General features: G+C 57.5%; 39 protein-coding genes (1 of these 39 running past the window's edge). 22 read left to right on the top strand and 17 right to left on the bottom strand.

Annotated features, from left to right (window positions below; all coding sequences use genetic code 11):
- From VMY05_00195 to VMY05_00175, 5 genes are all read right to left on the bottom strand, one after another.
- On the bottom strand, window positions 1-398 hold the 5' end (the start) of the coding sequence (locus VMY05_00195) for a hypothetical protein (GenBank protein ID HUV29496.1). The gene continues 1,015 nt to the left of window position 1, outside the view; only the first 398 of its 1,413 coding nucleotides appear in the window; it begins with the start codon at window positions 396-398; the stop codon falls past the left edge of the window.
- Between the two features lie 52 nt (window positions 399-450).
- Window positions 451-1,554 (bottom strand): hypothetical protein, encoded by a 1,104-nt coding sequence (locus VMY05_00190; GenBank protein ID HUV29495.1) that lies wholly within the window; start codon window positions 1,552-1,554, stop codon window positions 451-453.
- A 12-nt stretch (window positions 1,555-1,566) separates the two neighbouring features.
- Entirely contained in the window at window positions 1,567-1,989 is a 423-nt protein-coding gene (locus VMY05_00185) for a hypothetical protein (GenBank protein HUV29494.1), read from the bottom strand.
- A gap of 83 nt (window positions 1,990-2,072) precedes the next feature.
- A complete protein-coding gene (locus VMY05_00180; GenBank protein HUV29493.1) occupies window positions 2,073-2,486 on the bottom strand; it encodes a hypothetical protein in 414 nt (137 codons plus the stop codon).
- Window positions 2,473-2,784 carry a hypothetical protein gene (locus VMY05_00175; protein ID HUV29492.1) on the bottom strand — a complete coding sequence of 104 codons (312 nt, stop codon included), beginning with the start codon at window positions 2,782-2,784 and terminating at the stop codon, window positions 2,473-2,475. The genes VMY05_00180 and VMY05_00175 overlap by 14 nt, the downstream gene beginning before the upstream one ends.
- Window positions 2,785-2,863: 79 nt before the next feature.
- Between VMY05_00175 and VMY05_00170 the strand changes: the two genes are divergently transcribed.
- Window positions 2,864-3,568, top strand: coding sequence for a hypothetical protein (locus VMY05_00170; protein ID HUV29491.1), 705 nt, complete (start codon window positions 2,864-2,866; stop codon window positions 3,566-3,568).
- Here VMY05_00170 and VMY05_00165 read toward each other — a convergent pair.
- The gene (locus VMY05_00165; GenBank protein ID HUV29490.1) at window positions 3,559-5,073 is read right to left on the bottom strand and encodes a hypothetical protein; all 1,515 of its coding nucleotides are present in this window, start codon (window positions 5,071-5,073) and stop codon (window positions 3,559-3,561) included. The two genes, VMY05_00170 and VMY05_00165, sit on opposite strands and share 10 nt — an antisense overlap.
- A 258-nt stretch (window positions 5,074-5,331) precedes the next feature.
- Between VMY05_00165 and VMY05_00160 the strand changes: the two genes are divergently transcribed.
- On the top strand, window positions 5,332-5,679 hold the full coding sequence (locus tag VMY05_00160) for a PEP-CTERM sorting domain-containing protein (protein ID HUV29489.1): 348 nt from the start codon (window positions 5,332-5,334) through the stop codon (window positions 5,677-5,679).
- Between the two features lie 91 nt (window positions 5,680-5,770).
- On the opposite strand, the gene VMY05_00155 is transcribed toward VMY05_00160, so the two are convergent.
- Together VMY05_00155 and VMY05_00150 are read right to left on the bottom strand one after the other, a co-directional pair.
- The gene (locus tag VMY05_00155; protein ID HUV29488.1) at window positions 5,771-7,066 is read right to left on the bottom strand and encodes a terminase family protein; all 1,296 of its coding nucleotides are present in this window, start codon (window positions 7,064-7,066) and stop codon (window positions 5,771-5,773) included.
- 35 nt (window positions 7,067-7,101) lie between these two features.
- On the bottom strand, window positions 7,102-8,259 hold the full coding sequence (locus VMY05_00150; GenBank protein ID HUV29487.1) for a hypothetical protein: 1,158 nt from the start codon (window positions 8,257-8,259) through the stop codon (window positions 7,102-7,104).
- A 461-nt stretch (window positions 8,260-8,720) separates the two neighbouring features.
- Between VMY05_00150 and VMY05_00145 the strand changes: the two genes are divergently transcribed.
- The 3 genes from VMY05_00145 (at window position 8,721) to VMY05_00135 (ending at window position 11,616) form a co-directional block, all read left to right on the top strand.
- Window positions 8,721-9,296, top strand: coding sequence for a PEP-CTERM sorting domain-containing protein (locus VMY05_00145; protein HUV29486.1), 576 nt, complete (start codon window positions 8,721-8,723; stop codon window positions 9,294-9,296).
- 198 nt (window positions 9,297-9,494) lie between these two features.
- Window positions 9,495-10,985, top strand: a complete 1,491-nt coding sequence (locus VMY05_00140; GenBank protein ID HUV29485.1) for a tetratricopeptide repeat protein — start codon at window positions 9,495-9,497, stop codon at window positions 10,983-10,985.
- A 61-nt stretch (window positions 10,986-11,046) separates the two neighbouring features.
- Window positions 11,047-11,616 carry a hypothetical protein gene (locus tag VMY05_00135; protein ID HUV29484.1) on the top strand — a complete coding sequence of 190 codons (570 nt, stop codon included), beginning with the start codon at window positions 11,047-11,049 and terminating at the stop codon, window positions 11,614-11,616.
- A gap of 82 nt (window positions 11,617-11,698) precedes the next feature.
- On the opposite strand, the gene VMY05_00130 is transcribed toward VMY05_00135, so the two are convergent.
- From VMY05_00130 to VMY05_00115, 4 genes are all read right to left on the bottom strand, one after another.
- Complete coding sequence (locus VMY05_00130) at window positions 11,699-12,934, bottom strand: PD-(D/E)XK nuclease family protein (protein HUV29483.1); 1,236 nt, start codon at window positions 12,932-12,934, stop codon at window positions 11,699-11,701.
- Window positions 12,935-13,007: 73 nt separating this feature from the next.
- Window positions 13,008-14,108, bottom strand: a complete 1,101-nt coding sequence (locus VMY05_00125; protein HUV29482.1) for a glycosyltransferase family 4 protein — start codon at window positions 14,106-14,108, stop codon at window positions 13,008-13,010.
- Window positions 14,109-14,682: 574 nt separating this feature from the next.
- Complete coding sequence (locus VMY05_00120; GenBank protein ID HUV29481.1) at window positions 14,683-18,786, bottom strand: PAS domain S-box protein; 4,104 nt, start codon at window positions 18,784-18,786, stop codon at window positions 14,683-14,685.
- 430 nt (window positions 18,787-19,216) lie between these two features.
- Window positions 19,217-21,142 (bottom strand): hypothetical protein, encoded by a 1,926-nt coding sequence (locus VMY05_00115; protein ID HUV29480.1) that lies wholly within the window; start codon window positions 21,140-21,142, stop codon window positions 19,217-19,219.
- A gap of 261 nt (window positions 21,143-21,403) precedes the next feature.
- On the opposite strand from VMY05_00115, the gene VMY05_00110 reads away from it, so the two are divergent.
- The 9 genes from VMY05_00110 (at window position 21,404) to VMY05_00070 (ending at window position 37,036) form a co-directional block, all read left to right on the top strand.
- Window positions 21,404-21,964, top strand: a complete 561-nt coding sequence (locus VMY05_00110; GenBank protein ID HUV29479.1) for an RNA polymerase sigma factor — start codon at window positions 21,404-21,406, stop codon at window positions 21,962-21,964.
- On the top strand, window positions 21,961-24,261 hold the full coding sequence (locus VMY05_00105) for a FlgO family outer membrane protein (protein ID HUV29478.1): 2,301 nt from the start codon (window positions 21,961-21,963) through the stop codon (window positions 24,259-24,261). Before VMY05_00110 ends, VMY05_00105 begins: the two co-directional genes overlap by 4 nt.
- 239 nt (window positions 24,262-24,500) lie before the next feature.
- On the top strand, window positions 24,501-26,255 hold the full coding sequence (locus VMY05_00100; GenBank protein ID HUV29477.1) for an ATP-binding protein: 1,755 nt from the start codon (window positions 24,501-24,503) through the stop codon (window positions 26,253-26,255).
- Window positions 26,252-27,604, top strand: a complete 1,353-nt coding sequence (locus tag VMY05_00095) for a sigma-54 dependent transcriptional regulator (GenBank protein ID HUV29476.1) — start codon at window positions 26,252-26,254, stop codon at window positions 27,602-27,604. The genes VMY05_00100 and VMY05_00095 overlap by 4 nt, the downstream gene beginning before the upstream one ends.
- Window positions 27,605-28,377: 773 nt before the next feature.
- The gene (locus VMY05_00090) at window positions 28,378-29,229 is read left to right on the top strand and encodes an NAD(P)H-dependent oxidoreductase subunit E (protein ID HUV29475.1); all 852 of its coding nucleotides are present in this window, start codon (window positions 28,378-28,380) and stop codon (window positions 29,227-29,229) included.
- A 36-nt stretch (window positions 29,230-29,265) separates the two neighbouring features.
- Window positions 29,266-32,457 (top strand): NADH-ubiquinone oxidoreductase-F iron-sulfur binding region domain-containing protein, encoded by a 3,192-nt coding sequence (locus VMY05_00085; GenBank protein HUV29474.1) that lies wholly within the window; start codon window positions 29,266-29,268, stop codon window positions 32,455-32,457.
- Window positions 32,454-33,131, top strand: coding sequence for a 2Fe-2S iron-sulfur cluster-binding protein (locus tag VMY05_00080; protein HUV29473.1), 678 nt, complete (start codon window positions 32,454-32,456; stop codon window positions 33,129-33,131). Before VMY05_00085 ends, VMY05_00080 begins: the two co-directional genes overlap by 4 nt.
- Before the next feature lie 24 nt (window positions 33,132-33,155).
- The gene (locus tag VMY05_00075) at window positions 33,156-34,742 is read left to right on the top strand and encodes an FMN-binding glutamate synthase family protein (GenBank protein HUV29472.1); all 1,587 of its coding nucleotides are present in this window, start codon (window positions 33,156-33,158) and stop codon (window positions 34,740-34,742) included.
- A gap of 131 nt (window positions 34,743-34,873) precedes the next feature.
- On the top strand, window positions 34,874-37,036 hold the full coding sequence (locus VMY05_00070) for a PEP/pyruvate-binding domain-containing protein (protein HUV29471.1): 2,163 nt from the start codon (window positions 34,874-34,876) through the stop codon (window positions 37,034-37,036).
- A gap of 147 nt (window positions 37,037-37,183) precedes the next feature.
- On the opposite strand, the gene VMY05_00065 is transcribed toward VMY05_00070, so the two are convergent.
- The 3 genes from VMY05_00065 to VMY05_00055 all read right to left on the bottom strand — a co-directional run bounded on the left by VMY05_00065 (window position 37,184) and on the right by VMY05_00055 (window position 41,768).
- The gene (locus tag VMY05_00065; GenBank protein HUV29470.1) at window positions 37,184-37,822 is read right to left on the bottom strand and encodes a hypothetical protein; all 639 of its coding nucleotides are present in this window, start codon (window positions 37,820-37,822) and stop codon (window positions 37,184-37,186) included.
- 194 nt (window positions 37,823-38,016) lie between these two features.
- On the bottom strand, window positions 38,017-38,790 hold the full coding sequence (locus VMY05_00060) for a hypothetical protein (GenBank protein ID HUV29469.1): 774 nt from the start codon (window positions 38,788-38,790) through the stop codon (window positions 38,017-38,019).
- 917 nt (window positions 38,791-39,707) lie between these two features.
- On the bottom strand, window positions 39,708-41,768 hold the full coding sequence (locus tag VMY05_00055; GenBank protein ID HUV29468.1) for an SBBP repeat-containing protein: 2,061 nt from the start codon (window positions 41,766-41,768) through the stop codon (window positions 39,708-39,710).
- Window positions 41,769-41,949: 181 nt separating this feature from the next.
- Here VMY05_00055 and VMY05_00050 point away from each other — a divergent pair, with 181 nt between their 5' ends.
- Both VMY05_00050 and VMY05_00045 read left to right on the top strand, forming a co-directional pair.
- Entirely contained in the window at window positions 41,950-42,495 is a 546-nt protein-coding gene (locus VMY05_00050; GenBank protein ID HUV29467.1) for a sigma-70 family RNA polymerase sigma factor, read from the top strand.
- Entirely contained in the window at window positions 42,488-44,779 is a 2,292-nt protein-coding gene (locus VMY05_00045) for a tetratricopeptide repeat protein (protein HUV29466.1), read from the top strand. Before VMY05_00050 ends, VMY05_00045 begins: the two co-directional genes overlap by 8 nt.
- A gap of 104 nt (window positions 44,780-44,883) precedes the next feature.
- On the opposite strand, the gene VMY05_00040 is transcribed toward VMY05_00045, so the two are convergent.
- On the bottom strand, window positions 44,884-46,974 hold the full coding sequence (locus tag VMY05_00040) for an FG-GAP-like repeat-containing protein (GenBank protein ID HUV29465.1): 2,091 nt from the start codon (window positions 46,972-46,974) through the stop codon (window positions 44,884-44,886).
- A gap of 601 nt (window positions 46,975-47,575) precedes the next feature.
- Complete coding sequence (locus tag VMY05_00035) at window positions 47,576-48,409, bottom strand: PhzF family phenazine biosynthesis protein (protein ID HUV29464.1); 834 nt, start codon at window positions 48,407-48,409, stop codon at window positions 47,576-47,578.
- 286 nt (window positions 48,410-48,695) lie between these two features.
- On the opposite strand from VMY05_00035, the gene VMY05_00030 reads away from it, so the two are divergent.
- From VMY05_00030 to VMY05_00005, 6 genes are all read left to right on the top strand, one after another.
- Window positions 48,696-49,592 carry a LysR family transcriptional regulator gene (locus VMY05_00030; GenBank protein ID HUV29463.1) on the top strand — a complete coding sequence of 299 codons (897 nt, stop codon included), beginning with the start codon at window positions 48,696-48,698 and terminating at the stop codon, window positions 49,590-49,592.
- A gap of 707 nt (window positions 49,593-50,299) precedes the next feature.
- The gene (locus VMY05_00025) at window positions 50,300-52,351 is read left to right on the top strand and encodes a DUF5916 domain-containing protein (GenBank protein ID HUV29462.1); all 2,052 of its coding nucleotides are present in this window, start codon (window positions 50,300-50,302) and stop codon (window positions 52,349-52,351) included.
- A gap of 430 nt (window positions 52,352-52,781) precedes the next feature.
- Window positions 52,782-53,315 carry a flavin reductase family protein gene (locus VMY05_00020; protein HUV29461.1) on the top strand — a complete coding sequence of 178 codons (534 nt, stop codon included), beginning with the start codon at window positions 52,782-52,784 and terminating at the stop codon, window positions 53,313-53,315.
- Window positions 53,316-53,548: 233 nt separating this feature from the next.
- The gene (locus VMY05_00015; GenBank protein HUV29460.1) at window positions 53,549-54,019 is read left to right on the top strand and encodes a DinB family protein; all 471 of its coding nucleotides are present in this window, start codon (window positions 53,549-53,551) and stop codon (window positions 54,017-54,019) included.
- 1,019 nt (window positions 54,020-55,038) lie between these two features.
- Complete coding sequence (locus VMY05_00010; protein HUV29459.1) at window positions 55,039-55,782, top strand: MBL fold metallo-hydrolase; 744 nt, start codon at window positions 55,039-55,041, stop codon at window positions 55,780-55,782.
- A 59-nt stretch (window positions 55,783-55,841) separates the two neighbouring features.
- Window positions 55,842-57,143 (top strand): S28 family serine protease, encoded by a 1,302-nt coding sequence (locus VMY05_00005; protein HUV29458.1) that lies wholly within the window; start codon window positions 55,842-55,844, stop codon window positions 57,141-57,143.
- The last annotated feature ends 528 nt before the right edge of the window (window positions 57,144-57,671 follow it).

The raw sequence follows: 57,671 nt of genomic DNA, 5'->3' as shown, positions 1-57,671 counted from the left end.
AGCTTGCCCGACGATTCGCGGACGATTGACGGACTGTAACACTGACCGCCGTCGTAGATCGTCACCTGGGAGCCGGCTGACCAGGTCCCGCCCGAGAGCGTCAGCTTCCGAGTCACCAGGTAGCAGGTGCCGGTCGCCGTGTAAACGAGGTGGATATCCCCGCTGGTCTCGATGAGACAGTCGAAAGCCGTGTCGGCGGCGTCCGACACGAGCGTTTGCAGATTCGACCACGAGGTGTACGGAGGGTCTGCGTAGGACAAGGCAATGTCGCCGGCTGACGACTGCATGAGCGCCGCCAGCCGTCCGCTGAATTCTCCCGCCGCCACCTGCAACAGTCTCCGCCCGAACGATTCGCCGAGCGGCGCCAGCGCCGAAGATTGTATGAGCTTGTTCTGCATGGTTCCCCTGCTTTACGGCACGGAGCCCGGAAAGCTCCGGGCTCCGCACGTCTTATGACCACACCGTGTCAAGAATCACCGAACCGTCGCCGATCACCTTGGCATACGAGACGGACTCGGAGATGACCGCCTCCTCAAAGCGCTGCTCGATGATCTTGTCGTATTCGACGGCCAGCGGCTGCGTTACCACTTCCTCCACGGCGAAGCGATGATCCATACCGATCACGAAGTCCGTCGGTACCTCATCGGACCGGATCAGCGTGGCGCCGAGCGGGCTGAACAGATCGCCGCGATTCTGGAAGCGGTACCCGGCCAGCGGGTCCTTGAACTCGTCCATGGTCAGGATGGTCTTGAGGGTGTTGACGTGGCAGATGATCGTGTTCATCTCGAAGGGCGCGAACTGGGCCCACAGCGAGATGAGATCATCGTACGTCAGCGACCCGCCGGTGGCCGAATTGATCTTTGAGGCCGCGTTGTCATTACCATCGCCGTTGATGATGCAGTCCACGACCATCGCGATCTTGTCCGTCTGCATCCGGAACCCGATGTACCAGAGCAGGACCCGGAACTGCGACGTGGTGCGGTAGCGGAGAGCCTTGTAGCTAGCCCGCAGCGCCAGCCCATAGTCCGCCACGTTGACGGCGTGCGTTTGCTCGGTGACCAGCAGATGCGGCACTTCGGCGCCGTCGCCGATCGGTCGCAACGAGAACCTGTTAGTATTGGAGGTGTCGACGTGGAACGGCGTGTAGCGGTTGCTGGCTACAGCCGTGCTGTTGGCCACGAGGCGCCGCAGTTCCGGACGCATGGCCTGACCCTTCTTGATCTCCCGCAGCATGAACTCCGGCATCAGGGCCGCCGCCTTCTGGAAGAACTGCTCGACCGTGGTCGGCGCTTTCCCACTCAGGCGAATCCCGGCCAGCGCAAGCTGCCGCTCGAAAGCGTCCAGCGGACATCCCGCAGGTGTCGGGTCGTACTCCTCATGTTCGAGCAGTTCCGAAAGCGTCGCCCCCCGCGCTTCGGCCTCAACGTAGAAATCGCGGTTCACTTCGACCCCGGCCGCACGCGAAAGATCCACCTGGCCCACAAGAGACTCCCTGCCGGCATCGGCTTCCGCCCGCGTTCCGGCGGCGGCATCGAACATCGTATTTAGATCCATGTGACCCCCTTGTTAGTTGAGAAGAACGAGACAGTCCGTCGTGCCGTTCACTTCCAGGACCGTCCCCCTGGCAATATTACCGCCGGCCGGATCGTCGCCGGTAAGCGCCGGCGCCTGCTTCACCGTGCCGCTGCCTCCGCCCACGATGCGGTCGGCAGGCGACGGGTACGTCGATGAGATCGGCAGCCGACAGACACCGCCGACCTGAACGGTAGCCAGGCGATCACCGTCGTCGCCGTCGGAGAGAGTGAGGCTGACAAGTTTCCCGAGGAGTTGACCGCCGTCCGTGATCGGCCCGACCTCATAGTTGCCCGTCAGTTCGACCGCCTGACCGATGTGGTCGTCCTTGAGGTCATCGACACCGCCCGTCTGCTTGATCGAAAAGGTTGCCAAGACCGGTGCTATGGTGTCAAGGTTCTGTTCCCGTACTGACATGATTCCCCCTGTAATTTCGCTGGTTCCTGTATCCTGTCTATGGGAGGCTCCCCCGCGTAAGGGGGAATGCCGGCTCCCACCGGCTACTTGTAGACACTTACATCCTGCCGGCTTGAACCGGGTCTGCCGGATTGGCGAAGCAGGCCGAAACTGGCCGGAAAGCAGTCGCGAAACCGCGCCGCCACCCGCCGGTAACAACTCACCAGCTCCCCGGCCGGCATCGATTGCAGAGACTCGACCAGGGTCAGAGCCTCCGGCCATGAATCCTGCCTGCGGTCCAGCGCCGCCATCGCCTTGACCATCCCGCCAATACGCTGCTCGTAATCGCTGCGCAGGTGCTCAAGCTGCTCTTTTAGTTCCCGACGGTCATCCTGAACGCGAGCCATCCGGGACAGCCACTCCCTGAGACGGTCGAAATCGATGAGTGACATGCTCTCGTCGTTGAGCGTCTCGAGCAACTCCGTGACGTAGTCGGTGTGACTCTTACCGTTTTCCAACGCTCCCTCCTGCCTGGCTCGTCAGGTAGTGTTCAATCCTCGTCAGTCGGTTCTCGACTTCCTGCGAAAACCTGTAAAACTGCTCTTTGCTTACCACTCCTTCCCTCAGAAAGACCTCAAAACCGCTCAGCTTTTTGTCAAGGGTTGCGACTACCGCTCCTTCTGCCTTGGCCGCCAGTTCGATCTTGAGCGACTGGATAGTCATGAAGTACGCGGCAGCGAGACCGAGGGCGAGCACAAGCAGGTTGAGCAACTGTCCCCCTAAATGAAGCGGCAAATGTACTGATCCGTTCGACATGCGCCAAACCCCCAATCTTTTTTGTTGACTGGCCGTGCGAAACGCGCACAGGTTGCCTTCGGAGAAAGGAGAAGCTGCAGTGAAAAACATCTGGTCTGTCTGTTTTTTGTGTTTTTGTTTGTTCACAGCCGCCTGCAGCGACGATTCCGAAGAAGAGCCCGGCCCCGGTCCCTCGCTGATAGTCACCGGCACCGACATGCTCGGCCTCACGGATGGACGCACGCTCGAGTATGCACGTGTCGATACCACCGTCACCTGGATCCGCGGCTACAAGGTTGAAGTGGACACCGGCACGCAACTCATTCGCGTCTCCGGCGGCGGCAGCGACTGGGTGATCAAGAATGATACCGTCCCGCTTCTCAATCTAAAGGTCTCGTCCCCTTTTATCATGCAGAACGGATACTGGCGAAAGGTTGGTGACCTTGACGCTATCGTCTGGTTCCAGACGCCGGCCGTCGTGATGGATCGCACAGCGGACAAGGACGTATCCTGGGATGGTGCCCTGCCGGTCTATGAAGCCGATTCGGGAAGCTTCAGGGTTGCCTTCTTTTTCGGCTACTTCGGCTTCTACTTCACCAAGACGTTCGTCGGTACCGAACAGGTCTTTGTGCCTGCTTTCGGCGGCGCTACATACCGCTACGAGGTACACCTGTATAGGCACGCCGGCGACAAGGAACCCCTGGCCTCGGTGGTCGAGAACTACGCACCCAACATCGGACTGGTGCGTCAAACCTTCCGCGGCGAAGGCCTCACCAGAGTCCTGAGTCTGAGAACCTACGACTGAGCACCCTGCCGATAGAACAGGTATTGCCTTCTCCCCCCGAGCAGCACGGGGCGGAAGATGAACCGTTCTCGTGTTTTCCCTCCCGTCAGAACCGCCATGCCATCACCCTCGGCGTCCACGCCCGAAACCTGCCCGGATGCAACCGTGCACGGCGACGCTTCCCCGGTCTCTGACGGCGGCCCGGCCAGCCGGCGGGCAACGAAGCGCCCGCCCTTCATTAGACGCTCCACATCAAGTCGGACGATCTCGAAGCACGTCACGTCACCGCCATGACGGACCGTGATCACGCCGTCGCCGGGTCGGCGATCCTGCGTGATGGTGTACTCCAAGCGGTACACCTCCGGGGCCGAAGGCCTGTAATGATAGCCTCGGGTGCCGGCGGGCGAACGCCCGGCCGGCCAGATTTCCACACCGTCACGTGTCATGATCTCAAGAGCCTTGCGGTGCAGATCGCCCCGGCAGACCACCCTGTAAGGTATCACCCTGACCGACCGCTGGACTGACTTGTCCGAACAGGATAACGCCGTTCCCGCGGTTTCAGGGTACAGCGTCAACACCAGACGGCGCACCGGTGACTCGGCCCCGGCCAGGAAGCTCTCGACCTGCCGCCCGCTACAGCGCTCCTTTCCCCGATATCCGACAAGCAACCCGTGACCGGTGTGCACGCCTGGAGGGACTTCCCCGCACAGACGCGCCACCTCCGGGTGGTCCACGACGGAACCGTCACGTCGCGTCACGACGACGGTCTTATCACGAACGCCGATCAGAATCGGTATTCCGTCGTACCGCGGTACCACGAGATAATCCGCCGAGGGATCGAGATCCGTCAGGTTCACGATCGTGGCCAGATGTCGGTCGGCTGTTTCCGGGCTGTCATCCGCGCCGTCAGCTCCGGACTTCAGATCCCGGGACACCGACGTGTCCCGCAGGGCTCCACGGTAGACCAGAGACGTCTCCAGAACCCGTTCCAGTTGACGGTAGTTGTACCAGCAGGAGACGATTGTGCCGTCGTGACGGTATTCTCGCAACGGTTCATGTTCGCACTCGCGGATGTCCTTGTTACATACCGAGCACTCAGGCAGGCAGTACGTGAAGGCGACGGAACACTCCTTGTAGATGCCGCCGTCGATGTTGTCGCGCAGGTTCTCGGAACCTTCGGCCGACTTGAGCCAGTAAAAGTAGCTTTTTACCCACTGCACGTCGCCGCGCATAACGCTCGTGGCGTGGAACGTACGTCCGACCGGCAGCTTGTCCCGGCGGTGCCCTACCATTACCGGCGAATCGACCAGCAGCGAGGCCAGCCGTTCGTGCTCGTCCCGGGGAAACCTTCCCCCGAAACTGTTTACCTGATCGGAGACTACGTACATGGCGCGGATGTACACGTCGTCGGCTCCAAGGGTCGTCGGTGGATCAACGTTCCGGTTGATCAGATCGATCAGTTCTGCCGGGACACGCTCGCCGGGCTCGGCGAGTTGTGCACTGACTCGTGCCAGACTTACGGCCATTTTTCCTCCTGACCTGTCTTTTTCCAAGGACCTGCCCGCCCGACATTAACGGCAGTTCGGCGGCGAAACTGCGCAAGTGGTTGCCGGATGCTCGGGCTGCCTTCAGGCCTCGGTCTCCGCCGCGGAATCCGCGTAAGCTCCTGTCTTATAACAGACTAACGGGTCAGTTTGGCCCGGCCGGCAGCCCCCGGCACAACCTTTGCTCGCTGAGGACACAGCTGTAACGAATTACCATTAAGTGACCGGAAGGTGATTGTGATGATGATTTACAGACGAAACCCCAGCCAGCCGCTCAAGTGGCTTGTCGCCCTGATAATTTTCGGTCTGGCTCTGGGGGTTACCTTCGACACCGTCGACGGATTCAACCTGCCCGGTAACAATTCCCAGAGCTCTGATCAGAACCAGGTCGATCAAACTCAGAAACCCCCGAAGTCGCCGCCCCAGGCCGATCAAACGGCACAGATGCCGCCCGGTGACGGCGACGGGATTACTAACCCGCCGGAGCGCGATCCCGGCGCACCTACTAACGTCCCGGAGCCGACCACCTTGCTGCTGCTGGCCGGAGGACTTGGCGCCATCTATTTGCTGCGGCGAAGAAAAGCTTAGTACAGTCTCCCCAACCCTCCTCCCTGAAGCGCCCGTTGAGTGTCCTTCCCTCAATGGGCGTTTCCTTGCCGCTGACCGGCGGCTCGGGACGTCAGACTCGGGCCAGCCGCGGCCGGATCTGGGGCCGACTACGCTTTCTCAACGGCCAGAGCGCCAGGGCCAAAGCCATGAGAGCATCGCAGTCACTGTTTTGATCCCAGCGTGCCTGCCGCAGTTCATCCTCCAGCGACCACACCCCTCCTGTTCCGTCCGGCATCTCCCACCGATCATAAGAAACAGCGTCACGGGCATGGAAAAGCTCAACGTTGGTCAGCAGTTCCGCTTTCACGGCGGGCGTGAACACCACCGCCTCCGGATTGTACTCCGCCAGTTGCTCGACGACGACGTCACCCAGGCCGGTGGCATCGATGATCAGTCGCCCCGGATACATCCGCTGACGAGCCTTGACCTTCTCGATTACCACCATCCAGTCAAACCGCCTGAAACGCTCCAGCCTTACGACTCTCGCAACACCGTCGACCAGTTCGACGGTCACGCCGACCGTAGCCGTCCGCTTGCGCGCCAGGTCCCATCCGGAAAGATAAGAGCGCCGCGCGGCGGTGACCGGTTCCGATACCCCGGCAGCCTTCTCCAGGGCGCGATCAACGTACCTGCCCGGCAGGATCTCACCGCCCGAATCCACGAACTGACCCATGATGTTCTGTTTGAGACGGGCCTCGTTGAAATACCTGACGCGCTCGTCCAGATAGTCGCGCGAGACGAAACCGTTTTCCCTACTGTCCCCGGACTGAACGTATCCGGGCCGTTTCCTCCGTTCGATCTCCCTTACGCGACGGTAGAACCAGTTCCTGCCGTTCGGCGTTGAGACGAGATCCAGCCGTCCCGCCCGGTCGGCCAGCCGCATCATGATGACCTCCTCGACCACGTACTCCGGATCGGTCTCGAACGCAACCTCATCGAAAATGAACAGATCATAGTCATTGCCCAGCAGGTACTCCCCTCGGTTCTGGGTGGATCGAGCTTCAATCGACGCACCGTTACCGAAGGTGAGGCTCGGGTGTCCGCTCCGGGAACTTGCCGTCACCAGCGACTCGAGAAGGGGCGAACGCCGAATGAACCGCACCACCTGGTTGAAGGTCAGGTTGGCCTGGTCCTGCGTGATCGATGCCACGACGGCCCGGTAGCGGCCGCAACGGTCGAACTCCAGCCGCCGGGGACGGTATATCGCATGGTGAATCAGTTTTACCGCCGAGACAAATGACTTGCCCCAGCGATTACCGGTCACGAGAACGTTTTCGCGGGCCGAGGATTCAGCCAGCCACCGCCGCTGGCCGTCATGAAGCTCTGCGCCGAGAAAGCGCTTGGCGAAGAAGGCCGGCTCGACCATCCCTCGCCGCCACTCCGCCGGCGTCGCGCCCGCTCTCAGATTAGATTCTCCGCCTTCTCGCGCGCCGATACCTCGTCAATCAGGCCGGCGTTGTATAGCTTGAGGATGTTCTCGATCTGCCCGGACTGCACTGCCAACGTGTCAACGGCCTGGTATGCAAAGGAGTTGTCAAAGACGAAACGACACTTCACGTCCAGACCGGCCAAGGCCAGATCGAGGTTCCCCAGCCATTCAAGGAAATGCGCGATCTCCGTCTGCACTGAGCGCACCTGGCGCATCACGACGTCGAACTTTAAACTCGCCCAGGTGGTAGTCGCTCCGTACGAGTAACCCAGGAGATACGGGGCCAGGTTCGTCCCGGCGCAGATATCCTCGATCATCGCCCGGTGATTCATGAACCAGCTGTTCGACACCTCGCGGCTCTTGTCCGGACCTATATAGTCGACGGCCACGTTGTCCCACGTCACCGGGTTGTCGTCTACCTCGCACGACCTGATCATCTTGACGGTCGAGTCGAAATAGCCGTCTATTCGGTCCGTGTAGGCGTCGTCAGATTCTCCGGCCAGCCGCTCCGGCGGCGTTATCCTGACGTGCAGACGGTGGTAACCGGAATTGTGGCTCGACCGCCTCATATCATCCACGAGTTGCTGCTCGATGTAACTGACGAACGGGATAGGCTGAAGGATCGAACGACCAAACGGCGCCTCGACGCCGTGGCGCAGCGGAAGATAGTAGAAATCCGGCCTGTTCAGGTCTATCCGGCTGTTCTCCCGCTCCAGCACCAGCCGCCATTGACCCCGCGTTTCCTCACGAACGATGTCAATCGGATCCACCGGAAAAAACTGATCGATACCGGAACCATCCCGGTGCACTACGACAAACCCGCAGAACATGCCGTCCCTCAGAAGCGACGTGACCAGGCCCGGAAGCAGCGTCACGAGACCGACGCGGTTGCCTAGAACGTTGGTGTAACCCTGGCTCCAGAGTTGGTCAAGGCGCCGCTGCGCCCTGTCCGCCTGGGCGGTCCTGCCGGTCTCCGCTATTCGATATTCCCCCGGAGCCGCCATCAGCCTGACCCACGTCCACAGGCACGCATTGATGATCGGCAACTGATCGGCCAGGAACCGGTACAGCATGATCCGATACCGCCCACTTTCAACGTCGCTGTTCGACCATGTCAGCAAGGCTCCCATTCGGTCACGGGAACGCAACCCGGTCGTTTGCCGGAGTTTCACAAGGCGCGGCAACCCCGAACTGCCGGGAGGGGTACCGGCGAGCACTGAGGTTTCGGTCGGTTTGCTTTTCATAAGGAACCCTTTTTCTGGCCTGTGCTCACCCGCCAACAACGCAGGACCGCCATCTATTTTGCCCCGGCCACCGCCGCAGATCGTGCTGCCTGTCCCGACCCCAACAGGCTTGGTAATCAGCCCTATCGGATGCGTTGACCTGTGTGCAAATTGTGAACAATCTTGCCTATATTATGTAAGGACCTGCCGAGACTGCCGGCCCTGGCCACCGGGTAAACCGCAGGGGCACTTGTAACCTGCTGCCCACCATGAGATTAAGATGGAGCGGTTGGTCCGGTTTGGCGGCATGTGATTTGCTTCATATATGTCGGTAAAATGGATTGATGCGTCTTCCAATGGGAGTGGACATGAAGATATTCCTCTTCTTCGCTATGGCCTGCGTGATTCTCATTCTCGGTTCCCCGGCGTCTCAGGCGTACGTGTACACGTTCAACCCCGGTCCGGCCGATCTCCAGGATCTCAATGAGTATAATGCCTACACGTGGGGTATAGACTGGCAGTCCGATGAGGAAATCAGGGAGGTTGTACTGACCTTCAGGGGCATTGCTGATTACCGCGTTGAGGACAATGACTTTCTATACATTCATCTATTGGACGACGCCCAGATCGGCACACTTCGTATATTTGATCGTGACGCCACCGCCGACTTCTTTTCCGGCCAGGGTATACTCATCGACGCATGGTCGGATCCCCTGGGTGGCGGCCCCGGAATAGACCTGACCTATACTTTCAGCGACCTGGGACTGATCGACTTGTTCAGCACCTATGCGGCTGACGGCAGGTTTGGCTTTGCCTTTGACTCGGACTGTCACTATTTCAATGACAAGGTTGAGCTTACCGTGACGACCGCGGTGCCGGAGCCCGCGACTTTGATCCTTCTTGGCCTGGGTCTTGTCGGACTGGGAGCCTTGCGGCGTAAGTAATCAGGAGCCTTTTGAAACTTCAAAAGACGGCGCCCGGCGCCGTCTTTTTTTTGCCGACACCGCGCCCGGCGTCAAGCGACCCGTACCCGGAACGGAACCGTTGAGCCACCGGACAGATATTTGCCTTGTTTGCACCAACCGGGCCGGCTATATTGGCTTCCGTTACAGCATAACCACTTATAGCCGATACAAGCGTATATGAGCAACTTTAGAGGGTACTTGCTGGCCGCTATGGCCGTCACGGGACTCCTGTATCAGGCATGTACCGACAACCCGGCCGTTCGACTCAGATACGATCTCGAAAAGGAATACTATGCTGTAGAAAAGAACAGCCGTGACGCCGCGATTCGGCCCCAGCTAAATGCCCCGGGAACCGCCGCGGCCATCCGAAAAGCCTACGGCGAGTTGGTCGAACGCTGCTATCACGCCCTCGATTCAATTGACCCCGCGCAGTATCCCACCGAGTTTCGAGAGATTGAAGAGTTGACCTTCAAAAGCAGCACCAGGCTGTCACAGCATTTCTTCGCCCTCAGGCACTTCGACACGTGCCAGGCGATCATTACTCGGCTGCTGGAGCGCGTTCGCATCCCGGGCGTCGAAGGGATTACCGCCCGATACAACCTGGGTCGTGCCATGCAGGCCGGCGGCCAATGGGACAGCGCCATGGCCGTCTACGACAGCACCCTAGAACTTTTCTATCCGCCGCTTGACCGTGACGGCTCCATTGTCCTGACACTTTTCAACCTGCCCCTGCACCTTTACAGGATCACCATTCAGGCCGGCAACGAATCCGAATCATCCCGGCGCCTTGACGTGGCCGAGAATTACTATCAACGATTGATCAGTGACTACGCGGACGCCCCGCTTGGTGCCGCCTCGCACGCCGGCCTCGGGCGTCTGTACGAACTGGCCGGCCGGTACCGGCCTGCTATCGAACAGTTCGGCCTCGTACGTGATTCCTTGGGAAATATCAATGCGCAGATTCGCCTTCACATAGCTGACCTGTACGCCACCGGGCTGGATATGCCCGATACCGCCCTGGCACACTACCGGCGGATCGAAGCTGACATTCTGTCGGCCGATACGCTTCTCCAACCGGTCGTGATGCTCAAGCAGGCCCTCGTGCACCAGCACAAAGGAGACTACCAGGCAGCCCGCAACATTCTGGTGGACCTCGAAAGCAGGTACAGGTTCTTCTACCGCACGACGCCTCAAGCCCAGTTGACCAAGGCGCAGTCATTCGAGCGAGAGGACAACTGGGCGCGGGCGGAGTCGGAATACAGGTTTCTGATCGAGAACTACGCCGGGTCCGAGCAAGCCATGTCGGCCTACCTGTTCCTTGCCAGACATTTCGCCGGTGAAGGCCGCCCCAGGGAGTCAGACATCTGGTACCAACGCGCCGAACAGTACTTCGAGGACGTCATCCGGCAATCCCCTTCCACGCTCAGAGAGGCCACGGCCCGCACCTATAAAGCCGAATTGCTCCGTCAGAAGGGCGATCTGGCCGGTGCCGCCGGTATTCTCACTTCTATCTTTGAGCGCTTCCCCAACTCGGCCATCGGCCAGCGAGCGCTGCTCACCGCGGCCCGGGTTTATGCCGATGAATTGGACAACCGGGCAGCGGCGGATTCGCTGGTACAGTTGTTGCGAAACAGCTTAACTGAAGTTGACGAAACGACGGAATTTTAGGATCTTTGGCCTGAGGCAGGCTGTAAAACGAAGGTATTGCACACGAGTACACGGAGGAACAATGAAGCCGATTACTATAATGCTCTCCGCTCTGGCCCTGCTCGTACTGCTCCCTGTAGCAGCAACGGCTCAGCAGGACGCGTTCGGAGCCATCGACACGGTCTGGGCAGAGGTCTCCAGGATCAACGACGATAACTGGTCGATCAATCTGTCCTACTTCAACGATGAACCAATTGTCGGGATGTCAATCCCGCTCAAGCTGTCCGCCGGGCTGAATCGCATTGTCGCCGATTCATGCGTCTATACCGGGGGACGGGTAGAGCACTTTAACGTCCGCGCTTTCCGGGCCGACACCGCCATCCAGTGCGTTACACTCGGCATGATTGCGTCCCTCTCCGCCAAGAAAGTGAACCTGCTGCCGGGCAAAGGCCGCCTGGCCACCATCTTCGTCTCTTCGTTGACGGACGAACCGATTGAGGGACTGACCGTGGATACGACAACCACTCATCCCAGCAACTCGCTGGAGATCATCGCGGACTCGGTTCAGGGCGAACCGCCGGACACCGTTAAGGTGACCGACAAGACAAAACGCACAATAATCCCTATCTTCCTCAGTATCGCTTCCAAATAGCGCCGGAAGGCAGGGCCGAATTCAAAGAAAGCCCCGTGCAAAGTGCACCGGGCTTTCGCCTGCCTGCCGCGCAGGATCCGTCCTAAACTTCGTCTTCACCCGGAGGTTCCTGGGAACGGACGGAAACGCGCGCGTTCTCCTTTTCCACCACGAATTTCTTCATCTCCTCAAGCTGTGCTGAAGTCAGGCGCTCCGTACGGTACCTCTCGGACATCAAGGCTTTCCCGTCGAGGGAGAAACACTCGTCAAGCTGCCATTCGCGCGCCAGGCGGGCAAGTTGTGCAAACGCCTGAGCATCCGAGGTCTTGGTGACAAACTGCTCCTCGCGTGAGATCCGTACCGATACCTCCGCCCGGCTGCCCGCCAGATTGCTCACGTCAAGCTCTCTGGCCGTCCGGACGACGTCCTGCCTGAGCGCTTCCCGTTCGGCCTTCAGCCGCTTGTACTCGGCATCGGCGGCCGCGTACCTGTCGGCCAGCGCCGCAGCCGACTCCAGCGTAGTCTTCTCGGGTCCGTCGGTTCCGGCCTCCGCTTCGAGGTGCAGACGGTGCCGCTTGGCCGGACAGAGCTGATAATACTCACAGTAACTGCAGTGCCCGTTCTCCCGGGTCGGGAAATCATCCAGCCGCTGCGCGTGAATTGTCTGAAGTACAGTCTGTCTTAACTGTTCGGCAAGCTCATCCAGTTCATACTGACTCACGCGACGGCAGACAACCTCACCGTGTCTCAGGAAATACTGAGCCAGATCCACCTGCTGAAACTGCGGGTAGACCGACTGTATGGCCAGTTGATAAAGCCCCATCTGCTCCAGGAAGAAGCGGTCGCCGGGGCTTGCCAGGTGTCGGCCGGTCTTGTAGTCGCAGATCTCTATCACTTCGTCTTCGCGCCGCCACAGGCGGTCGATTATGGCTACAAACCTGAACGGTGTCCCCGGCAGGCAAAATCGGAAATTGCGCTCTACGCCGAGAAGTGTCCCCTGGTCGTACGGTTGATACTGATCGTAGAATCGCCGGAGCATCTCTTCACCGCTGCGGATGTAGTCCACCACCGTCCGGTAGTCACCCGTAACCGCGATCTTCTCCATACCCGGCTTATCCCACTCGGCCCGATAGGCCGCGATCATGTCCTCGAGAGGGTATAGAATCCCATCCGCACCCAACTCGTAGGCTTTCCGGAGTTGTCGATGAACGGCACTGCCCAGGTACAAATCAGCCGATACACGCTCCGGGACCGAGACCTTCTCGATATAGCGGAATTTGTACTTCCGCGGACAGGTGCGAAACATGTTCAGCCTGCTGTGGCTATACTGCGAAGGCATCAACCAAGTATAACCCGGCGGTGAGATAACTGGCAATCACATATTCGGTCGGAAGCGGGTGAAACGGGGAATCTCAACTCCGCTCAAAAGTGGCCAGGTACAGCCTGCGCCACGAATTCCCGGCGCTTTCCCAGGAGAAATTTCTCAGAAGGTCGCCAGCCGCCGTCGTCAGGGCCGCCACCAATTCCGGGTTTTCGACCAGCTCGATAATCCGCTCGGCCAGCCCCACGTGGTCGTTGATCGGCACAACCATGCCGTTGATGCGGTCTTTGACAACCTGTGGGATACCCCCGGCGTCGGTGGTCACCACGGGCAGCCCGCCGCCTAAGGCCGTGAGAATCGATTCGGGAAAAGTATCATACGAAGACGAGTTCGCGTACAGGTCAGCCTCGGCAAAGAGCGCATCCCACCCTTTAGTCGTGAACGTCACGCCATGAATGTACTCGGCGCTGATCAGATGCTGCAGGGCCTGACGCTCCGGACCGTCACCGGCAATAAGCAGTTCGGAGCGCGGGTATTTCTGCTTGACGAACTTGAAGGCACGGACAAGGCAAGCTACGTTGTTGGCTCGCGTAAGAGGTCGATCAACCAGTATCTTTGGCTGAAGACGTGTGATCTGCCGGATAGATCCGGCGAAACGTCGCGGCAACGGCAATATCATCCGCGTGGCCAGACCGTGGCGGGCAAAAATGCCTGCCACGTAATTGCAGTCTGCGACCACCGGATCGGCCAGACGGAAAAACGGGCGCGCGAGCCAACCCCACCGGCCAAGAACGTCCTCAACCTCCGGGCAGAGAAAGCTCAGGATGATCCTCTTGTTGAAGAACCTCGCCAGCGCCAGGGACGGAACCACGAAACACCAGAACGAACCGGGAGAATCCGCCATCAGGTGGACGATGTCATGCCGCGGAATTACGCGCACCAGCTCTCTGAAAAAGGCCAGTCGGTCGATCACGCCACCGAGATCCGATCTGCCCGCTGCGTGCCGCCACTCGCTGTGAACGTGCACGGTCCATTTGTCTCCGGTCAGGTACGAGGCCAGCGTACTGGCCCTGCCGGTGGAAACCCTCGAGCCGCCGCCCGCCGTAACCAGCAGCACGTCGGGATGGTCCGCCCTCACCGCCCCGTGCAGGACCCCTGCTCTTAGCGCCAGCAGTTTGTTCGAGACACTCAAGTTCGCTTCTCCGAAACAGGATAACCACCCCTGCGGTCGACTTCCGACACCGCCGGGACTCTACTGTTATACACGCAAAAGCCCGGCGCGCCTGACCGTCAATTCACCCGACGGCTCCCGTCGGAGACCAATCGGCGGTTGGCGGCGCCAAGAGAGGAAAACATTGCCCTTGACAGGGGACCGGCAGGAGTTTATTCATGCATTTATGGTCTGAAACGTCTGTTTTCAGGCACGTGTCTTCCTGCCAATGGACGAGAGTCCTGGCGTGATAGTGAGTAAGAGATTAGCAGTTCAAATTAGACAGCACATGCGCCTGGTTTGAGACAAGGGGACCCGGCGGTGTTCGGTGTGCTTGCACCGCCGGGCATTCTCTTGAAGAGGGGGGAAACTAGATCAGGTGCATGTGCCTGATCATTTTTGGAACCCCGGCGATGTCAGATGTGCTCTCGCGGTGTCGGTGTGCTTGCACCGCCGGGTTCTTCCTTCCAAAGCTCTCTACAGCTAAAGAAGATATGATAAAACAAGCAGTCGTCAATACTGATTGTTTACGTATTTATTACGTACAGGCAGGGAACTAATGCAGTTGAAGATACGTGCTTAAATTGACCCTTTTATTCGTGATTCCAAGCTTCTCCCTGATCTGCTCACGGTGCTTGTGAACCGTGTACAGCGAGAGGTTCATGTGGCTGGCTATCTGCTTGGAGGACAGCCCCTTCTTGATCATTTCGCATACCTCAACCTCGCGCGGCGTCAGGCTCGCATAGCGATCTCTGAAAACATCGACGTCCTTGGCCAGTATGGCCTGAAGGTTGGTTTCGAGGGCTTCCATCTCGTTGCTGTGTTCCGCACCGGCACTCTCCCGCAGACGTTTCAGAATCGGGGTGATGGCCTGCTCCATGTCCCTGCAGGTCCTCGCCTTGTAGTCCTGCCGCTCCTTGTCGATGTGTTTAAGTATCTGCTCCAGGGCGATGTTCTTATCGGTGAGGTCTTCGCGCTCCACTTCCAGCTCATCGGTCGTCTGGCGGAGCATATCCTCCACGCGTTTCCGTTCAGTAATGTCCGTAATGAACCCTTCAAGTGCAACCAGCTGTCCATCATCGGAATAAACGCCGCGCCCCTTTTCCCACACCCACTTCACCTGCCGATCTCTTGTGATTATCCGGTACACCATCTGGAACGGCCGGTCTCCGCCAAGCCCGTTGTCGACCACCTCGAATACCTGTGCCCGGTCTCCCGGATGTATCACCTCGTTGTAGGATATCTGGGTGTTCCCCACCAGCTCCGCCGACTCGTACCCCGTCAGCTCCTTGCAGCCGTTGCTCACAAACAGCATTGTCCAGTCAGGGTCGTTCCGGCATCGATATGCCATGCCCGGCAGGTTGCTCATAAGCGTCGCCAGGGCCCGCCTGCTTTCAAAGAGAGCCTCCTCGGCCTGCTTGCGGCTCGTGATGTCGCGTAATACCGTCACCCGAAGCGTCTTCCCCTGCCATTCATACGACTTGCCAACCAGCTGGCAGTACAGCGTCGAGCCGTCCTTCCGAATGCCCGTCGCCTCATACGGCTCATCGCTATCGGCGGCCAGATGTTCCGCTACCGTCTGCCATGATTCGGCCGTGGTGAACGGCCTTATGTGCATACCTATCACTTCAGGTTGCTCATAGCCGGTCATGCGAGCGAATGCTTCGTTGGCGTCCACTATCACTCCATGGTCATGGATGACTATCCCCTCCTCAGCCGCATCCGAGAGTTTCCGGAACCGCTCTTCGCTTTCCCGAAGTGCTTCTTCCGCCTCCTTGCGGTCCGTTATGTCCGTATCCGTCCCCACGATACGGCAGGGCTTCCCCTCCGCGTCACGGATTGCCTTCCCGCGAGAAAGAAACCACCGGACACTCCCGTCACGATGGATCATCCGGTGCTCCATCTCGTATTTATCGACCGCCCCGTTAATAACAGCATTAATGTCCTTTGTAACTCTGTCCACGTCATCGGGATGTACTCGCTCGGTCCATACATCGAGCTGGCTTCCAATCTCGTGATCCGCGAAACCCAGAAGCGCCTTGAGACCCGCGTCAACGAAGAACTCCCCCGTCACAAGATCCTGATCCCATACGCCCACCCGGCCTCCGATTGACGCCTGCTCGTACCTCCTGCGGCTCGCCTGAAGTGCCTCGCGGGATCGTTTGCGCTCCGTTATATCATGAACAAACGTGAGATCGCCCGGCCGTCCTTCGTAGGTAACGAGGTTACCGTTCATCTCAACCTCGATACGCTGGCCGTTTCTGTGAAGCAGGCCGGCTTCATGCCCCTGGTCCAGCTCACCGCCGGCCATCCGGAGTCGGTAACGTTCCGCGATCCCGGCCACGTCATCCGGGTGGACGTATCTCACGAATGGCGTATTCAAGACTTCCTCCACCGTGTAGCCCACCATCTCGGCGAGCCGCTGATTCACGAATTTCAGCAGTCCACCCTGCAGGATACAGATGCCGTCGTTGGCCCGTTCGACCAGGTTGCGGTACTTCTCTTCACTCTCCAGGAGGGCCTGTTGCGCCTTGAGCCGATCCTCGATGTGCTGCCTCAGATCCCGGTTGATCCGGACAAGCTCCCCGGTCCGTTGCTCGACCCGTCGCTCCAGTTCATCGTGCGCCCGTTGCAGTGCCTCATCGGCCTGCTTGTGCTCCGTGATGTCGCGCACAGTGCCGATTATGAACCGGGCCGAGCCCTCGCTGTCCCGGACCAGCGCGTGGCTGTCACTCAGCCAGCGGTACGTGCCGTCCTTCACCTTCAGCCGATACTCGGTCGTGAAGGCCGTATCACTGTCGGCGTCCGATTGTATCAACTCCTCCCTGTGCATCCCGAAGCGTTTCAAATCCTCGGGGTGAACCAACGCTCGCATTTTGGCCACGCCCCCGGCGATCACTTCGTCCGGACGGTAGCCGGTCATCTCAAGCACCGACGAACTGATGTAATCGTACGTGAGCGTATCCAGATTCAATCGATACAGCACGTCACGGGAATACTCCAGGACCTCGCCGAAACGGGCCTCGGCCTCACGCAACGTCCGTTCAGCGAGCTTGCGCTCGGTAATATCCTGTCCCACGGCGATAGCTGTCAGTTCATCCGAATCAGGGGAAAACACGGCCGAGGTGGACCACAGGATCGTCCTGAACTGACCGTCCTTTGTCCTTAACTGGCCTTCATACATGTCGCGTGGATGCTGCCTGACCCACTGACCGAAATCCTCCGGCGCCGGTTGCTTGTGGTCAGCCGGGAGAAACGTATCGGGCCAGCTCTTGCCGAGCACCTCGGCCCGCGTATATCCGGTCACGCGCTCGCATGCGCCGTTGAAAACGGTTATCCTGGCCTTCCGATCCAGACACACAACCAGGCTATTGGCGGTATCCAGCAACGTGGAGACAAGACCTCGCTGCCGCGCAAGTTCCTCCTGGAGACTTGCAAACTCGTCGACGCTCCTGGCAATACCCAGAACAGACACGATCGTCCCGGATTCGTCCCTTATGGGTTGAAGACTGGTGTTGTACCGGTAGCTTTGGCCCTGGATTTCTGTTGCCATCTCCACCGTCTGGCTGCAGCCGCTCTCGAACACCTGTCGAACGGGGCCCATCTGGCGGTCGGCCACGTGCTGCGGGAATACGTCCCACATGGATTTCCCGATATGAAACGAGGGCTCGCCGGTCAGCCTCTCCGCGGCATATCGGTTCATATAGAGAAACACCCCGGCCTGATTGACAATGAAGATGACTTCACGGGCGCTCTCCAGCAGAGACCGGTACGACTCCTCGCTTTCCCGAAACGTCCGCTGTGCAAGTTCGTACCTCAGGTCGTCCAGCAACTCGTCGACACACTGATACCTCGCCTCCGGCTCCGCCTGAAGTGCCTTCCGGACCACCACCAGGACTGCTTCCGGCAGCGACGATCCCCAGCGGTCGTCTGAGCCTGAGCCTTCCTCTGCGATCGACCGCACAGTCGCCGCCGGCCCAGCCTTCAAGAACGCGTCACTGCCGGTGATCATCTCGCACAGCAGAACGCCCAGCGAGTAGATATCGCTCCGAGTGTCCGGCCGCGTGCCGCGTACTGCCTCGGGGGCTCGGTAGGCACTTACCTTGCTCGACGCACTATCCGCGTCCGACCATGTGCCGAAGTCAGATGCCAGCAGGCCAGGAACGGCCAGCTGGCAGCGCTCGTTCTTGTCCACCAGAACGTTACAGGGCCTCAGATCACCGTACAATATCCCGGAACGGTGGACATCGCGCAGGGCCTCGGCCACCGATACAACCGTTTGCAGAGTTCGGTCAAGAGAAAGCGGCTGACACCGTATAAGGTCCGACAGGGGCCGGGACTCCGTGTACTCAGTGACAACGAACGGCCGCTCGTTGTATTCGGATATATCATAGACCGGGGTTAACCCGGGGCAGGCAAGGGCCGCAACCGCCTGCACCGTGCGGGCCAGTCGCGTCTTCAATTCCTCGTCTGAGGCCGGCGAGGAGGGCAGGAAATACAGTTGCACCATGCGGCCAAGCCTGGTGTCTCTGGCTCGGTACACTTCACCCAGGCACGTGGAATCCGGCCCCTCCAGGACCAGATAGCGTCCCGCTGTCGTCCCGGAGGGGATCGCCGCCTCAGGATTGGCCTTTCCGTCGTGGTCCGGTTCAGCCGTCATACCAGCCTGAAATCCTCACTGCCAAACCCCTGGAGCCCGGTGGCCGGAATCACATCCTCGCCTTCCTGCCACCGGCATCTGACTGTCGCGCACATGCCCGGAGTATGTCTATCCTGCCGGTATCTCGCCTAAACGCCGAAGGAAGAGGTTTCGTGAATGGCATTCAGGGACCTGCGCTGATCCACGGCGGAGACAATAGGAGTTCGGGTTGCCCGCGAGACTTCAACGTTCATTGCACACCTTATGGCTTTCCCTGACGGCAGTATAGCAAAGATACTCGAAATATCCAAGGTGAAAAGCGCCGGCGTCAACCGACGGCACATGCCGACGGCCTCCCTCAGGCGGCCCCGGTTGGCGTTCTCGCTCAGAAACAACCTACTTCACGGCCGCCGTTTTTTCGTAAGGTGCCCGGCAGCGATGATTCTCTTCACTACTGGCACGCGGCCGGCGGGACGTAACTGATGAACAAGTACGAGATCAGCTTCGTCAGATCGCCGATGTCGACAACACCTGCGATATCACCGTCCGTATTCGCCTCTTCCATACAGGCAGGTTCCACCTGGCTGATAAAGAGGTAAGAGATCAGCGTCGTCAGGTCGCCGATGTCCACGATCTCCTCCGGATCGCCGTCGATGTTCCCGGTCTCCCCGAGGCAGCAACCTGCAGGGTAGACTTCTATATCGTCGATATACCAGCCTTCCCGGCTGACACCGGCGTCCGTGATGAACCTGAACATCAACCGAACCACACCGGAATACGCCGCGAGATCAAACTCCGCCTGCGTCCAGTCCAGACTTCCCGAAAAGCACGGCGTCCCGGCGGGAAGCGGATTGAGCAGATCGCCAATACGAGTATGCGTATATCCGTCCACGGGGGTCAGCAACTGCCATTCGCCGCCGTCGGCCGATATCATGACCACCCCAGCGTCACAGGCACTGCCCTCCCCACCCCCTTGTTCGGCCTCCATCCAGTGCCAGAACGAAAGGCGCGCTTCCGGCGGGAGAAGTAAGGGTGGGGACACCAGAGCACCGTCGGACGTGTGTGCGTAGGGCGTGCTGCCGGCGCCCCCCACCTTCCAGCTGTAGTCGCCGCTGTGGGCCCTGTAATCGTCGAGGTGCCACTCGTCGGCGCTGTTGACCGTCGCAGACCAATGCCTCCAGAAACCGGCCCCGCTCTCACACTGATCGGCAAAGCCCGTCGTATCACCAATGAACAGGTACGCCGTGTCGGTAATCTCGTACCCGCCCCCGGCAGTGACTGCTATCTCAAGGGGAGCAATGCGCGGAACCGGGCAGGCGTCGTCTATCTCCAGCGCGCAGGAGGTTCCCGAAACGGTTCTTTGGCCCCAGCCGGCGCAGGTTCCGAATTGAACCGTTGACGAAACAACGGTTACATTCGGATCCAGGCTGGTCAACTCGGCTGCAACGTTTTGCCCCTCCCACAATTTATTACCGAGGATGACCGCCAGCTCTCCCGATTCACCGGGATCGCCGCGGCCATCCCCATCGCCGCCGCTGTCATCAAGGGTACAACCGCTTACGCGGAGTGACGGCACGTTGCACTTGACAAAGTCTACTCTGTCCCCGCCGAAGTTTGGCACGGCCAGGATGTCGTCGCGCCTGTTGTAGTCAAGACCGGCCGGCTCGGTATGCCCGGTCGAAATCCGAATCGGCGGATTGCTGTAAGTACTGTCCCACATATATACGGCATTATCCATGTATGACCCGGCGTACACAAAGCCGTTCTGGTCCATCGTTATGCCGTCAAAGAACCCCGGCGTCGGCGATAGCAGAGTCGTCACCGTCGAGTCTTCGAGACTGATCGACTGGATGGGGTGGGCGGTGACCCAGGTACAGATAAGGATCCGGTTATGCCTCTCGTCAAAAAACAGGTCCTGTGCCCCGGAAGTGATACCGGACATCACAAACTCGGAGTACGTGTTATCGCTCAGTCGTATCTTGTAAATCTCTGCCCCTATTGTCTCCAGCACGTACAGGTTGCCGGACGTGTCAGCGGTCAACCCGTCGATTGTCTGCCATCGCTTGTCACTCAGATGCATGACAACCTCGCGCGTTGTCAGGTCAATCCCGACCACGTCCGGCCGTGCGGTAACGTACAGCGTATTCCCGACTATGCAGTTGCCCGCCACTACGCCCAGATTCGGGTAGAAGGCGTCCTGGGCACCGGCCGTGTCAATCGAGATAATGGTGCTGTTTCGCAGGCTGGATACAAGGTAGCGGTTATTGAGTGAGTCAAAGGCAACGCTCTCCGGGCCGTCGATCAGGCCCTGAGCGTTGATGCCTGCCGCGAGCGTTAACGGCACCGCCGCCATCAACAGGCAGATAATCCTGGTCATGTTCCCTCCTTGCGGCGAGCGTAATCGCCGTCCTGTCAAGTCATGGTGCAAAATCCAGGCGATCAGTGGCAAGCCCGCCCCGGGCCGCCTTCCGTCACCCCTCGTGTGCAATCCCTTAGTCGTTGCTCAGGCCTGTCTCTTTCAACCCAAAGCTGAGAAATCAGACTCCGGTCCGGGTTGATCGTCGGCCGCCCCTGAACCGCCGATCGTGTTGATATTTGCGCCAAACGAACGAGCTGCGTATACTAAGAGGTCAGACAGGTGTCGAATCAGACGGTACTTTTGAACATCAACGCCTTACAGAATTTGGCCCGCCTCGGAGATCGAGCCACCGAAGAACAGCTTTTTCAGCGATTGACTGAAAGCTTCCGGGTCTTTGTACAACAAAGGATACAGAGCCAGGAGGATGGGGAGGAAATCGTCCAGGAGGCTCTGATTACAATCGCGGAGAAGTACAGGGAAATCGATTTCACGACCAGTTTCGCGGCGTGGGCTTATAGGGTACTGGAGAACAAACTCCTGGATTACTACCGGACCAAGCAGCGGCGGGAAAGCAGGATTACGACCCGGGCGGACGGCGATGCCACCGGTTCGTCGTGGAATCCGGATCCCGAATTCAAGCGACGACTGCTCAATTGCCTGCAATCGGTTGCGGCCGCGAATCATCGGCATGCTCAGATTCTGCACCTGCACTACCAGGGATACAGCGCCGCTGAGGTTTGTGCAAAACTGAGCCTGACGAAAAACGCGGCCTACATTCTACTCTCGCGCGCCAGGGCAATGCTGAAGAGTTGTCTGGAAGAAGGAGGCTTCAAGCCATGAGCGACTGCCTCGATCGGCGCTTCGACGACATGCTGTATGCCTATGAAGTGGGCATGCTCACCTCCGAGGAGCGTCGGGAACTGGAACTTCACCTGCTTGAGTGCGAACACTGCATGAACAACGTTTTGCAGTTCCAGCAGGCGGCTCGACTGATGAAATACGATCCCGACGTCCGTGAGACAGTCCGGAGTGCCGTACGGAGCAGATCCACGCAGGATACGACCGCATTGGCGGACAGACCACGGCCGCTGCGCCGTCGACGCCTCTGGTTCTCCCTCGTACCGACCTCGGCGGTGGCCGCCGCCATCCTGTTTCTTCTCCTGGTCAAGGACTGGCAACTGGAGTTTCGGCCCTCCCAGGAAGCGGTTGCGGTCGAGAATCGTGTCGCCGTCATGTATTTTGAGAACCTGGCCGACCCCGAGGACGCCGGCCGCCTTGGCGAAATTGTCTCCAACCTGCTTATCACCGACCTTTCTGAGTCCCGGTACCTCCAGATCGTCTCCAGCCAGCGGCTGTACGATATCCTCAAGCTGCTGGGGCATGAGGGCGCGAGGGTGGTGGACAGGGATATCGCATCTCAAGTCGCCGACGAAGCTTCCGCCACCTGGATCATCATGGGAAGCATTCTCCAGGCGGAACCGCACTATGTTATCACCGGACAACTCACCGACGTCGCCACGGGCAATGCGGTGGCGTCCCAGCGAATCGACGGAAAACCGGGTGACGACATTTTCTCCCTGGTCGATAGACTGACCGTTCGGATAAAAGAGGACCTGTCGCTTCCATCTTCCGCACGGCAGGAACCGGACCGCCCCGTGGCCGATGTGACTACGCACTCGCCCGAAGCGTACCGCTACTACCTCGAAGGGATCGAACAGTATCACAAGTACTATACGGCGGAAGCCGCGGCCTGCTTTGAAAGGGCCGTGCGGATAGACTCCACGTTTGCCATGGCCTACTACTATCTGGCCAGAACCAGGGACACCGACTACATCACCAGCGCCGTCAAGTACGCCGACCGGGCCGGCCAGAAGGACAGGTACTACATCAAAAGTCTGGAAGCTATCGTCTCGGATGATGTCACCGGGGCCATAGAGGTGCTTCGCAAAGCCGTCGAGCAGTATCCTGATGACAAGGAAGCACTCTACCTTATTGCCACGTACACGTACGGCTTGGGCGACTATGACGAGGCCGTGCGATACCTCACCCAGATCATCGAAATGGATCCCCTGTTCAAGGTCGCGTACAACATGCTCGCTTACTCGTATAACGGGCTTGGCGACGTCCGGAAAGCCCTCGAGGCAATCAATACCTACATCTCGCTGGCCCCGGAAGAACCCAATCCGTACGATTCCAGGGGTGACATCTACGCCGCGAACGGCCAGTTGCATCCGGCTATTGAATCGTACCGCAAGGCGCTGGCGATAAAACCGGATTTCCACAACTCTCGCGTGAAGCTCGGGTTTCTCTACGTTCTTACCGGTGAATACGCCCTGGCGGAGGCTACCCTGCAGGAATTGGTTTCAACTGCCGGCAAGAACTGGCGTTCGACCGGGAGATTGTACCTTGCGTACGTCCCGCTCTACCAGGGCAAACTCGAGGTAGCCGTCGATGTCCTCCAGGCCGGCATCAGGGCCAACGCCGCGGATTCGGGGGGTGAAGTGCACGGTTCTCACCACCTGCTGCTGGCAACTATATTCTCTGAAGAAAAGAACCTGGAGCAGGCACTCAGGGAATTCGATTTGAGCACCCAGGTAAACCTCGCTTCGGATCGCACGGATTCGTTGTACGGGCAGGATCTCCGCATACAGATGCTCGCAGAGAATACCCGGATCGCTCGCGCCGAACGGGACGCCGAGATTCTGATAACCAGGCTCCGGAAGGCCGGCCGGCCTCTGTCAAATTACTACTACGCGGTGGGTACAATAGAGCTGTCAAAAGGCAACTGGGAGAAAGCTGCCGCCGCCTTGCAGCAGGCGCTTGAAGACTCTGTAGGTTGCGCCTTCCCGGCCCGTGTCATGCTCGGCCGCTCACATCTGGAACTCGGCAGATATGAGCGAGCGGTCGATGATCTTGAAACCGCCCTGACGCGAAGTCCAGCTGAACGCCTGTTCTGGGGCCTTCAGGCGGTCAGAACATACTACTATCTCGGCCTGGCGTACGAGCAGATGGGAAGGACCGAGGACGCCGCTGAACAGTACAGGGTATTCCTCGACTTGTGGGCCGAGGCCGAGACCGGGGCCGCGGAACTGGACGACGCCCGGGCACGGCTGGCTCGTCTTACGAACAGACCATAACCGGGTGCGGCCGCGCTCGGTGCGCACCTCGGGTCATCCTGCCGGTGCCGGCACGCCGCTTGCAGATAACTTTCCCCTTGACTTCTCGGCCTTATGTGACCACTGTAATTAGTTGGTGCTAATAGCACTTGCGAAGGACAGATTGAAGCCGAGAATACACATCAGAGAGGCCGGGCCGACGGACACCCGCCCGAACCGATTGCCTGCTATCCCTTGATATGGAGCGTTGCCGAACAGCCGTGCAAAACCAGGCACCTGAAAGCAGCCCGAGAAAACAGGCTCCGGAAGAGTTGGAGTTCCAGCGCATACTTTCAAGGCGCGTTCTGGAGTATGCCGGTAACGGCATGCCCCGGGTGCATTTCCTCAGGGAGGTGTCCCGACTGCTCCTCGAACAGGCAGGCTGCAACACTGTGCGCGTGGTCATCAAAGATCATGGCCGATGCTACTATAGTGAGGCCACCCGCACCCGCAACGACCCGCTTCAGTGCACAGTGTCCCCCATCAAGCCGCCCTCGGGCGACGATTTCCAATGGACCACCGGCGAGAATCACGCCTTCGAAGCCCTGTGCCGGGACGTTGTTGCCATGTCCGGGCATTCTTCGGACTACAGCTTCACCCGGGCAGGCAGCTTCTGGACCGGCGACATCCGCAAGGCCGGTCTCGAGGGGCTTGACCGATTCAGAGATTCGGAGCAGCCCGGCCTCCGCATCAGCCGGCAGTGCCGCTCCATGATCATCCTGCCGATCGATACCGGTCAGGAGCGTGCCGGTCTGTTGCAATTGGAGTCAAGCCACACGGATGCATTTCAGCCCAACCTGGTGGGATCCCTCGAACGGCTCGGCCATACCCTCGGTATGGCCATGCAGCAGCGCCGTCTGCAGGTAGCCCTGCGCGAGCGCGTCAAAGAACTCCTGTGCTTGTACGGCATCGCCAAACTAACCGCCCAGCCCGGCGCGTCAATGAACGACATTTTGCAGGGAGCAGTCAAACTGCTTCCGCCGGCCCTGCTCTATACGGACATTGCAGCCGCACGAATCACTGTCGATGCCGATACCTACGCGACTCCCGAGTTTGCCAGGGCCGTCCACGTGATCGATGCCGCGGTGGTTGTGGACCGGCGGACGCGCGGCAGGGTTGAGGTCGGATACATTGAAAAGCGGCCCGACCTCGATGAAGGTCCCTTCCTATCGGAAGAGCGAAACCTTATCGATACCTTTGCCCGCGAAGTTTCACTCATCGTCGAACAAAAGCACGCCGAGACCGAAAAGTACCTCCTGCAGGAGCAGTTGCGCCATGCCGATCGACTCGCGACTCTCGGCCAGCTCGCGGCCGGAGTCGCGCACGAGCTTAACGAACCGCTCGCCAGCATACTGGGGTTCTCGCAACTGTCGGCCAAGGAGAGCGGCCTGGTCGATCAGACCCGCCAGGATCTGGACAGAATCGTCAACGCCGCCCTGCACGCCCGTGAGGTGATCAGAAAACTGCTCGTTTTCGCCAGGGAAACGACCCCCATGCGCACCGAGCTCAACGTGAGTGAACTCGTCGAGGACGGGCTGTTCTTCCTCGAGCTGCGGTGCAAGAAGGCCGGCATCGAACTGATTCGCAACCTTTCTCCCTCCCTGCCGAGACTCGTGGCCGACCGGTCACAGTTGATGCAGGTGCTGACAAACCTGGTCGTTAACGCGGTGCAGGCGATGCCCGACGGTGGGCGGCTGACTATCACGACGTCGCCGGTCGGCAAGTACGTGCAGTTGACCGTTGAGGATACCGGCAGCGGCATGACGGACGAGGTTCTGAAGAAAGCCTTCAATCCCTTCTTCACTACCAAGGCCGTCGACCAGGGAACCGGTCTCGGTCTTTCCGTGGTTCACGGCATAGTGTCGGCACACGGCGGAACGGTAAAGGTGGAAAGCAAAGTCGGCCATGGAACAACTCTTATCGTCCGGCTTCCGGCCTCACCGCTCGACGAAACGACTCGGAAGAAATCCGGATGACCAGGAACGGTGAACAGGAACGCGTCCTGGTGGTCGACGATGCCCCGGACACCCTGGAGGTACTGCGGCGCAATCTGCATTCACGCGGCTACAAGGTGTTCACGGCACCCGGGGTGGAGGAAGCGGTCTCGATCCTCGAAACGGCCTCCATCGACCTCGTTGTTACCGACTTCAAGATGCCCAGGCTGAGCGGCCTGGATCTCGTCAGGCACGTCCGGGAGAACTACAAGGATACCGAGGTGATGATGATCACCGGGCACGCCTCCGTCAATGGTGCCGTGGCTGCGGTCAAATCCGGCGCCGACGACTACCTCGCCAAGCCGTTTACCGACACCGAACTCTTCAGCGCCGTGGAACGCGCCCTCGACAAGCTTCATTCCCGCCGCGCCGCCCGCTTCGGCTCGGATAAAAAGGCGTCCCGATCCCACGGCATCCTGGGTGAATCCGAGGCCCTGCAAAACGTCTTCCGCGCCATCGGCAAGGCCGCCTCAACACCCGTGACGGTGCTCATTACCGGTGAAAGCGGCACCGGCAAGGAACTGGTCGCTCGAGCCATTCACTACAACAGCAACCGTGTCTCGGCTCCCTTCGTCCCCGTAAACTGCGGCGGCATACCCGAAGGGCTGCTTGAAAGCGAGCTGTTCGGGCACGTCAAGGGCGCCTTCACCGGGGCGACCGACTCACGCGCCGGCTTTTTCCAGACCGCCGACGGCGGCACGATTTTCCTGGACGAAATCAGCGAAACCAGCCTCGCCATGCAGGTAAAACTCCTGCGCGTCCTTCAGGACAAGCAGGTCCGCATGGTCGGTGATAATCGCTCACGACAGGTCAACGTCCGGATAGTCGCCGCCACCAACAAGGACCTCCAGACCCTCGTCGCGAAGGAGTCGTTCAGAGAAGACCTGTACTTCAGATTGAGTGTTATCACCATTACGGTGCCGCCGCTCCGGGAACGCGGCAATGACGTGCTCCTGCTGGCCCACGATTTCGCCATCCGCGTCGCAAAAGAACTCGAGAAACCGCCACTGCGTTTCTCCGACGACGCCCTTCAGGCCCTGAAAAACTACTACTGGCCGGGCAACGTCCGGGAACTCGAGAACATCATCCAGCGATTGTCCGTCATGACGGACGGAGACGTCATCGATGTCCCGGATTTGCCTTCGCTGATGCGTACGACTACACCACGGCCGGCCAGCTTCAACCGCACGCTGCAGAACGTAGAACAGGAATATATCTCCAACGTCCTTACCAGCGTTGGCGGCAACAAGACACGGGCGGCCGAAATACTCGGCATCGACCGTAAAACCCTCCGCGAAAAACTGAAGCGCATCCGGGATTCTTCATCCTGATCCCCCTCCCTCCAGGGTCGCCACCCGTCAGTTTCGCCGTTCTCACACGCTCTGAAAAGAGTGCCACCCGGATCACACGCCGATGATGACCGGCCCCGTGCTGACTGTCGCCCAGCGGCCCGGGCTGCGATCTGTGTGATCGGGGCATTTCGCTCCAGTGGGGCATAAATCCCCACCCGAAGTCCGGAGCGTGCAACCCCGCACGACCCTTGAGTCCCGGCCACAAGACACTGACCGACTTCTCCAATTCGTTACCATAAAACATCTTAACACTCAACGAAACGGCTCCACGAAGCTCCGCAGGGGCGGACACACCCGGCACCGCGAATGGGCATGCGGCTTGTTACTGTGTGAAAATGGCTGGCGATTCACGTCAGCCCAACGAAGCAGACGTGGGAGTGGATGGCTCAAGAACATATTCAGGGAGCGATGGGCGGTGGCCTTTGCTCTGCCTGCAATCTTGCCTCCTTCTGCGTCTACCGGGCGATGAAAGGTTTCGACGCTTTATACTGCGACCTTTTCGAGAGCCATTACCCGCCAGGCAGCGGCGATACCGGACAGGTATCGCTCACGCGATCGCCTCTTTCCGGGGCCGGAGACCCCGGCTCAAGTGCAAGCTCACGCCGGCGAGAGGGGCTGTGTATCGACTGCGAACACCGCGAAGGCTGCTCGTTGCCGCGGCCGGGCGGAGGAGTGTGGCATTGTGATCACTACGAGTAACGAAATCCCATTGCACGCCTTAACGGACCCCCGGGGCTGTCAGAAAGGTGAGAATGAATACTGACGAAATTCCAGGAATCCTTGAAAAACACGAAGGCAAACAGGGGGAACTGATCTCGATTCTGGAAGAGATTCAGGCCAAATACAGTTATCTCCCTGAGCAGGCCCTGAGAGAGGTGGCCGAAAAAACCGGCCGGTCGCTGGTCGACGTGTACGGCGTGGCGGCATTCTTCAAGGCCTTCAGCCTCAAACCCCGTGGCAAGCACCTTGTCTCCGTGTGCCTGGGCACCGCCTGTCACGTGCGGGGAGCCCCTGCGGTGGCACAAGAGGTTCAACGGCAACTCGGCATCGGATCAGGCGACACCACCCCCGACCGCGAGTTCACCCTGGAGACCGTCAACTGCCTCGGCGCCTGCGCCCTGGGCCCGATTGTCGTGGCCGACGGCCACTACTTTTCCAAGGTGAAGACGTCGATGATCAAAGGAATTCTCGACCGGGTGCAAGAGGGCCTGGACAAAATTGAAATCGACACCGACGAGCGGATCTTCCCCATCGACGTCAGTTGCGCCCGCTGCAACCATAGCCTCATGGATCCGGACCACTCTATCGACGGTCACCCTTCCATTCGAGTGACCGTTTCCTTCGGTGACAAGCACGGCTGGCTGGCCCTTTCGAGTCTGTGGGGCAGCTACGCGGTGCACTCCCTGTACGAAATTCCGGTCGACACCATCGTTCACGTGTTCTGCCCTCACTGCCATGCCGAGATGATCGGCGGGGCCACGTGTGGCGAGTGCGGCGCCTCCATGATACCGATGATCGTCCGTGGCGGCGGCATCGTACAACTGTGCTCACGTCGGGGTTGCAAAGGTCACCTGCTGGACCTGAGAGGAACGGCCGGGGATTGACGGTTGCTCACCTGGCGTTAACGGGAGAAGTGATACATGAAGAGACTTTCATCAGTTGACGAGCTGACGGGCTTTCGGCAACGTATTCTGTCCGAACGGGACATTCAGCATGACAGGCCTACTCTGGTGGTGTGCTCCGGAACCGGCGGGCAGGCCAGCGGCTCCAACGATGTCATAAGGATCGTTAAGAAGTACCTGCTCGACCACTTCCTCCAAGAAAAACTCGCCCTGAGGATTACCGGATGCCAGGGATTCTGCGAAATGGATCCCTTCATTGTGGTCGAGCCGGGCCGACACCTCTATCCAAAACTGAGGATGGAGGACGTGCCCAAAGTTATCGAAGCCACCCTGGAAGGACGGATCGACGAAGACCTCATCTACAGAGACTCAAGGGAGCTCAAACCCTACGCCTGCCAGAACGATATCGAGTTCTTCCGTAAGCAGACGCGGACCATCCTGGGCAACAATCAGCAACTCGACCCCATAAGGATTCTCGACTACTTCGAACAGGACGGATACGCCGCTCTCGAAAAGGTGCTCTCTCGTCCGGACCCGGAGTGGATCATCGACGAGGTAAAGAAGTCCGGACTCCGCGGGCGCGGCGGCGCCGGCTTTCCGACCGGCCGCAAGTGGGAGCTGGCCCGGGCGTCCAGCAGCCCCCTGGGGCAGAAGTACGTCGTCTGCAACGCCGACGAAGGTGACCCCGGGGCCTACATGGACCGCAGTCTCCTGGAAGGCAATCCTCATGCGATCATCGAAGGAATGATCATTGCCGGCACTGCGATCGGCGCCACCCGGGGCTTCATATACGTGCGCAGCGAATACCCGCTGGCCATCAAGCATTCGCTCATCGCCATTCGCCAGGCCCGCGACCTCGGCATGCTGGGCAAGAACATCCTGGAAACCGGCATCGACTTCGACGTTGACATCGTGCGGGGAGCCGGAGCTTTCGTCTGCGGCGAGGAGACCGCCCTGATAAGATCCGTCGAGGGTTTCATGGGCGAGCCCAGACAGCGACCGCCCTACCCCATCGAGAAGGGTATCAACGGCTGCCCGACCTGTATCAACAACGTCGAAACGCTGGCCAACATCTCGGCCATCATCAAGGTCGGGGCTGAAGAGTACGCCAAGGTCGGGGTACCGGGCAACACCGGAACAAAGATATTCTCGCTGGTCGGAAAAATCCGCAACACCGGCCTCGTCGAAGTCCCGCTCGGGATGAAACTCAGCGAAGTCATCTACGGCATTGGCGGCGGGCCGGTAAGCAAGGCACGAATCAAGGCGGTTCAAACCGGCGGTCCCTCGGGCGGCTGCATTCCGGCCAGGATGTTCGACCTGTCCATCGACTACGAGAGCCTCGCGAAGGCCGGTTCCATAATGGGCTCCGGCGGCATGATCGTTATGGACGAAAACACCTGCATGGTCGACGTCGCCAAGTACTTCATGGCCTTCCTCAAGGACGAATCGTGCGGCAAATGCCTTACTTGCCGGAAAGGCACCCAGCGCATGTGGGAAATCCTGGATGATATCAGTAAGGGCAGGGCAGCTATCGAGTCACTCGACCTCCTCGAAGAGTTGGCCTACGTGGTCAGGGACGCCAGCATGTGCGGTCTCGGACAGTCGGCCCCCAACCCGGTACTGAGCATGCTGCGGCATTTCCGCGAGGAGTTCGAAGAGCACATCATCGACAAGAGGTGCCGCGCTTTCGTGTGCAACGATCTCGTCGGCGCACCCTGCCAGGCCGCCTGCCCCCTCGGCACTGAGGCCTGGCGTTACGTTGCGTACATCGCCGACGGCAAGTACGAGGATGCGTACCGCGTCATTCGCGAAGCCAACCCGTTCCCGTCGGTCTGCAGCCGGGTATGCCACCACCCCTGCGAACAGCGGTGCAAGTCCGGCGTCAGTGGAAGCGGCGCCGTGGCCGTTCGAGCGTTGAAACGCTTCGTCACCGATCGTATCGATCCGTCCACCTACAGGCCTGAGCGAAGAGCGTGGACGGAGGGTGAACCGCCGAAGGTCGCGATTATCGGCTCGGGACCGGCCGGCCTCACCGCCGCCCACTTCCTCTCCCTGCACGGCTGCACTGTCACGGTCTTCGAGGCTGAAGACAAACCCGGCGGCATGCTCTACTGCGCCATCCCGGCATACCGGCTGCCGCAGGATATCATCAAAAGGGAGATAGACGCGCTTATCGACAACTGTTTCGCCGTGAAGTGCAATACCGCCCTGGGACGCGACTTCACCGTTGATGATCTTTTCGATAACGGTTACCGGGCGGTCCTGCTGGCCATGGGGGCACACAAAAGCCGCCGCCTCCAGCTCAGGAACGAGGACGCCACCGGCGTCTATCCGTCAATCGATTTCCTCAAGGCCTTCAATCAGCGCGGCCAGAAACTGGCCTGGGGCAGAGTAGGCGTTATCGGCGGCGGCAACTCCGCCATTGACGCCGCACGCGTGGCCCTGCGACAACCGGACGTCGAGGACGTGACCATCCTCTATCGCCGCACCCGTGAAGAAATGCCCGCCCTTCCCGAAGAGATCGAGGCCGCCGATCAGGAAGGTATCGAGATTGTCACGCTCGTCACGCCCACCCGTGTCATAACCGAAAACGGGCGCCTGTCCGGCCTCGAGTGCGTGAAAAACGAACTGGGCGAACCCGACGCCACGGGACGTCGTCGCCCCGTGGCCGTCAAGGGAAGCAACCACGTCTATAACCTGGACACACTCATAGTGGCCATCAGTGAAGACGCCGGCATCGACTGCATCTCCCCGGCTCAGTCAAGCAATATCGAAACCACCGATTGGAACACGGTGCGAGTCGACACGGACACCCTCTGCACTAATCGCGATGGTGTCTTTGCCGCCGGCGACGTGGTCACGGGACCCAACACGGTAGTCGAAGCCATCGCGGCCGGAAAAAGAGCGACCGTCATGATGGAGCGCTATCTGCGAGACGAGAAGCTCCACCAGCCCGCGACCCCGGCCGTGCCGAACATTTATGTCGAGCCGGTCAAAGTTGACATTGAAGAGATGGAGACCATCGAGCGCGCTGAAACCCCGCGAGCGCCGGCCGAATGGCGGTGCCGCAACTTCGCCGAGGTCGAGGTCTCTTTCTCAGCCCTGGAAGCCACTCGCGAGGCATGCCGGTGCCTGCGCTGTGACCTCGATTTTACCAGACCGAAAGAAACCGAAGACGAGCCTGCGGCAACAAAAGTGGAGGCAGTATGATTACCCTGACCATCAATGGCCTGCAAGTGAGCGTTGAAAAAGGGACCACCCTTCTCGAGGCTGCCCGGTTCATCGGATTCCCCATTCCCACCTTCTGTCACATGGACGGGCTCTCTCCCTACGGTGCCTGCCGGCTCTGCCTCGTCCAGATCGGCGAGGGCGACAGGGCAAAACTGGTCACCTCCTGTACCTATCCCGTGGAGCCCGGGCTGAAGGTCCGCACGGCGTCAGAGCGGGTTCTTCGGGCCAGGAAAATGGTCATAGAACTCCTGCTGGCTTCCTGCCCGCAGTCCAAGGTGATTCAGGACCTCGCCTCGGCGCACAACGTCCGCCGGCAGCGGTTCAGGCAGGAGTACGAGGACTGCGTCCTCTGCGGCCGCTGCGTCCGCATGTGCGAGGAACAGATGATGGCCAAGGCCATCGGTTTTCGAGGACGCGGGGAAAAGCGAACGATCGGCACCCCCTTCGACGTCAAATCCGACGTCTGCCGTCTGTGCGGGGGGTGCATTTACATATGCCCGGCCTGTCAACTCCGGTGCACCTTTACCGACCCGGAGAAGGCCGTTTGCGGCGGCTGCGCCAACCTGAGCCCGCCCTGCATCGAGAAAGAGCAGTTTCATGACATGATGTGTTACATGGAACCATGCGTCGCCTGTGAAATTACGAAAGAATGAGGATAGAGAGGAGGGCATTGCACGATGTCTCTTACGCGAGTGAACGCTTCGGCTGCAACCCTGACCAAGAACCGGACCGAGGATTCCATTGTCCCGACCTCCGGCATGTGTGTAACGTGTGTCGATGGCTGCATCGGCATGTGCGAAATCGGCAAATCCGCCTACCGAGGGCACGAGGTCATTTATCCCCAGCCGTTCGGTGTGATTACCACCGCCGGTGAAAAGGCGTACCCGGTCGACTACTCACATTTTAACATTCTCGGTACCGCCGTGGGGGCGCACGGAATCGAGGCCGACAGCGACAAGGCCATCTTCCCCAACGTCAATCTCGAAGTTACGTTCGGCCACGAGAACGGCCTGAAGTTCAGGTATCCGTGGATTATCCCCGGTATCGGGTCGACCGACATTGCCAAGAACAACTGGGAAGGGCTGGCCATCGGATCGGCCCTGGCCGGCACCGGCCTTACCATCGGCGAAAACGTGGTCGGCATGGATCCCGAGTCAGTCATCAAGAACGGCCGCGTTGTCGACACGGTCGACCTGAAACGTCGCGTGAAGCTCTTTCAGGATCACCAGCGCGACGGCTACGGCGCCATCGTCGTCCAGGCCAACATCGAGGACACCCGCCTCGGCACGCAGGAGTACGCCCTTGAAAAACTCGGCGTGGAAGTAGTCGAACTGAAATGGGGACAGGGGGCGAAAAACATCGGCGGTGAAGTCAAGGTCAGAAACCTCGCCAAGGCGCAGTTGCTCTATGAGCGAGGCTATGTCGTCCTGCCGAACCCGACCAACCCCGAAGTCATCCGGGCCTTCGAGCGCGGTGCCTTCAAGGAGTTTGAGCGGCATTCGCGAGTGGGCATGGTCACCGAGGAAGCCTTCGCCGCTCGCGTCGAGGAGTTGCGCGCCGCGGGGGCCAGGTTCGTGTTCCTCAAGACCGGCGCCTACCGCCCGGCCGACCTTGCCAGGGCCGTCAAGTTCGCCTCCAAGTACAAAATCGACCTGCTCACCATTGACGGCGCCGGCGGCGGCACCGGGATGAGCCCCTGGCGGATGATGAACGAGTGGGGCATCCCGCCGGTGGAATTGCACTCGCTGGCCTACCGGTATGCCAAGCTGCTCGCCGACCGTGGCGAATACATCCCCGCCATCGCCTTTGCGGGTGGCTTCACGTTCGAGGATCACATCTATAAGGGCCTGGCCCTCGGCGCTCCGTTCGTCAAACTTATCGGCATGGCGCGCAGCCCCATTGCCGCCGCCATGGTCGGCAAGACCATCGGACGAACCATGGATGAGCACCAGTTGCCCGTCTACGTGGAACGCTTCGGAAACACCAAGGACGAGATCTTCGTGACCGCCACCGAGCTGCGAAAGGAACTTGGAGACGCCGACTTCGAACGGGTACCGACCGGCGCGCTCGGGTTGTACACGTACTATGAGCGGCTCGCCCAGGGAATGAGACAGCTGATGGCCGGTAGCAGGAAGTTCGCGCTGGAGCACCTGACGCGCGATGACATTGCCGCGTTGACGAGCGAGGCCGCAGACATCAGCGGTATCCAGTACGTGATGGACGTCGATAAGGCCGAAGCAGAGGAGATTCTAACCGCATCCTGACCAATCCCCGGACGGCCGAATGCGGCGCGTTCCGCAAACAGGTAATTGAATAGCCGGTACCAGGCGCGCTGCTTTGAATCCCGGCCGCCGAGGAGTTGACCGTACCGGCTGGTAAGAGGATCCCAGAACTGATGGGCTTAGACAGAACTGTAGACGAGCTTCTGGCGAGCCTGCAGGAGCGAGCCAAGGAACTCAACTGCCTGTATCGGGTTGAGGAAATCCTGAGCAAGCCCGAGGAGTCGCTGGACACGGTATGCGCCGACATCGTCGAGGCCATACCGCCCGGCTGGCAGCACCCGGAAATATGTGAAGTCAAGATCGCCATCGAAAACAAGACTTTCACCTCCCCCGGGTTCAAAGAGACTCCCTGGGTGCAGGTCGCCGAGATTGTCGCTCAGAACGTCACCGTAGGCACCATCCACGTCGGCTATACCAGGGACATGGAGATGGCCGGCGCCGGCCCCTTCCTGGCCGAGGAGGCCAGGCTGATCGAGACAATCGCTGAACGTCTCGCCGAATTCATTGTCCATCAGAGGATGCGACAGGTCATCGAAAGCCTGGAGAGCCTGCGTCTGGAAAGCCCGGGCAAAGGCCACGGGCGCTGGCTGGCCGTGCTCGAGCTCCTGCAGCAGACCGACCAGAACCTCTACCAGAGACTTTCGCAGAAGATGCTGTGCCACCTCTGCTGGACCGGCGTTTCCGAGGCCGAAGGCCTGTACCGATCCTGTGTCACCGGCCGCACCGAGCACGTCGAGGAGGCCGCTGACGACGCTTCCAGCATATCCTACCGCAGCCAGCCCATGAGCTTCCTGTGGGATTTCAGTTCCGCCGCCTTCAGGATTGCCGAGCACCACCTCTCCAGTGAGGAGATCCTTGAGCTTCTGCAGAAGTGGATCCAGGAAGACAAGCTCAGCCTGCTGGCCCAGGTCGTCAACAGAAACCTCTCCCTCGCCGACGTGGCCGACGCCATTCGGCGCTACCAGGATTCGATTCACGACCGCCCCCTGGAACCGACCACGAGCATGCGGGGGATTAAGGCCTCGTTGATCCGGCGCCTGTTATCTGACCGGCAGGAGTATGTCGATGCCGCCAGGGAGTTCGTCGACATTCCGGATTTACAGGACCTGCTCCAGCGTGTCATTTTCAGCCACGACAGCCAGGGAAAACTGGGCGGCAAAGGAGCCGGACTCGTCCTGGCTGCCCAGGTCATGAAAAAGGCAGGCGCCGCATCGGACCTGCTCAGGGACATAAAAACCCCGAAAACGTGGTACATCAGTTCCGACGTCCTCCGACATTTCATACGCTATCAGGGCCTGGACCATGTGATCGAACAGAAGTATAAAGAGATCGATCAGGTTACGCTCGAGTATCCGCATATCGTCAGGCTTTTCAAGACCGCCCGGTTCCCGTCCGAGATTGTCCGGGGAATGGCGATGGCGCTTGACGACCTGGGCGATGACCCCCTTATCGTTCGAAGTTCGAGCCTCCTTGAAGACCGCATGGGCGCAGCCTTCGCCGGCAAGTACAAAAGCCTCTTCCTGGCTAACCACGGCAGCAAGCAGAAGCGGCTCGACGCCCTGCTGGACGCCGTCGCCGAAGTGTACGCGTCCGTCTTCAATCCCGAGGCCATCAGGTACCGCGTCGAGCACAATCTGCTGGACTTCGACGAGGAGATGGGCGTTCTCATCCAGGAAGTCGTGGGCACTCGCGCCGGCAAGTATTTCCTGCCCACTTTCGCCGGGGCGGCGTTCAGCGAAAACGACCTGGGATCGTTCCCCAACGTCAAACGAAAAGACGGTTTAATCCGGCTCGTACCCGGGCTCGACGTGCGCGGCTGGAACCGCCCGGAAGATGACTTCCCTATGCTCGTGGCGCCGGGATCGCTCCAGATGCGCATTAACGTCGAAGAGGAAGAGATCCTTCGCTACTGTCCCAAGAGAGCCGACGTCATCAACCTCGAGACCGGCACCGTTCAGACGCTGGAACTGAACCGCCTCCTGAAACTTGTCAGCAGCCAGATACCGGGGATCGAACACGTGATCAGCGTCGTTGAAGACGGCCACATTTGCAGGCCCGGCACCGCCAGGCTCGATCAGGATGACGTTCAGGTAGCCGCGTGCTTTGAAGGGCTGCTGACTGACACGCCTTTTGTCGTCAGGATGAAACAGGCCTTGCGCTCTATCGAAGAGGCACTCGGCGCCCCGGTCCGCCTGGACTTCGCGTCGGACGGCCGTGATCTGTACCTGTTACAGTGTGGCCGTCAGTTCCCCTGTAACAAACCCTCCGAGTTCTGATCAACCTCGCATGCCGGCCACCGGCTACCCGCAAGCTCGGATAAGCCCGGCGCCCTCGCATGTCCGCTCGCGTCCGCAACCCGTCGGCAGCCTCTTGTCCCCAACCTCAGCACTCGACCTCAATTACGGCGTGCGCAAAGGTGTCTTTTACCTAAACACGCGTCCCGCTGCGTCCTTTCCCTTCGTTGGGTCATAGGCATTCGGGAGCTCCTTAACCAACTTAATCCCGGAGTACAGATCCTCATCAAGCGTAATTATGTGCAGATCCGCGCGGTGAACGTCATAGAAATCCATCAAATACTTCGCAGATGCGAGCAGGATCAGATCTGCGATTTGCACTTTCTTCCCGTGCTTCATGAATACTTCGAAAAACCGATCCACTGCAATGATGATATCACGGCATGTCGATATATCGTGGAAAAGTATGCGCCGATCCACAGATCGAATTTCTTGGACTGACGTTCGTAGGTCGCGACTCATACGGTCGCGCGCCGACTTATACTCTTGAGCAGTACGAAACCAATCATCTTGATAGTACTTCTTTGCCAACACCTTGAAGCCCTCGGCGATGCACACGTCAGGAACGTATACTCTAGCGCACGCTGTCCTCAACTGACTTGCTATTTCACGCCACCACGTTTTGCATTTGCGCAGTCGGTCAACCTCATTCCCATCCGGGGCTGCCGACAAGGGGATGTACTTGTTGACTAGAAAACACGCGTCCACAAAGAAGTAGTTCCTACTTCTCGATGGCCTCCTATCTATCTTTCGTCCCTTTCTTTTCATAACCTACTCCACGAGAATCCTGACAATATCTCCCTTCACCCAGCCCACATGCCCGGCACCAGCCCGTATATCAACTACCCGCAGATGGAACCCCCGGTGAACCAAGAGTATACCTTATGGTCTATATTGTGTCAAGGAGTGTGTGCCTTAGCCAAGCGGCAGAACCGCAGGGGTTCTGCCCTACAATACCGATCTCATTCGTCGCCTCGAAACGCCCAGTGAACCTGCTTCACGATCGGATCCGATACCAGTTTCGTCCGGTTCAGGAAATCATCCTCCCCGAGCAGCGCCCGATATAACGTATCGCCTATACGATAATACACGGTATCCGATTCCACCCAGAGAACCTCGCTGTCCTCGCCCAGCGTCACCTGGAGAGTACGACCCGCAACCGGGTTCACCAAAACCACGGCTTCACCGGCCACCGACGGATAGAATTGGCGCGCCGCATAGTCAGTCCTTGGATCTTCATACTCCGTGACTCCCACAAGCCACTCGTTCATCGGTCTCGGGGCGGTGAGCGGACCCTCCAGGAGCACCGAACTCCACGTGTCCGGACCCCTGAGATGCAGGACCAGCTGCCTGTGGGGAAAGTCGTGCTCGACCGGAGGCGACAGCAACGCCTGGTATGCAGGTTCATTGGCGATAAGAATCCATGTACTTGTGGGTTCCAGCAAGGTTATACTATCAGGTATAGGACTGGCGAACTGAACCATGCTTGAATCACGAGCGCTTACCCAGCGGTCAGCACCAATGTTGACGGGCAGCAGGTCACTTTCTCCCGTAGCATGGACCGGCAGTGCTCCGGCCAGCCTCACTTCTGTAGTTGCGTCAAGGGACGCACGCTCTCCAGTGGCCATAACTTCCGCCTGCTCAAACACCACGGTCTCCGGCGTTAGCTTACTGAGATCGATTGTCCTGTCAAAAAAGAAGATCCTGGTGCTTCCCCGGCCGTCACTACCCGCCATGTACTTGAATCACATAACATAGCCGTAGTCGGAAAGATCGACCACATTCGGACGCGATGCCCGTTCCGTGGAAACCACCGCCAACTTCCTCGTCCCCTCCCAACCCAGCACAATCACCAGATCCCCAGATGACGCATACTGCCAAACCGCGTGGACCGGCTTCGATTCCCCCGTCGTCCAAACCTCAACCAGTCGCTGCTCAGAGGCATCGTACCGATAAATCGAGGCTGGGTAGAAAAGCCCACCGGGCTTAGACGTACAGGGACGAGCATACACAAAGTACAGAGCGTCAGCCAGGCTGCACGGCGCGCACAAAACCAATACGGCCATGACCAGCCGCGTCCAACAAGTTCTTACGACACCGCACGGCGTTGAATTGCCACTCATCTGTTATCTCCTCCAGCCCGCAGGTCGGGTTCCGGCCGCCCGCAAGCTCGGATAAGCCCGGCGCCCTCGCATGTCCGCTCGCCTCCGCAACCCGTCGCGGGGTGGCCCAGCGCTCGCGCTGGGTTTCTAGTAGCCTCTCACGCTCCACGCAATTGTCACCGATTTCCAGACACTCGCCGAAACGGGTTGCTCCTGGAAACCCGGGGCAAGCCCACGGGCCACCTGCTTGCGCCAGGCTTCTTGCTTTCAAGCTTGTAGGTTGGGTTCCGGCCACCCGTAGACGGAAAGAAACCCGACACCAGCCCGTCTATCAACTACTCTCAGATGCAACCCCCGGTGAACCAAGAGTATACCATATGGTCTATATTGTGTCAAGGGGAATGCATATTAGTAACGGCAGGGCAGAACCGCAGGGGTTCTGCCCTACTGCTGCCCGGTGAAGCATCAGGCAGGAGCAGTCCCACACAGTATCAAAAAGGCCCTGCCGAACCGGCAGGGCCCTCGTCTCTCTCGGTTATCTCAGCGTGCCGCTACAGGCAGACCGCCGGGGGCGTGTTGCTGATGAACAGGTAGTCGATCAACTTCGTCAGGTCGCCGATGTCGACGACACCAGCCTCGTCGCCGTCGATATTCGCCTCACCCGGACAACCCAGGGGGTCCTGGCTGATGAAGAGATAGCCTATCAGACGGGTCAGGTCGCCGATGTCAACGATCTCTCCCGGATCACCATCAACGTTGCCCGTCCCGTTCGCACAGCAGCAGGCGTTGCCTGTCCCATCGCCATCGTTGTCCTCCTGACCGGGATTGTAAACATCCGGGCAGTTGTCATCATCGCAGGTATTGAACGGGTAGCCTGGATTGCCGTAGCCATCGCCGTCAGTATCGGTACAGTCATCGCATCCGTCGGGTACAAGATCACCGTCCGCATCAGCGTTGTCGTCATGCCCTTGGCACACATCGCAACTGTCGCCGACGGCGTCATCGTCTGAATCTTCCTGATCCGGGTTGGGAACGAGCGGGCAGTTATCGAACACATCAAGATGGCCATCGCCATCGGTGTCGACCCAGTACCCTTTCGGCAGGAACGCCACCATGATGTCCCGGCTGCCGTTCAGGCTGGTGTCGAAGGCATCCGAGGAATAGGGCAGGTCACTTGATCCGGTGGCGGCGGCCGCGAACAGGTTCGTGGCTGTGTCCAGAGCCAGTCCCGGATAGTACTCTCTTTCCTGTCCGCCGAGGTAGGAGGAAAACAGAAGCTCGGACAAATCGTTGTTGAGCCTGACAATAGTCAGATCGTACTGGCCGCCGTTATAGTCGGCGTCGTAGGTCACGGGGCTGGTGGGAAAGTCCAGGGAGTTGGTGTGGTTACCCACAAAGACGTAGCCGCTGTCGTCGAGCACCATTGTGAACCCACAATCCCAGTTCTGGCCGCCGAGAAACGTGGAGGCTGATAACACCGTCAGGTTTTCGTCGAACTTGGACACGAAACAGTCATCGGTCGCACCCTGGTTGAGCACCCCGTTATACAGCGTATCGTAAGCGTCCGGTGTATACGGAAAATCGTACTTGGAGGCGGTATGACCCGTGACGAAGACGGAGCCACTGCCATCGAGACAGATGGAGTAAACCATGTCCCAGTAGTTGCCACCCAGGAAGGTTGAAGCAATCAGGGTGGTGAGATTGCCGTCCAGCTTCGAAATGAAGGAATCGTACATTCCTCCGTTGTAAGTGAGGTCGTAGCAGGTTGACACCAATGGGAAACTCATTGAATTGGTCCAGCCGGAGACATAGATATCACCTGCGGCGGACACGACGATGGCCTCGGTGAAGTCATCGGCGGTTCCTCCGAAGTAAGTGGAAGCTACAAGGGTCTCCAGGTCAGCATCAAGCACGGAGATAAAGACATCCAAGCCGAAGCTACCCGAAGGACTACGTGTCGTATCGTAAGCATCCGGCGACACCGGGAAATCGCTGGAGTTCGTACTGCCGGAGATGCATACTAACCCGGCCCCATTCAGGACCATGCAATGGGAGTAGTCAGCGCCAGCCCCTCCAAGAAAAGTACAGGCCTGTAGTTCAAACAACTCGCTGTCAAACCTGGCCACAAAAACGTCACCGTTACCGTAAGGACTGGAGCCGGTGCCGTTGTACGTGGTATCGTAACTTCCGGAAATATACGGGAAGCCCTCCGAGGTTGTGTGTCCACCCACGTAGACGCGGCCTGCTTCATCGACGGCGACCGATGTTGCTCGGTCATCCCCGCTGCCGGTCAGAACGGCCAGGCCCAGCAGGGTTGACAAATCGCTCGAGAACCTCGCCACAAACGCCTCTTCCCCGGAGACATCATCCCCGTAGACCGCGGTCGCGGATGCTAAAAGGTCTTCAGAGGTAGTGTAGCCTGCAATATAAACGGACCCGTCATGTCCTACAGCGGTAGCCACGCGCGGAAAGGCAAGCTCAGAGGCGTTTCCGCCGAAATACGTCAAGCGCATCGGCTGGGATGCCTCAGCGAAGGCAGGAACCGGGCTGGCCATCAAACAGACGGCGGCGGCCAAGGCCAAAGCCGGTTTTCGGTGGCAATGTTGAAACATGATTACTCCTATGAAGTTTTCGGTTTTTCCTATAGATCTCTACCTACTAATGTTGACCCAGCCACAGTATTCTATCTTCCTGCGGAAGAGGTCAGCGGAATCCCGGCGCTAAAAGCGCCACACTTGACTGCGGCAAGGAAATGCGGTATGGTTCCGACGAGCTTGAAGGCACCAGGCACCGATGAGCATTGAATCCTTGTACCGCAGAGTGAGAGAAGGCCATAGAGAGGCCGAAACACAGCTATTTCAGCACCTTTCTGATAGGTTCCGGCTGTTCGTTCAACAAAGAATACGAAACAGGGAAGATTCAGAGGATGTCGTGCAGCAGGCTCTCGCGACGATTGCCGAGAAACACGGCGCAGTTGATTTCCAGATCAGTTTTGCCGGCTGGGCCTACAAGGTTCTCGAGCATAAGGTCATGGATTATTTTAAGACCGAGCGCACGCGGCAGAAGCATTTTGGGTCTCTTCCTGACAGTGACTGTCACAGCCGCTCTACCGACCTTGACCCGATAGTGAGACAGCACATGCTTCAGTGCCTCACCGAAGTGGCACGAGCGAATCGCAGGTTTGCCAGGATCCTCAATCTAAGTTATCAAGGCTACGGCAGCGACGAAATATGCGACAAGCTCCAACTGAACAAGGCCTATTATTACGTAGTGCTTTCGAGGGCCCGGTCCATGCTGGAAAATTGCCTAACAAAGGGGGAACGTCGTCACCATGAGTAAGTGCAGTGACAGCCGCATATCGCGCATGCTACTCGCCTATGAGCTGAACATGCTGGGCGAAGCGGAACGTCGGGAGGTTGAGATACACATTCTCGACTGTGCCCACTGCTATGAACGCGTACGGGACTTCCAGGCCATGGGCCGGTTAATAAGAGATGATCCTGAGGCACGGGAGTGCATTCGCTCAATTATCACGGAAGAACAAGCCGCCGAACGCACAGATTCCGCGAGGCGGCTATCGCCTAAGCTCAGACGAAGAGCCTCGGTGGCTCTGCGATTTGCCGCCCTGGTTTCCGCAATTGTCCTGCTGTTGGTGCTCAAGCCATGGCGTATCGAGTTTCAGCCTTCGGACCGGGCTGTTGCTGCGGAGAACCGGCTGGCCGTAATGTACTTTGAAAACCTCGCGGACTCCTCGGGTATCGCAGCGCTTGGAGAGATAGTGACGAACCTCTTTATCACCGATCTATCTCAATCGCAGTATTTGCAGGTTGTCTCGAGCCAGAGATTGCACGACATTCTCAAACTGCTGGGCCAGGACGGTGCCAAGACCCTGGACAAGAACACGGCAGCAGAAGTGGCGCGTCGAGCGCGGGCCACATGGATGATCACCGGAAGTATCCTGAAGATGCAACCACGGCCTGTCATCACGATCCAGCTTGTGGAGGTTTCAAGCGGTCTGACACTGGCTTCGCACCGGATAACCGGTGAGCCTGACGAGAGTATTTTCGGCCTGGTGGACAAGCTCACAGTGGAAGTCAGGCGGATGCTGCCGCCTCCAACGACCGCGGACTGGGGGCCGGATCGGCTGGTGGCTGAGGTTACTACTGACTCCAGGGAAGCATATTACAATTATTTAAAAGGTGTGGAGTACTATAACAAACTGTACTACGGTGAGGCGGAAGTATACTTCAGGCATGCATTGGATCTCGACTCCACCTTCGCTATGGCCTATTACTACCTGGCTCAACTTGCGGACACGGGATTGATTGCCAGGGCGGTCGAGTTCTCAGACGGCTCCAGTCCGATAGAGGGACATCACATCAGAAGTCTTAGCGCAGCTCTTTCCGGCGATTATGAGAAAGCTATCGAAGAACTCCGGGTGGCTGTCCAGCGCTATCCGGATGACAAGGAAGCGTTCTATCGAATGGGTCGATATCGATTTGCCCGGGGTCAGTATGACGTGGCAATCAGGCTGTTGGACAGCGCCGTACAGATTGATCCGAGTTATGGGATCGCTCTCAACCAGCTCGCGTATGCTTATGATGCAATCGGCGATGGTGACAGGGCCATACAGGCCATCGACGAATATGTTAAAGTCGCGCCTGATGAGGCCAACCCGTACGACTCACGGGGCGAGATCTGCGCCCGACATGGCCGACTCGATGAAGCTATTGAATCCTACAGACGGGCCGTTGCGATAAAACCGGACTTTATCACTTCATGGATGAATCTCGGATTCATGTATATCTACAAAGGGGAATACACTCTGGCCGACAGTTGTCTCCGGGCTCTCGTTGCGGAAGGAAATCAGATCCAGCGCTCCGCAGCCCGATTATACCTTTCCTACATACCGCTGTATCAGGGAAAATTCGAAGAGGCTCTCGACGTGCTCAACGACGGTTTGAGTGCCGACCGGATTGACCGCGTCACATCACAACTCAGGCACAAGCATGCGGTGAGGTCTTCTGTTTTCAGGGAGCAAGGGAAGCTCGAACAAGCCATACAGGAAATCGAGCTTGCCATGGAGGCTCACCACAGGATCTATCCGGAGGACAGGGAACAGTATCGATGCAGATACGCGCAGCTACTTGCGGAGAAAGGCGAGGTTGAATTGGCCGAGCAGGTGGTGCGAGAACTCAAAGAGTTCCTTGAGGAGAATGAGCGGCCAATGACCTCGTACCACTTAGCACGTGGCTTGTTCGAACTGGCCGTGAGCAACCCGGACCTGGCCGAGGTACACTTCGAGAAGGCAGTCGAAGCGTCCGGAGACTTTTTCGGCCGCTTTATGCTCGCAAAAACGCGCCTTGAACTGGGCAAGCTCGACCGCTCGATTGCGGCTTTCGAAGACCTGAGCAAAGTGTACAGCTCACTCGGACTCTTTTCCGGCAACCTGTCTGTAAAAGTATATTACTATCTGGGTCTGGCATACGAGCAGAAGGGAGATGTGGACATGGCCATCGCCCGATACGAAACATTTCTCGACATCTGGACGAACGCCGACCCCGGTATCGGGTCAGTCCAGGACGCTACGGAACGGCTGGCCCGCCTGAGAAGCAAGTCCTGATCTGATCCGTCCCCCGGTTATTGTACCGCTTCTTGAGTGAGTCCTGCGGTAATCCCCGGCAAGCTGCATTCAGTTTCGCAGGTCGGCTTATCGCTGGCCGTCCCCTATTGACACTCCGCCGGCGGCGTGTGGCTGATGAACAGGTAGTCGATCAACCCCGTCAGATCGCCTATGTCCACGACTTCTCCCGGATCCCCGTCGATATTCGCTTCCGGCAGGCAATCGGGCGGTTCGTTGGGCGGGATGAAAAGGTAACGAATAAGATATGTGAGGTCACCGATATCCACAATCTCACCCGGATCACCGTCCACGTTCCCGGTGATACCCGTGCAACAGGACGAGACCAGCAGGTTGAATAGAATGGAAACATTGTCAGACTCACTGTTAGCGACCGCCAGGTCATTGTCACCGTCCCCGTCAAGATCAATCGAGAAGACAGAGACCGGATAATCTCCTGCGCCATAGTCGACCGGCGTTTGAAACGTCCCGCCACCGTTGTTCCTTAAGACAGACACATTGTTAGCCGTATAATTCGCTACCGCCAGGTCATTGTCACCATCTCCGTCAAGATCAATCGAGAAGACAGAGTACGGAGTAACTCCTGCGCCATAGTCGACCGCGGTTTCAAACGTCCCGTCACCGTTGTTCTTCAGTATGGAAACATTGGCAGACGCATAGTTGGCTGTCGCCAGGTCGTTGTCACCATCACCGTCAAGATCAATCGAGAAGACAGAGACCGGACCACCTCCTGTAACATAGTCGACCGCGGCAGCAAAGGTCCCGTCACCGTTATTCTTCAGAATGGAAACAGTGTCAGATGACACATTGGCTACCGCCAGGTCATTGTCGCCATCCCCGTCAAGATCAATCGAGAAGACAGAGACCGGAGAATATCCTGCCCCATAGTCGACCGCGGTTTGAAAGGTCCCGTCACCGTTGTTCATCAGGACAGAAACATTGGCAGAGTAATTGTTGGCTACCGCCAGGTCATTGTCACCATCTCCGTCAAGGTCAATTGAGAAGACAGAGTACGAACCATCTCCCGCGGCATAGGCAACCGCGGTTTGAAACAGCGTGTCACTGTTATTCATGAGAATGGAAACATTGTTAGAGCCCGCGTTAGCTACCGCCAGGTCATTGTCACCATCCCCGTCAAGATCAATCGAGAAGACAGAGAACGGACCATCTCCTGCGCCATAGTCGACCGCCGTTTGAAACGTCCCGTCACCGTTATTCTTCAGAATGGAAACACTCTGTGAGCCCGCGTTCGCTACCGCCAGGTCATTGTCGCCATCCGCGTCAAGATCAATCGAGAAGACAGAGTGCGGACCATCTCCTGCGCCATAGTTGACCGCCGTTAGAAACGTCCCGTCACCGTTATTCTTCAGAATGGAAACATTGTCAGAGTATAAGTTCGCTACCGCCAGGTCATTGTCACCATCACCGTCAAGATCGATCGAGAAGACAGAGTACGGATAATCTCCTGCGCCATAGGCGACCGCCGTCTGAAACGTCCCGTCACCGTTATTCTTCAGAATGGAAACATTGGCAGACATATAGTTGGCTGTCGCCAGGTCATTGTCACCATCCCCGTCAAGATCGATCGAGAAAACAGAGCTCGGGTAATCTCCTGCGCCATAGCCGACCGCGGCCTGAAATGTCCCGTCACCGTTATTCTTGAGAATGGAGACATCGTTAGAGCCCTCGTTCGCTGTCGCCAGGTCATTGTCACCATCCCCGTCAAGATCAATCGAGACGACAGAGCGCGGATCATCTCCTGCGCCATAGTCGACCGCGGCCTGAAATGTCCCGTCACCGTTATTCTTCAGAATGGAAACATTGTCAGACCCATAGTCAGCTACCGCCAGGTCATTATCAACATCCCCGTCAAGATCGATCGAGAAGACAGAGTGCGGCAAAGCTCCTGCGTCATAGTCGACCGCCGTTTGAAAACTCCCGTCACCGTTATTCTTCAGAATGGAGACATTGTAAGAGCCCATGTTCGCTACCGCCAGGTCATTGTCACCATCCCCGTCAAGATCAATCGAGAAGACAGAGTGCGGACCATCTCCTGTACCATAATCGATCCTTTCGCCGAACAATGGTTCATCGGCCAGGGCATCAGGTATGACCGGTACCATTCCCACCATCATCCACAGCGCCAGGATACACCCTGATCTGAGTACGTTTTTCATCTTTATCTCCCCTGGTGTTTTGTTTTCTGCAATGCAACTCAGACATTTAGCGTCGTGTTTCAAAACGCACCCGCCCCCACAGCAGGGATTCTCCAGCCCCTCAGCGTGAAGTGGTCAATTCCGCTGCCAGGTCGAGTGGTGGACAGCAGGTTGATCAGGGCCGTAGATGACGCGTTAATATAGGCACTATGGACCAAAAAGTCCACGATATTTCAGGCCGGGGAACTCTGGCCTGCCGGCCATTTTCCCTGCGCGACCGGCCAAACCGGTCTCCGAGGAATGCGCAAGAGATTGCATGATTCCAGGAGTTGTTTCCGCAACGACTGTCTTCTTCGCACAGTAAGGGAGTCCAATGAAGATCAAGCGCCCCATGAAACGGCGCCCCCCCTTTAACACCCCGCCCCATATGCCGTAGCTACCGATGAATTCACACCGAGCGAAAACAGCGTCGGATGCACTGAGATAAACGGTCCCCCCATAGCTGGGCCCGAGATTATCCCGCAGGCGGCAATCCTGAAAAGTGGGCCGCGAGCATCTCCTTCACCAATCCGACATATCGGGCCGCAAGGCAGGGTGCTCAGGAAGCATTTCTGCGCCTCCATCACACTCCGTTTTCAGCCACAGGACTATTGGTGCTAGCCACGTCCGGGAGAAGCTTGATTCGAAACACGGTGAGGGCATTGCCGGTGAGCAGAACCCTGTTCTCACGCAGGGTTACGAATACATCACCCGTTCTGGTAGACGCCTGGTGGGCGCAGATGGTGTTCCGACCAAGCCTCACCCCCCAAAACGGCCCCAGGCAGCAGTGGGCAAAGCCCGTCACCGGATCCTCGTTGATCCCAATACAAGGTGCAAAGAAACGGGAGACAATGTCATACTGAGGTGAAGAAGCTCGGCTTGACAGGATGACGGGGCGATCGGCTACTCGTGCGAGCGCAGTATAATCAGGTCGGGCGGACCGGACATCGGTCTCAGATCGCACTTGCACCAGGTAATGCTGATCTCCCATGCCAAACCACTCACCTGCCACCCCGAGTGCCTCCATCAATCCATCCGGTGGATCGGCCTCAACCGTAGGTATAGCGGGGAAATCGACAGTAATCGATCCGTTGTCCCACTCGGCGGTCAATTCCCCGCTGTTCGTGAAAAACCGGATGCGGCGTGAGCGCGGCAGGCTCTCGGTCTCCCAAAGAACGTGCGCACTCCCTACAGTAGCGTGACCGCACAAATCCACTTCCGTTTGCGGCGTAAACCACCGCAGGCGAAACCCTTCTCCCTCCGGATAAAGAAATGCGGTTTCGGACAGATTCATCTCAGCGGCTACATCCTGCATCCAATCCACACTTGCAGGCCCCTGAAGAATACATACCCCGGCAGGGTTGCCATGGAAATACCTGTCCGTAAAGACATCAACTTGATACAGATCCTGGTCCATGTGGTTGTCTCCTTTGCTATCCGCCGCCCGCCCGGCCTTTGGTCTTCGAACCCGATCAAGTTTCTCCTCTGCCGGCTACAACTCAAGCCCGGAGGCAAAAGAACCTCAAGAGTCCGGAAGCACCTGAGCCAGGCACCCGCCAGTAGTGATCGCTCAACGACGGCTCTTTTCAATAATTCCTTTTGTATAATACGAGCAGAAGATGTATAATAACACTGTAACTTTTTCATGATTCCTATTACACAGGGTTATATACCCCGGAGATTATGATGACAGGAGACTGAACGTGGAAATAAGACATTTGCAGCTTATTAAGACTCTCGCCCAGACCGGTACACTTACCGCGGCAGGCAAGACACTCTACCTGACACAGCCTGCACTCAGCCGCCAACTCCGCGCTGTCGAAGATGAGTTTGGTCTGGCTCTCTTTAACAGGATCGGCAGACGGATGACCCTTACGCAGGCGGGGCAGATACTTAACCGAGGAGCCTGCAAAATACTCTGCGAATTACAAAAAATCGAGAATGACGTGAATGCCATTAGCCATGGGCGCGGCGGCATGCTGAGACTGGTGACCGCATGCTACACGTGTTACCATTGGCTTCCTAAAATCCTGGAGGCATATAAAAAAGAATTCCAGGGTGTCGAGATTAAGATCCGCCTCGCCGCAACTGCTGATCCTTACAATTCTCTGCTTGATGGTGAGCTTGACATGGCCCTCGTGAATCGAGTCATATCGTCCAAAGATCTGCAGTATCAGTCTCTTTTCGAGGACGAGGACGTTGTTATTGTTCGCAACGATCACCGCTGGGCAAGTAGGAAGTTCATTCTGCCTAAAGACCTTGCCGCCGAGAATCTCATAGTTTTTGAAAGTAAGTTGGAAGAAAGCAATCTATTCCAAAAGGTACTTACACCTGCCGGTGTCACGCCGAAAGAGGTGGTCACGCTGCCTATGACGGATGCAATCATAGACATGGTTAAGGCCGGCCTGGGGATAACTGTTATGGTCCGGTGGGCGGCAACACCTTACTTGAGGTCCGCAAGATTGGTTCCTATCCGTCTCACCAGAAAAGGTGTCAAGCGAACCTGGTATGCAATGACTCTGAAAGATCCGAACCGTCCCGGTTACATACAAGGTTTTATCGATCTGCTTCGAGACAATCTGGGCTCCGGCCTGGAGTAGTTGGCTCATCTTTCTCGTCGGTGCGGTACTTGAACTGTCCAGGTCGGGAGTCGGCCGGGACGGTTCTCACTGTCCGTTCGCAGCGAGCCTCTAACGACATAACACATCTCCTCCTTTTCGACATGCGAAGGCCAGGGTACGACGTCACCTGTCACTGTCGTGAAGTTCACATAGACATCATTCACTTCACCAATGACTCCGGGTGGCAGGAACTCAGATATCCGGAGGAACGGCCCCTGTAAGTTGCGCGCCAAAGGAGTCACGTCTGAGAATTGCAGCGATATATGACGAAGCATCATGGATACTATAGTATAATTGCATGAGACTTATAGCACTATCTGGCGTATGCTATAATGCACGAGCGTTAAGCGAAGTACCCGGTGAGCGCAATGACGGCAGCGTTTGGTTTTACGAACGTTCAGCAAAGCGCCGGAACAATGTCGGCGATGTGGCAAGGAGTTGTACATATGAGATACTCAGGTTGGCTTCTCGCGGCGTGCTTGGCGGGGCTCTTCGTCTGGTCTCCTGCCCCAACGCACTGTGAAACGGTCAACGACTTCAGCCCTGTCTTTCAACCGTCCCTTGAGGCTGCCAGAGCGCGCGGGAATATTGAGATTGACGGTCATCTGGACGATTCGGGTTGGCAAAGTGCCGCGCTGGCAGCGAACTTCGCAGAGCGCTATCCAGGCGACCGGACGAAACCTCCTGTGGAAACTGAGGCTTACCTAACCTATGATGGCGACAAGCTGTACATCGCCTTCGTCTGCCACGACGAGCCGGAGACCATCCGGGCTTCCTTATGTGAGCGTGACAAGATATTCAGCGACGATTATGTCATGGTGGGTCTGGACACCTACGGAGACGCCGCTTGGGCATATCTGCTGTACGTCAACCCCCTGGGTATTCAGGGAGATGTTATGTGGGCCGCAACCGGCGGCGAGGAAAGAGGCTTCGATCTTATCTGGGAGTCAGCAGGTATAGTCACTGATTCCGGTTACCAGGTAGAAATAGCCATTCCGTTTGCATCCCTCAGGTTTCCGAACAGGGATAACCGGGTCTGGAGGTTGGATTTCTGGCGCATTCATCCGAGGGAAACACAGGCCGAGTACGCCTGGGCCGCCTACGACCGTGATGAGAACTGCTGGCCCTGCCAGTGGGGAACAGTAAGCGGCATTGCGGGAGTATCACCCGGACGGGGGATTCAAATAACCCCGAGCGTGATCGCATATCAGTCGGGACGGGTTGCCGGGACCGGCGAGGTTAAATCTCCGTATGAATTCGTGAACGATAATCCGGATGGAGAACTTTCGGTATGGGGTAAATACTCTATATCCTCCAGCGCCACTCTGGAGGCTGCAGTAAATCCGGACTTCAGCCAGATCGAAGCCGATGCCGGACAGATCGACGTGACCACGACATTCACGCTCTTTTATCCGGAACGCCGTCCGTTCTTTCAGGAGGGTAGCGACTTGTTCCGGGCCGCCATCCGTACTGTCTATACACGCATGATCAACGACCCCGAGCTCGTTGCGAAGGCAACCTTGCGCTCCGGACGCACCAGCGTGGGGTATCTGCTGGCTCGAGACCGGATATCACCAATCGTATTGCCGTCCGAGGAGCGGAGCGATTATCTGCTCGCAGGAAAGAGCACGTCGAACGTGATCAGAATCAGGCAATCTGTTGGAGAAGGCTCCGAGGTAGGCATGATTGTCACGGACCAGAGATTCAACGGAGGTGGCTCCGGTTCTTCCGTTACACTGGACGGACTTTTCCGACTGGCTCCGACGGTTCGGGCAAGGTACCATCTTGCGGCCAGTCACGTAACCGAACACGATGATCCCGGCTTGACCGGCGAGATTGCTGACTCAGATTCTACATTCGATAAGCGTTATACCAGAGCAATGGATGGAGAGTCATTCTGGGGACAATTCGACTATGCTTACCTGGGCTGGTGGACAAGCAGTTGGAACGCCTCACTGGCTTTCGAACAGGCTGCCCCAACCTTCCGACAGTACCTCGGATTCGTACCGCAGAATGACTATCGTGCCGTGAACTCCGTCGTTGGCTATTTCCATCGCTTGCCCGCGGGGCCCTTTGAAACAATCAATCCACATATCAGTTTGTTTGGAGAGTGGAATTTCGACGGCAAACCGAAGTACAGAATGCTCGAATTGAACCTGTGGACCCGTCTCAGAGTAGCCCAGGCGGGATTCTTCTCGCAATACGCACGGACGGCGGAGAACTTCGGGGGTATTCAATCCGACGACAGCTGGCACATCTATCAGGACGCTAGTGCTCAGCTTGGGAACCTGCTGCAACTGGAAGCGGCTGTGACCTGCGGGCATGGAATAGCTCGACGTTATTTGACGATGGCCAAGACACTCGATCTCAACCTGTCGGTAAAACTGAAGCCGTACGATCGCATCTTGCTGCAACAGTGGCTGGATTACGCTCGAGGTCTTCAGCTGGATTCGGATGAGGAGCTGTATAACGGGTTTATATACCGTACGCGCATGGATTACCAGGTATCGCGCCGGATGGCAGGGCGCCTGGCGATTCAGTATGATGACTTCATCGACCAGTGGTCCATTGAACCACTCCTGACGTACAGGCTGAACCCGTTCTCGGTATTCTATATAGGATCAACCTACAACTACGAGGAGCTTACCCGGGAGAACACGAGTGGACACATATCTATCTCGAACAGGCTTGCATCCAGACAGTTCTTTGTCAAGATGCAGTATTTGCTGCAGATATGAGGCAACGGATAGTCCAGTACGGTGTGTCAGCTTTGACCAGTTGTCAATCGATACTATCAGCGCCGCGATGCTGAGTGTTTCTATATCTGATCACATACTGCAGGCCTGGCGGACGCTTCATTCTCAGGGAGATGTTCGACGATGATCAGATTCAGAAACCCATCGTCGTATGCGTAGCCATAGTCGGGCCGGGGTTGTTCAACGCCGCTCATATTGCGCAACAACTGTGTACAGACCGGCGGTCAAAAACAGTGCTGAGAGCTATATAAATGGTGTGCATGCTAATGATGATTACATTGCACGTGACTTATACGACAAATCACGTTAGCATATAGGTATACTCGGTTGTCTGCTATGGAAAAGCAAGAGACTGAGCGTAAGCCGAATTGGAAATAGTCCACGCAAGGTCCGCAGCCATAAAGGAGAACACGTGAAAAACGAATATGACAGGCATCAGCTCTACCCGCTTCCTGCTGTCTTGGTAGGGGCGCTCGTTGACGAACGGCCCAACTACCTGGTGATAGGCTACATCTGTCCGTTTGCGTTCGGTCGTTATATCTTTCTCAGCATGTACCGAAAACGCTATACATTTGGCGGAATCAGGGAGCACAGGGCGTTCAGTGTGAACATTCCTTCAGAAGCACTACTCCGGGAGATGTATATCTGCGGGTCCAAGTCCGGCCGCGATTACGACAAGAGCAGGCTTTTCGATACGTTCTATGGCGAACTGAAAACGGCGCCGATGATTACGCAATGCCCCATCAACATAGAGTGTAAAGTCACTGAGATCATCACCCGTGAGGAGGGTGAAGGGGTCATTGGCCGCGTTATCAAGTCGTATGTTGATGAAGAATGTCTCACTGAGGGTGAACTGGATATATCAAAAGTTCATCCACTCCTCTGGAGCCAGGGTGCGGGAGACAACTTGTACTACGGCCTCGGACCTCCCCTCGATCGTTCTTGAAAAGACTGACTTGTCTGTCGTTTCCGTGGCATCGCGCGCGAAATGCAGGGGCGGGAGAGATTCCCGGAGAGGGTGAATGTAAGTTGCCGGTGCCGGAAGACATCGGATTGAACGCGGGCAAACCGAGGAAAGCGTGAAAACTATCTCGTTGTACGGAACAAGAATCGATAACGGAACTCACTTACCTGTGCTCGCACACAGCTGAATGAAAGGACCTGAGGATGAACCCGAACATGAAATCCATCGCGACGCTGTACCAGATTAACTCTGACCTGTTTCGCAAGGTTCTGGAGATGGCAAATTCTTCTGATTTGCACAAGCGTCCGTATGATAAGGGAAACTCGTTTCACTGGGTAGTTGGTCACCTGACGGCGTATCGTTTTGTCGTGGCTCGACTACTTGGAATCAAGGATGAATTCCCGGACGCGAGTCTGTTTCAATATGGGGCAGAACCAGGCGATCCGGCCATCTATCCGAGCCTTGAACAGATCGAGAATGAATGGGAAAACATAACTACGAAGATGCATGCCCGGTTGCAGGAGGTTCCTGACGAAGTACTGGCCGGAGAGTCACCGTTCGAAATGCCCGGCGTTGAAAGGACGGTTGGGTCCATAGTGGGCTTCATGCAACTGCACGAAAGCTACCATATTGGACAGTTAGCCTATATCAATCGGTTACATGGCTGCGAGCGGCTGATGGGGTAGATTGAATCGCATCGTTCGCCGGCCGAATCCGCGACGCCACTGATCTGTATCCTCAGCCTGGCTGTGAAGGCGCAGCAGAACCCTTCAGCCGCCGGTAGAGGGATAGTTGACACCAGAGAGCCCACTCTCCCTGGGAGAGGCAACTCGAGTCGGAGCCTGACCCGGGTACCGGGAGTATGGTTCTCTGTGATACGGACTGTGCGCCGGTAACATTGACCGCAGCATCAGGGTGGGCAGAGCTAAAGTGCACTATACGAGACTTGATTTGACAGTCATTTACCTCTAAGGGTTTTTGGTTCCACCGCCCCAAAACAATCTGGCGGAGAGGCAGGGATTCTCCAAGGGGCGTTCGTGTAACCCGTTGGGGTGCAGTAAAATACGCCGTAACCGGCTTAACAGGATAAATATAGGTTTTGTTGTCTCTTTTTGTCTGGTTTTGTCTGGTTGTGTTTCTTTTTGTCCCCCGTACTCACAGGATGGACACAGACCGACTCACGGGCAGAGCTGACCGAGAGAATATCGGTCAAGGTTGGACATGACAGCGACAGAGAACACGGCAGTACATTCGGTGCAGTTGCGCAATGCGGATCACAATGATTAAAGCTTCCACCAAGCATGGCGCAGCGGCTTGGAACTCAGCCGGGCAGTACCACGCCTCATTATTACATGAGTTCAGGTCTCGTCAAGTGGCCCCGACCTCACTCTCCCCGAACTTCTATGGAATTCAACTTTCGAGCATGCATTAGGTATACTACAAAGAGTGGAAGTCGTTGGAAGGGAATAAGGTGAAGTGTAACACAATTATCTCTTCAACGTATTAGTAGATAAGAAAGCGGAAAAGAGGATATAGAAAATTGAGATCTAAAACAATTTGTGCTGTGATTCTGGTTTCCGCCATATTGGGTCAATCCATTTACGCACAGAAGGATGATTTCCCGGTTTTAACAGGCCCATATCTTGGCCAAAAAACGCCGTGGGCCTCTTCCTTATCGGGACAGACCGCGACTCAAGAGCCTCTCGTGTTGACCTACGTGGCCAACATGGGCGTTCTGGTAAGCTCGGGTGATTCCAAGGTCATGATCGACTGCCTCTTCGATAAGCCGAAGTTGTACCGTGTTCCCACACTCGAGACGCTCGACAGTATGATGAAGGGGGAAGCCCCCTTCGACAGTGTCGACCTTGTGCTCGTCACGCACAAACACCGGGATCATTTCGACGCTGCCCTGGCGGTTCGCTACCTGGAGTCTCGTCCTGAGCCCGTCCTCGTGGCGCCGTCGGACGCGGTGGACGAGATGCGCAACGTCGCGTCGGACTGGTCGAGAATCGCCCCGCGGATCATCTCCGTCGACCTCGAGGTTGGAGAGAACGTCAAGAGGGACGTGGCGCGCATCCCCCTCACCATCGTTCGAACGCTCCATGGCAACGAGAAAGCACCGATGAACCTCATGTATTTCATCGAGGTCAACGGCTGGCGGGTGTTCCACCAAGGGGATTGGATGGGGAAGCCTGATGATTTCCTCAAATTCGGACTGGGAACGGTTCCGATCGATCTGGCCGTTGTTGGGTACGCTTGGCCGCTGAGTCCGAATCCTTCGTATCCTCGCTTCCTCCAAGAGGTCCTCAGGCCGAACCACATCGCCTTAGGCCACCTCACTATCAAGCTTGAAAGCGTCGCGGACAGCAAGATCGACAAAGTCCGGCAGTACTACAAGGACATCTTCGTTCTTCTGCCCGGCATGCCGGCTAAGCTCTTTTGGAAGTAATATGGCTAATAGGGGAATATGCGATCGATGACAAATAGCGCTCACAAAAAGGTTTGACAATGACAGTAAATGTAATTCGTTTTGTTTGCCTCTCTATTCTGCTATTCAAGCTGACAGTTCCGTGTCCGGGACAATGTCAAGAACATTCCGCTGACCTATTTGACAGGTTAAAGGCAATTAATGGTGTATATGTTAAGAGAATTGAGGCCCTTCCCGGTTTTATTGAGGGATTTGAGTTGGCATTTGTTCAACCTTTGGATCATGGGAATCCCAAAGGAGCGAGATTTACCCAGCGCGTATTTCTTTCGCACCGCGACTTCTCAAAACCTGTCGTGTTGGAAACCGAGGGGTACGGAGTTTCTTGGCCCAAGGAGCGGGAAATGGCAAGAATACTTGATGCCAACCAGGTCATCGTTGAACACAGATACTACGAGTCATCAAAGCCCAATCCGGTGAAATGGGAATATCTTACATCGTGGCAGGCCGCATCGGATCTTCATCTGGTAGTAGAGACTCTAAAGGCAATTTATCCGGGGAAATGGATTTCATGCGGTAGGAGTAAAGGCGGTATGGCTGCGCTTTTTCACCGGGCAAACTACCCACACGATGTGGATGCGACAGTCGCTTGGGTTGCCCCAATCATGTTAGGCCCTATCGATCCGCGTTTCGAGAGTTTTATGAGTTCTATTGGCGATGAGCCGACTCGAGAAAAGACTAAGCAGTTTCAGAGAACCTGCCTGGCGAGAAGGTCAGAACTACTTCCCATGCTGAAAGAGCTGTCGATGAACCAGAAACTGAGTTTTGCCCTCGGCCTTGACGAGGTTTTTGAATGGGCTATTATCCAATTCCCATTCTCGTTCTGGTCGGGTGATCGAAGAGGGTCGGATATTCCTCAACCCGATGCGCCAAAAGAGCAGCTTTTTGGATTATTGAGTGGTTCATTCACAAGGTTTACAGAACGCCAAATGACGTACAATGCGGCTCTTTACTATCAACAATTCACGGAGTTGGGCTACCATGGCTATCCGGTAGCTCACATGGTGGATTTGCTGCAGTGGGTTAAAGATCCAAACTTTTCGATCTACGTTCCAAAGGATGCCCGGAACGCAACGTTTCGAAAGGATGTTATGCCAACAATTCTGAACTACCTTCAAAACGAAGGGAATAACATTCTCTATCTCTACGGTGAATACGACATGTGGACTTCGTGCGCAGTAGAACTAACAGGAAACACCAATGCAGTCAAACTCATTGCCAGGGATAAAGGACATGTATTTAGTATAGTAGATTTTGGGTTGCCAGAAAAAGAACAAATATATACAGCCCTCGAGGATTGGCTGGGAATTGAAATACGAAGATAGAAATGAAAATAAATACAAAAAGAATAGACTAACATGAGAATTCGAAATACTATTACCGGTTTGCTGCTCACGTTTGTTATGACGGTGAACGCCTAACAAGTCGAGTTCCCAAAACTCACCGGCCCATACCTTGGCCCCAACCAATAGGATCGTTATTTCACAGGAGTCGGCCGAGGTGAGGATCAGGTCGCCGGCAAACCACATTCCCGGAGTGGCCGGTCGCAGGCCACCTCTAACGGCATGAAGCTGATAAACAGGTGATCAATCAACCTCGTCAGATCGCTGATGTATACGATCTCGCCCGGGCCATCGCCCGTGTTGCCACGCCACCATTGCGGTTCAATGGCCTCTTGAGTTGTGTGCTTGGATGAAAGCCCGTCAGTAAGTGTCTGGTGAGAACCTGCAGATGCGACGAAGATCAGACCTTACGATGCCACCGCTTTAAGGATCATACCTGGTACCCGGCTCGATGTCAAGCCACGCCTTGATATTTCGCAGTCCGGTCTGGGAGTCCTGCGGACTCGCTCG

Source organism: Acidobacteriota bacterium (assembly GCA_035529075.1).
Lineage (GTDB): Bacteria > Zixibacteria > MSB-5A5 > GN15 > FEB-12 > DATKXK01.
This window is presented reverse-complemented; position numbering and strand designations above follow the sequence as displayed.

What these genes read in the sequence shown, in the direction of transcription:
- VMY05_00190 (HUV29495.1), bottom strand. Translation starts at nt 1,554, where the DNA reads ATGGATCTAAATACGATGTTCGATGCCGCCGCCGGAACGCGGGCGGAA.
- VMY05_00185 (HUV29494.1), bottom strand. Translation starts at nt 1,989, where the DNA reads ATGTCAGTACGGGAACAGAACCTTGACACCATAGCACCGGTCTTGGCA.
- VMY05_00175 (HUV29492.1), bottom strand. Translation starts at nt 2,784, where the DNA reads ATGTCGAACGGATCAGTACATTTGCCGCTTCATTTAGGGGGACAGTTG.
- VMY05_00165 (HUV29490.1), bottom strand. Translation starts at nt 5,073, where the DNA reads ATGGCCGTAAGTCTGGCACGAGTCAGTGCACAACTCGCCGAGCCCGGC.
- VMY05_00160 (HUV29489.1), top strand. Translation starts at nt 5,332, where the DNA reads ATGATGATTTACAGACGAAACCCCAGCCAGCCGCTCAAGTGGCTTGTC.
- VMY05_00155 (HUV29488.1), bottom strand. Translation starts at nt 7,066, where the DNA reads ATGGTCGAGCCGGCCTTCTTCGCCAAGCGCTTTCTCGGCGCAGAGCTT.
- VMY05_00150 (HUV29487.1), bottom strand. Translation starts at nt 8,259, where the DNA reads ATGGGAGCCTTGCTGACATGGTCGAACAGCGACGTTGAAAGTGGGCGG.
- VMY05_00145 (HUV29486.1), top strand. Translation starts at nt 8,721, where the DNA reads ATGAAGATATTCCTCTTCTTCGCTATGGCCTGCGTGATTCTCATTCTC.
- VMY05_00140 (HUV29485.1), top strand. Translation starts at nt 9,495, where the DNA reads ATGAGCAACTTTAGAGGGTACTTGCTGGCCGCTATGGCCGTCACGGGA.
- VMY05_00135 (HUV29484.1), top strand. Translation starts at nt 11,047, where the DNA reads ATGAAGCCGATTACTATAATGCTCTCCGCTCTGGCCCTGCTCGTACTG.
- VMY05_00130 (HUV29483.1), bottom strand. Translation starts at nt 12,934, where the DNA reads ATGCCTTCGCAGTATAGCCACAGCAGGCTGAACATGTTTCGCACCTGT.
- VMY05_00120 (HUV29481.1), bottom strand. Translation starts at nt 18,786, where the DNA reads ATGACGGCTGAACCGGACCACGACGGAAAGGCCAATCCTGAGGCGGCG.
- VMY05_00115 (HUV29480.1), bottom strand. Translation starts at nt 21,142, where the DNA reads ATGACCAGGATTATCTGCCTGTTGATGGCGGCGGTGCCGTTAACGCTC.
- VMY05_00105 (HUV29478.1), top strand. Translation starts at nt 21,961, where the DNA reads ATGAGCGACTGCCTCGATCGGCGCTTCGACGACATGCTGTATGCCTAT.
- VMY05_00095 (HUV29476.1), top strand. Translation starts at nt 26,252, where the DNA reads ATGACCAGGAACGGTGAACAGGAACGCGTCCTGGTGGTCGACGATGCC.
- VMY05_00090 (HUV29475.1), top strand. Translation starts at nt 28,378, where the DNA reads ATGAATACTGACGAAATTCCAGGAATCCTTGAAAAACACGAAGGCAAA.
- VMY05_00085 (HUV29474.1), top strand. Translation starts at nt 29,266, where the DNA reads ATGAAGAGACTTTCATCAGTTGACGAGCTGACGGGCTTTCGGCAACGT.
- VMY05_00080 (HUV29473.1), top strand. Translation starts at nt 32,454, where the DNA reads ATGATTACCCTGACCATCAATGGCCTGCAAGTGAGCGTTGAAAAAGGG.
- VMY05_00075 (HUV29472.1), top strand. Translation starts at nt 33,156, where the DNA reads ATGTCTCTTACGCGAGTGAACGCTTCGGCTGCAACCCTGACCAAGAAC.
- VMY05_00070 (HUV29471.1), top strand. Translation starts at nt 34,874, where the DNA reads ATGGGCTTAGACAGAACTGTAGACGAGCTTCTGGCGAGCCTGCAGGAG.
- VMY05_00065 (HUV29470.1), bottom strand. Translation starts at nt 37,822, where the DNA reads ATGAAAAGAAAGGGACGAAAGATAGATAGGAGGCCATCGAGAAGTAGG.
- VMY05_00060 (HUV29469.1), bottom strand. Translation starts at nt 38,790, where the DNA reads ATGGCGGGTAGTGACGGCCGGGGAAGCACCAGGATCTTCTTTTTTGAC.
- VMY05_00055 (HUV29468.1), bottom strand. Translation starts at nt 41,768, where the DNA reads ATGTTTCAACATTGCCACCGAAAACCGGCTTTGGCCTTGGCCGCCGCC.
- VMY05_00050 (HUV29467.1), top strand. Translation starts at nt 41,950, where the DNA reads ATGAGCATTGAATCCTTGTACCGCAGAGTGAGAGAAGGCCATAGAGAG.
- VMY05_00045 (HUV29466.1), top strand. Translation starts at nt 42,488, where the DNA reads ATGAGTAAGTGCAGTGACAGCCGCATATCGCGCATGCTACTCGCCTAT.
- VMY05_00040 (HUV29465.1), bottom strand. Translation starts at nt 46,974, where the DNA reads ATGAAAAACGTACTCAGATCAGGGTGTATCCTGGCGCTGTGGATGATG.
- VMY05_00035 (HUV29464.1), bottom strand. Translation starts at nt 48,409, where the DNA reads ATGGACCAGGATCTGTATCAAGTTGATGTCTTTACGGACAGGTATTTC.
- VMY05_00015 (HUV29460.1), top strand. Translation starts at nt 53,549, where the DNA reads ATGAAATCCATCGCGACGCTGTACCAGATTAACTCTGACCTGTTTCGC.
- VMY05_00005 (HUV29458.1), top strand. Translation starts at nt 55,842, where the DNA reads ATGACAGTAAATGTAATTCGTTTTGTTTGCCTCTCTATTCTGCTATTC.